Origin of the sequence: Shewanella algae, assembly GCF_009183365.2 — a bacterium.
In the GTDB taxonomy this organism is placed as follows: domain Bacteria; phylum Pseudomonadota; class Gammaproteobacteria; order Enterobacterales; family Shewanellaceae; genus Shewanella; species Shewanella algae.
This window is the reverse complement of sequence record NZ_CP068230.1, coordinates 4,600,929-4,658,599: the sequence shown is the minus strand read 5'-3', so window position 1 is coordinate 4,658,599 and position 57,671 is coordinate 4,600,929. Positions and strand designations below refer to the sequence as shown.

Annotated in this window: 50 protein-coding genes (1 of these 50 only partly in view); 31 read left to right on the top strand and 19 right to left on the bottom strand. The window is 52.1% G+C overall.

The window, feature by feature from the left end:
• Nucleotides 1-196 precede the first annotated feature (196 nt).
• The 7 genes from E1N14_RS20735 to E1N14_RS20705 all read left to right on the top strand — a co-directional run bounded on the left by E1N14_RS20735 (nt 197) and on the right by E1N14_RS20705 (nt 7,164).
• Nucleotides 197-544, top strand: a complete 348-nt coding sequence (locus tag E1N14_RS20735; RefSeq protein WP_025010732.1) for a hypothetical protein — start codon at nt 197-199, stop codon at nt 542-544.
• Nucleotides 545-719: 175 nt separating this feature from the next.
• The gene (locus E1N14_RS20730) at nt 720-1,049 is read left to right on the top strand and encodes a type 1 fimbrial protein (RefSeq protein ID WP_025010733.1); all 330 of its coding nucleotides are present in this window, start codon (nt 720-722) and stop codon (nt 1,047-1,049) included.
• Between the two features lie 197 nt (nt 1,050-1,246).
• Nucleotides 1,247-1,780, top strand: coding sequence for a fimbrial protein (locus E1N14_RS20725; protein ID WP_025010734.1), 534 nt, complete (start codon nt 1,247-1,249; stop codon nt 1,778-1,780).
• 56 nt (nt 1,781-1,836) lie between these two features.
• Nucleotides 1,837-2,559, top strand: a complete 723-nt coding sequence (locus tag E1N14_RS20720; protein ID WP_238336419.1) for a fimbrial biogenesis chaperone — start codon at nt 1,837-1,839, stop codon at nt 2,557-2,559.
• On the top strand, nt 2,516-5,122 hold the full coding sequence (locus E1N14_RS20715; RefSeq protein ID WP_247600970.1) for a fimbria/pilus outer membrane usher protein: 2,607 nt from the start codon (nt 2,516-2,518) through the stop codon (nt 5,120-5,122). The genes E1N14_RS20720 and E1N14_RS20715 overlap by 44 nt, the downstream gene beginning before the upstream one ends.
• 22 nt (nt 5,123-5,144) lie before the next feature.
• Nucleotides 5,145-6,482 carry a fimbrial protein gene (locus tag E1N14_RS20710; RefSeq protein WP_037437076.1) on the top strand — a complete coding sequence of 446 codons (1,338 nt, stop codon included), beginning with the start codon at nt 5,145-5,147 and terminating at the stop codon, nt 6,480-6,482.
• Nucleotides 6,448-7,164 carry a fimbrial biogenesis chaperone gene (locus E1N14_RS20705; protein WP_025010737.1) on the top strand — a complete coding sequence of 239 codons (717 nt, stop codon included), beginning with the start codon at nt 6,448-6,450 and terminating at the stop codon, nt 7,162-7,164. The genes E1N14_RS20710 and E1N14_RS20705 overlap by 35 nt, the downstream gene beginning before the upstream one ends.
• A gap of 22 nt (nt 7,165-7,186) precedes the next feature.
• Here the strand turns inward: E1N14_RS20705 and E1N14_RS20700 are convergent, their stop codons facing one another.
• Together E1N14_RS20700 and E1N14_RS20695 are read right to left on the bottom strand one after the other, a co-directional pair.
• On the bottom strand, nt 7,187-10,789 hold the full coding sequence (locus tag E1N14_RS20700) for an ATP-binding protein (RefSeq protein WP_062793409.1): 3,603 nt from the start codon (nt 10,787-10,789) through the stop codon (nt 7,187-7,189).
• Nucleotides 10,786-11,409, bottom strand: coding sequence for a response regulator transcription factor (locus tag E1N14_RS20695; protein ID WP_025010738.1), 624 nt, complete (start codon nt 11,407-11,409; stop codon nt 10,786-10,788). Before E1N14_RS20695 ends, E1N14_RS20700 begins: the two co-directional genes overlap by 4 nt.
• 353 nt (nt 11,410-11,762) lie before the next feature.
• Between E1N14_RS20695 and E1N14_RS20690 the strand changes: the two genes are divergently transcribed.
• Nucleotides 11,763-12,977: an EAL domain-containing response regulator gene (locus E1N14_RS20690; protein ID WP_025010739.1), complete on the top strand. Its 1,215-nt coding sequence runs from the start codon at nt 11,763-11,765 to the stop codon at nt 12,975-12,977.
• Here the strand turns inward: E1N14_RS20690 and menE are convergent.
• The 5 genes from menE to E1N14_RS20665 all read right to left on the bottom strand — a co-directional run bounded on the left by menE (nt 12,960) and on the right by E1N14_RS20665 (nt 18,796).
• Entirely contained in the window at nt 12,960-14,372 is a 1,413-nt protein-coding gene (menE, locus tag E1N14_RS20685) for an o-succinylbenzoate--CoA ligase (protein WP_062793408.1), read from the bottom strand. The genes E1N14_RS20690 and menE overlap by 18 nt on opposite strands.
• 53 nt (nt 14,373-14,425) lie before the next feature.
• Nucleotides 14,426-15,469: an o-succinylbenzoate synthase gene (gene menC / locus E1N14_RS20680; protein ID WP_025010740.1), complete on the bottom strand. Its 1,044-nt coding sequence runs from the start codon at nt 15,467-15,469 to the stop codon at nt 14,426-14,428.
• Nucleotides 15,469-16,257 (bottom strand): 2-succinyl-6-hydroxy-2,4-cyclohexadiene-1-carboxylate synthase, encoded by a 789-nt coding sequence (gene menH, locus E1N14_RS20675; RefSeq protein WP_025010741.1) that lies wholly within the window; start codon nt 16,255-16,257, stop codon nt 15,469-15,471. The genes menC and menH overlap by 1 nt, the downstream gene beginning before the upstream one ends.
• Entirely contained in the window at nt 16,257-17,978 is a 1,722-nt protein-coding gene (gene menD / locus E1N14_RS20670) for a 2-succinyl-5-enolpyruvyl-6-hydroxy-3-cyclohexene-1-carboxylic-acid synthase (RefSeq protein WP_062793407.1), read from the bottom strand. Before menD ends, menH begins: the two co-directional genes overlap by 1 nt.
• 137 nt (nt 17,979-18,115) lie before the next feature.
• Nucleotides 18,116-18,796 (bottom strand): LysR family transcriptional regulator substrate-binding protein, encoded by a 681-nt coding sequence (locus E1N14_RS20665; RefSeq protein ID WP_157771182.1) that lies wholly within the window; start codon nt 18,794-18,796, stop codon nt 18,116-18,118.
• 681 nt (nt 18,797-19,477) lie between these two features.
• Here E1N14_RS20665 and E1N14_RS20660 point away from each other — a divergent pair.
• The 5 genes from E1N14_RS20660 (at nt 19,478) to E1N14_RS20640 (ending at nt 22,427) form a co-directional block, all read left to right on the top strand.
• Nucleotides 19,478-19,942, top strand: coding sequence for a hypothetical protein (locus tag E1N14_RS20660; RefSeq protein ID WP_025010743.1), 465 nt, complete (start codon nt 19,478-19,480; stop codon nt 19,940-19,942).
• A 76-nt stretch (nt 19,943-20,018) separates the two neighbouring features.
• Entirely contained in the window at nt 20,019-20,480 is a 462-nt protein-coding gene (locus E1N14_RS20655) for a cytochrome c3 family protein (RefSeq protein ID WP_025010744.1), read from the top strand.
• Nucleotides 20,481-20,492: 12 nt separating this feature from the next.
• Complete coding sequence (locus tag E1N14_RS20650; RefSeq protein WP_025010745.1) at nt 20,493-21,176, top strand: 4Fe-4S dicluster domain-containing protein; 684 nt, start codon at nt 20,493-20,495, stop codon at nt 21,174-21,176.
• Nucleotides 21,173-22,114: a cytochrome c nitrite reductase subunit NrfD gene (gene nrfD / locus E1N14_RS20645; RefSeq protein WP_025010746.1), complete on the top strand. Its 942-nt coding sequence runs from the start codon at nt 21,173-21,175 to the stop codon at nt 22,112-22,114. Before E1N14_RS20650 ends, nrfD begins: the two co-directional genes overlap by 4 nt.
• Nucleotides 22,115-22,136: 22 nt before the next feature.
• Nucleotides 22,137-22,427, top strand: coding sequence for a cytochrome c3 family protein (locus tag E1N14_RS20640; RefSeq protein ID WP_025010747.1), 291 nt, complete (start codon nt 22,137-22,139; stop codon nt 22,425-22,427).
• Nucleotides 22,428-22,620: 193 nt separating this feature from the next.
• Here E1N14_RS20640 and E1N14_RS20635 read toward each other — a convergent pair whose 3' ends face one another.
• Nucleotides 22,621-23,046: an Lrp/AsnC family transcriptional regulator gene (locus E1N14_RS20635; protein WP_028780007.1), complete on the bottom strand. Its 426-nt coding sequence runs from the start codon at nt 23,044-23,046 to the stop codon at nt 22,621-22,623.
• A gap of 141 nt (nt 23,047-23,187) precedes the next feature.
• Here E1N14_RS20635 and yjeH point away from each other — a divergent pair, with 141 nt between their 5' ends.
• Nucleotides 23,188-24,453 carry an L-methionine/branched-chain amino acid transporter gene (gene yjeH / locus E1N14_RS20630; RefSeq protein ID WP_062793406.1) on the top strand — a complete coding sequence of 422 codons (1,266 nt, stop codon included), beginning with the start codon at nt 23,188-23,190 and terminating at the stop codon, nt 24,451-24,453.
• Nucleotides 24,454-24,475: 22 nt separating this feature from the next.
• Here yjeH and E1N14_RS20625 read toward each other — a convergent pair whose 3' ends face one another.
• Both E1N14_RS20625 and E1N14_RS20620 read right to left on the bottom strand, forming a co-directional pair.
• Nucleotides 24,476-24,931 (bottom strand): tellurite resistance TerB family protein, encoded by a 456-nt coding sequence (locus tag E1N14_RS20625; RefSeq protein ID WP_025010748.1) that lies wholly within the window; start codon nt 24,929-24,931, stop codon nt 24,476-24,478.
• A 185-nt stretch (nt 24,932-25,116) separates the two neighbouring features.
• Nucleotides 25,117-25,647: a DUF2780 domain-containing protein gene (locus E1N14_RS20620; RefSeq protein WP_062793405.1), complete on the bottom strand. Its 531-nt coding sequence runs from the start codon at nt 25,645-25,647 to the stop codon at nt 25,117-25,119.
• 187 nt (nt 25,648-25,834) lie between these two features.
• On the opposite strand from E1N14_RS20620, the gene E1N14_RS20615 reads away from it, so the two are divergent.
• Entirely contained in the window at nt 25,835-26,539 is a 705-nt protein-coding gene (locus E1N14_RS20615) for a hypothetical protein (protein WP_025888906.1), read from the top strand.
• Between the two features lie 43 nt (nt 26,540-26,582).
• On the top strand, nt 26,583-27,995 hold the full coding sequence (locus tag E1N14_RS20610) for a tetratricopeptide repeat protein (protein WP_025010749.1): 1,413 nt from the start codon (nt 26,583-26,585) through the stop codon (nt 27,993-27,995).
• Here E1N14_RS20610 and E1N14_RS20605 read toward each other — a convergent pair.
• Nucleotides 27,992-28,291, bottom strand: a complete 300-nt coding sequence (locus tag E1N14_RS20605; protein ID WP_025010750.1) for a hypothetical protein — start codon at nt 28,289-28,291, stop codon at nt 27,992-27,994. The genes E1N14_RS20610 and E1N14_RS20605 overlap by 4 nt on opposite strands.
• A 325-nt stretch (nt 28,292-28,616) precedes the next feature.
• Between E1N14_RS20605 and E1N14_RS20600 the strand changes: the two genes are divergently transcribed.
• Nucleotides 28,617-30,488 (top strand): methyl-accepting chemotaxis protein, encoded by a 1,872-nt coding sequence (locus E1N14_RS20600; protein ID WP_062793404.1) that lies wholly within the window; start codon nt 28,617-28,619, stop codon nt 30,486-30,488.
• A 24-nt stretch (nt 30,489-30,512) separates the two neighbouring features.
• Here the strand turns inward: E1N14_RS20600 and E1N14_RS20595 are convergent, their stop codons facing one another.
• A complete protein-coding gene (locus E1N14_RS20595; RefSeq protein WP_025888907.1) occupies nt 30,513-31,472 on the bottom strand; it encodes a LysR family transcriptional regulator in 960 nt (319 codons plus the stop codon).
• A 113-nt stretch (nt 31,473-31,585) separates the two neighbouring features.
• On the opposite strand from E1N14_RS20595, the gene E1N14_RS20590 reads away from it, so the two are divergent.
• Together E1N14_RS20590 and E1N14_RS20585 are read left to right on the top strand one after the other, a co-directional pair.
• Nucleotides 31,586-32,794: a multidrug effflux MFS transporter gene (locus tag E1N14_RS20590; RefSeq protein ID WP_025010751.1), complete on the top strand. Its 1,209-nt coding sequence runs from the start codon at nt 31,586-31,588 to the stop codon at nt 32,792-32,794.
• A 182-nt stretch (nt 32,795-32,976) separates the two neighbouring features.
• Entirely contained in the window at nt 32,977-33,567 is a 591-nt protein-coding gene (locus tag E1N14_RS20585; RefSeq protein ID WP_025010752.1) for a tRNA-uridine aminocarboxypropyltransferase, read from the top strand.
• 167 nt (nt 33,568-33,734) lie between these two features.
• On the opposite strand, the gene E1N14_RS20580 is transcribed toward E1N14_RS20585, so the two are convergent.
• Complete coding sequence (locus E1N14_RS20580; RefSeq protein WP_025010753.1) at nt 33,735-35,837, bottom strand: putative bifunctional diguanylate cyclase/phosphodiesterase; 2,103 nt, start codon at nt 35,835-35,837, stop codon at nt 33,735-33,737.
• A 212-nt stretch (nt 35,838-36,049) separates the two neighbouring features.
• Between E1N14_RS20580 and E1N14_RS20575 the strand changes: the two genes are divergently transcribed.
• The 4 genes from E1N14_RS20575 to E1N14_RS20560 all read left to right on the top strand — a co-directional run bounded on the left by E1N14_RS20575 (nt 36,050) and on the right by E1N14_RS20560 (nt 40,658).
• Complete coding sequence (locus E1N14_RS20575; protein WP_025010754.1) at nt 36,050-36,403, top strand: hypothetical protein; 354 nt, start codon at nt 36,050-36,052, stop codon at nt 36,401-36,403.
• Between the two features lie 70 nt (nt 36,404-36,473).
• Nucleotides 36,474-37,772, top strand: a complete 1,299-nt coding sequence (locus E1N14_RS20570) for an amidohydrolase (RefSeq protein ID WP_062793403.1) — start codon at nt 36,474-36,476, stop codon at nt 37,770-37,772.
• Between the two features lie 127 nt (nt 37,773-37,899).
• Entirely contained in the window at nt 37,900-39,228 is a 1,329-nt protein-coding gene (locus E1N14_RS20565) for a M16 family metallopeptidase (protein ID WP_025010755.1), read from the top strand.
• 56 nt (nt 39,229-39,284) lie between these two features.
• Nucleotides 39,285-40,658 carry a M16 family metallopeptidase gene (locus E1N14_RS20560; RefSeq protein ID WP_420877400.1) on the top strand — a complete coding sequence of 458 codons (1,374 nt, stop codon included), beginning with the start codon at nt 39,285-39,287 and terminating at the stop codon, nt 40,656-40,658.
• A gap of 68 nt (nt 40,659-40,726) precedes the next feature.
• On the opposite strand, the gene E1N14_RS20555 is transcribed toward E1N14_RS20560, so the two are convergent.
• Nucleotides 40,727-41,704, bottom strand: coding sequence for a hypothetical protein (locus E1N14_RS20555; protein ID WP_025010757.1), 978 nt, complete (start codon nt 41,702-41,704; stop codon nt 40,727-40,729).
• 280 nt (nt 41,705-41,984) lie between these two features.
• On the opposite strand from E1N14_RS20555, the gene E1N14_RS20550 reads away from it, so the two are divergent.
• Together E1N14_RS20550 and E1N14_RS20545 are read left to right on the top strand one after the other, a co-directional pair.
• Nucleotides 41,985-42,548: a hypothetical protein gene (locus tag E1N14_RS20550; RefSeq protein WP_025010758.1), complete on the top strand. Its 564-nt coding sequence runs from the start codon at nt 41,985-41,987 to the stop codon at nt 42,546-42,548.
• Nucleotides 42,505-43,044: a hypothetical protein gene (locus E1N14_RS20545; RefSeq protein ID WP_025010759.1), complete on the top strand. Its 540-nt coding sequence runs from the start codon at nt 42,505-42,507 to the stop codon at nt 43,042-43,044. Before E1N14_RS20550 ends, E1N14_RS20545 begins: the two co-directional genes overlap by 44 nt.
• 1 nt (nt 43,045) lies before the next feature.
• On the opposite strand, the gene E1N14_RS20540 is transcribed toward E1N14_RS20545, so the two are convergent.
• From E1N14_RS20540 to exaC, 3 genes are all read right to left on the bottom strand, one after another.
• On the bottom strand, nt 43,046-43,510 hold the full coding sequence (locus E1N14_RS20540; protein ID WP_025010760.1) for a tRNA (cytidine(34)-2'-O)-methyltransferase: 465 nt from the start codon (nt 43,508-43,510) through the stop codon (nt 43,046-43,048).
• A gap of 130 nt (nt 43,511-43,640) precedes the next feature.
• A complete protein-coding gene (locus tag E1N14_RS20535; protein ID WP_025010761.1) occupies nt 43,641-46,505 on the bottom strand; it encodes a TonB-dependent receptor plug domain-containing protein in 2,865 nt (954 codons plus the stop codon).
• Nucleotides 46,506-46,701: 196 nt separating this feature from the next.
• On the bottom strand, nt 46,702-48,222 hold the full coding sequence (exaC, locus tag E1N14_RS20530; protein ID WP_025010762.1) for an acetaldehyde dehydrogenase ExaC: 1,521 nt from the start codon (nt 48,220-48,222) through the stop codon (nt 46,702-46,704).
• 247 nt (nt 48,223-48,469) lie between these two features.
• Here exaC and E1N14_RS20525 point away from each other — a divergent pair, with 247 nt between their 5' ends.
• From E1N14_RS20525 to dddY, 5 genes are all read left to right on the top strand, one after another.
• Nucleotides 48,470-50,287, top strand: a complete 1,818-nt coding sequence (locus tag E1N14_RS20525) for a sigma-54-dependent Fis family transcriptional regulator (protein ID WP_025010763.1) — start codon at nt 48,470-48,472, stop codon at nt 50,285-50,287.
• 208 nt (nt 50,288-50,495) lie between these two features.
• The gene (acuI, locus tag E1N14_RS20520) at nt 50,496-51,479 is read left to right on the top strand and encodes an acrylyl-CoA reductase (NADPH) (RefSeq protein WP_025889898.1); all 984 of its coding nucleotides are present in this window, start codon (nt 50,496-50,498) and stop codon (nt 51,477-51,479) included.
• A 424-nt stretch (nt 51,480-51,903) separates the two neighbouring features.
• The gene (gene ardA / locus E1N14_RS20515; RefSeq protein ID WP_062793402.1) at nt 51,904-53,424 is read left to right on the top strand and encodes an acrylate reductase flavoprotein subunit ArdA; all 1,521 of its coding nucleotides are present in this window, start codon (nt 51,904-51,906) and stop codon (nt 53,422-53,424) included.
• 26 nt (nt 53,425-53,450) lie between these two features.
• Nucleotides 53,451-53,804, top strand: a complete 354-nt coding sequence (gene ardB / locus E1N14_RS20510; RefSeq protein WP_044735439.1) for an acrylate reductase cytochrome subunit ArdB — start codon at nt 53,451-53,453, stop codon at nt 53,802-53,804.
• A gap of 266 nt (nt 53,805-54,070) precedes the next feature.
• Nucleotides 54,071-55,315 carry a dimethylsulfoniopropionate lyase DddY gene (gene dddY, locus E1N14_RS20505; RefSeq protein WP_025010765.1) on the top strand — a complete coding sequence of 415 codons (1,245 nt, stop codon included), beginning with the start codon at nt 54,071-54,073 and terminating at the stop codon, nt 55,313-55,315.
• A 38-nt stretch (nt 55,316-55,353) separates the two neighbouring features.
• On the opposite strand, the gene E1N14_RS20500 is transcribed toward dddY, so the two are convergent.
• Entirely contained in the window at nt 55,354-56,220 is an 867-nt protein-coding gene (locus E1N14_RS20500; protein ID WP_025010766.1) for a LysR family transcriptional regulator, read from the bottom strand.
• 122 nt (nt 56,221-56,342) lie between these two features.
• On the opposite strand from E1N14_RS20500, the gene E1N14_RS20495 reads away from it, so the two are divergent.
• Entirely contained in the window at nt 56,343-57,017 is a 675-nt protein-coding gene (locus E1N14_RS20495; RefSeq protein WP_025010767.1) for a TetR/AcrR family transcriptional regulator, read from the top strand.
• Here E1N14_RS20495 and E1N14_RS20490 read toward each other — a convergent pair.
• Nucleotides 56,995-57,671, bottom strand: partial view of an ATP-binding protein gene (locus tag E1N14_RS20490; RefSeq protein ID WP_037437078.1) — the 3' portion only. The gene runs 691 nt beyond the window's last position; only the last 677 of its 1,368 coding nucleotides appear in the window; its start codon lies beyond the right edge, outside the window; it ends in the stop codon at nt 56,995-56,997. The genes E1N14_RS20495 and E1N14_RS20490 overlap by 23 nt on opposite strands.

Sequence of the window (57,671 nt, the reverse complement as noted above, 5' to 3'; positions counted from 1 at the left end):
TTGTTTAAAGAGTGAATCCGCTCATTGGTCTGGCGGTATTCCGCCGCCATAAATCTATGTTTAAGGCCGCATCTGCGGCCTTTTTTATGTTTAGGTAAGCCTGATCAGAAAATTCCGATGACAACAAGGATGTTTCTTAACGACCTTGTTTTCATGTCCCTATACAGTGCAACCAAGATCTCTTGGGGGACTGCTTATGGATTTCAGAACATACAGAGAGTTGGCGCTGACAGCCGAGCCAGGCTGGGGCATCGCGTTTCTGAAACAAAATAAGTATGAAGTTTACCATCAGACTCTTTACTGGCTGATGGATGTTGGTTTTCCTGTTCCACTAAGAGAACTGCGTATCGAACGCTTGGCCGGGTGCGACATTATCTGTTGCCGTATTCTTCCCTCTCGCCTGGAAAGATTTCTTGAAAAACAGGAAATCGCTCTCTACAAGAGCGACAAAGAAGTTCGCTGGGTATTACCCAATCCGATATCAGCCCCCCAATATCGACGTTGGCAGGCGTCAGTACTCTTGCATTCTCTTAAGAGCTTTTGAGTTGTCATTCCTTCATTTTTACGAATGAATCTCTAATGTCAGCCATTAATTCACTAAGTTATTCTTTTTTGTTGAAAGGAGTCACTAAAATCAACCGTTTATAAGCTGATAACTTGTTATCAAGGTCATTTGAAACCACAATAAGAATCGTCCTACAAACTTCGGGCGATTACTTATGAGATACTCCTTCAGTTTTATCAGAACAACCCTGTTGTCTACAGTTTTGTTGGCCTGTGGCGGTTTTGCGGCTAACGCTGCCGACGGGCAAATAAGTTTTACTGGCTCAGTCGTCGATCCTGGTTGTGAGTTACAGCAACAAGGGATCAATTGTTACCAGTCCGAGAGTTCAGCTTTTCAATATACTGCCTTGCCTTTTGGGCAAACAGCACTCGCGCTTGATGTTGGAGAGAGCCTCTCATTGGTTTCCCCATCTACCAGATTGGATTTAATCGAGGTGAGTCGAGTTGCTGACGCGGAAATGCTGATCTCTGCCAGTTTCAACTGAGGTTAAAAAATAACTCCTTTCCCTTGGTTGTTAGTTTGTCGTCAACCAAGGTTGAGGGCTTTATATCTTTAAGATATTTCCTACATTCCCACACACTTAGTCCGACAGTTTGATTGTTTCCGTAATTCTAAAATAGCTAGCGAATTCGATAAGCGCTTTTATCGTTTTCTATAAGCATTATTTTAAAGGAAATGATCATGAAAAAACTTACCTTAGCCTTTGCCGTAAGCGGCGCATTATTGGGTTCTTCTGCGGCTATGGCTGCCGGCCCTAACACCATTACCTTCCAAGGCGAAGTCACTGCCGAAACCTGTGAAGTTACCATCAATGGCAATGCAGCCAATCCTGTGGTTTTGCTGCCTACAGTCAGCGAAGCTGATCTGACTGCCGCCGGCGCAACTGCAGGTGAAACACTCTTTACTCTTGGTGTTACAGGCTGTAGTGGTGCATCCGCTATCAGCACCACGACCAAGTTTGTCGGCAACAATGTTGATACAGACGGCAACCTGGCCAATACCGGAACTGCCACCAATGTTGCGCTGCAGCTGCTGGACGCTCCAGGTGGTGCTGCTATTGACCTGAATACAGATGTTGCAGTTACCGGCGTAGCTTTGGCTGCGGGTGAGACAGAAGGCTCGGTTGACTATGCCGTGCAATACATCTCTGTTGCCGGTGGTGCAACTGCAGGTACAGTTGCCGGCTCTGTACAGTACGCCATCAGCTACCTGTAAGTTATTCCCGGCCCATATCTTATGGGCCACTCTCTACCTGAATGGGGTCAACTACCGTGTCTTGGTTACGTCCAGTTTCTATTTTGTTACTCGTCTTGGTTAGTCAGTGGGCCTGCGCCAGCGTGGTACTGACGGGAACCCGGGTGATCTATCCCGGGGATGCCAAAGACCACAGTATTCAACTGCGTAACAGGGATAGTTTCCCCAATGTGGTGCAACTATGGATGGACATAGATAACCCTGAATCGACACCGGAAACGGCCGATGCGCCATTTGTGTTGCTGCCGGCAATTTTTAAAGTCCCGGCCAACGGTGGCCAGACAGTGCGTATGCTCTATACAGGCACAGCTTTGCCACAGGACAGAGAATCTGTTTTCTACCTTAACTCCCTACAGATACCTCCTTCCAACACGGCTGACAGTAGCAACAAGATGCTGGTCATGCTGCGTAATCGGAACAAGGTGTTTTATCGCCCTGAATCACTGACGGTCAGTCCAAGCCAAGTACCATCTATGTTGGCATTTTCCCTACGCCGTGATGCTTCGGGACTGCAGTTGGAAGTGCATAATCCCAGCCCCTATTTTGCCTCATTCAGCCAAGCAAGTTTGCAGGTGAATGAGCGATTGAGCTCAATACCTGTAGCCATGGTGGCACCTTTTTCCCGCATCAGTTGGCCCGTGGCAAACCTGATAGTGGAATCAGGAACCAGCGCTCAACTTAAATTCACTCTGATCAATGACCAGGGCGCACAGATCACTCAAGAACGCGTTGTCCGTTGAGGGAGTCTCGATGTTTAGATTTTACTCACAGAAGAAGTCTGCTCGGTGCGCTTGTATATATGCCTTGTTGTTTATGTCAGCACAGGTTATGGCCGATGAGGAGATAGAGTTCAGTTTTGATGAGTCTTTGCTGCTCGGACAAGGTTATAACACAGATATTCTGACACGTTTGGCGCAAGGGCCGGATGTGTTGCCCGGTGAGTACCAAGTTGATCTTTTCATCAATGGCCGTTTTTATTCCAGAGAGCAACTGCAGTTTTTTGCTTTGAGTGATGGCAGCGTTGAGCCCTGTATTGAAGAATCTTTATGGTTGGATGCGGGGGTCATGTCGGAGCATGTGCAACCTGCACCTGTGACCGGCAGTTGCAGTTTGGGCTATAGGGTCGAGGGTAACAGTTTCAGTTTTGACCCTGGCAAATTGCGTCTGGAACTATCGATTCCTCAGGCTTATATGAAGCGGCAACCCAGAGGATATGTTTCGCCAGAGAGATGGGATGCCGGTGAAACGGCTTTATTCATCAACTATACCGCCAACTACTATCGCTCAGAGAGCAGAGTTAGCGGCGGCACCAGTAGCGATTCCGGTTATGTTGGGTTGAATTCCGGATTCAATCTGGGATTGTGGCGGATTCGTAACCAATCAACCTACCAATACCGTGACTATGGTTATGGAGCCGGTTATGGATCAGACTGCCAATTCAATTCGCAGCGCACTTACGTCAGTCGTGCGCTACCGAGCTGGGAAGCCGAGCTGACCTTGGGTGAGCTTTATACCCGCAGTACTGTATTTGGCAGCATCGGATTCAAAGGATTTCAGATTCAAACTGATACCAGAATGTTGCCCGTCTCTCAGCGGGGATATGCTCCCGTTGTAACTGGTATCGCCCAGACGACGGCCAAAGTCGTTATTAAACAAAATGGTCGTGAGATCTATCAGACAACAGTTGCTGCCGGTCCATTTGAAATCAATGATTTGTATCCGACCAGCTATCAAGGTGACCTGCTTGTTGAGGTGACGGAAGCGGACGGTCGAGTATCCTCATTTACCGTGCCATTTAGCGCTGTACCGGGGGCCATGCGAGCCGGACAGTCTCAATTTGCCCTCTCTATGGGCAAGAGTTATGACACAGGGGAGGATGACTATTTTGCCGATTTTACCTATGAGTTGGGTTTATCAAATGCTTTGACCTGGAATGCCGGTGTTCGCTTGGCCGATGATTATTTGGCATTGAGCTCGGGTGGAGTTTGGAGTTCCAACATAGGCTCGTTTGGGGCCACAGCGGTTTACTCCCACTCGCGTTTGAGCCGAGAAGTGGGCCAAGATGAGTCTGAAGCTGGTTGGCGTTTGGGGCTTAATTACAGCCGAGCTTTTGACAGTGGCACTTCGGTAACTTTGGCGGGGTATAAGTACTCTACCGAAGGATATCGAGAATTGAGTGATGTGCTGCGCCAGCGGGAATATCTGGACAGTGGTTACGAATATCTTTCGGCAGATTACCTGCAGAAGACTCAGATGACCCTGAGCATGAATCAGAGCATGGGGGAGTGGGGGATCTTGTCGGTCTCAGGTTCCAAACGGCAATATCGCAATGGCCGTGAGGATGACGATCAGTATCAGCTTGGTTACAGCAATCAGTTTGGTCCTGTCAGTGTTAGCCTTAACTACGCCCGCCAATATCTGAGCATGGATATACCGCAGGAATCTTTTCTCCAGGAAGAGCGGATAAAAGATGATGTCTGGTCGCTGAATCTTTCCATGCCCCTTGGCGCTAGTAGCCATATGGTATCAACGGGAGCCAGTCACAGCAGTAGCTCAGGTGCCGATGACTATAGCTTGGGGATGTCCGGCACTTTGGATGATGCTCGCACTCTGAGCTACAGCATTAATGCCAGCCGTCAAGAAAACGATAGTTATAGTGGCAATAGTTTTGGTGCTTCTGTTCACAAACGCACCTCTTTGGCCAGCATGGGGGCCAACTATTCCCGCAGTGACCAATATCAGCAATGGGGAGCCAATATTAGCGGCGCTGTAGTGCTGCATTCCGGGGGCGTCACTTTGGGGCAAACCGTGGGCGATACTTTTGCGATAGTCGAAGCCAAGGGGGCAGAAGGCGCAAGCGTTAGAAATAGTTGGGGAACCTTTGTTGATGGTAATGGATATGCATTAATGTCTAATTTGTTGCCTTACAGAGAGAACTCAATTGGCCTTGAGGCTGGTTATATGGGCGACAATGTTGAATTGCTGAATACGCAACAGCAAGTTGTACCCGTTGCCGGTGCAGCTGTTCGGCTCAAGTATAAAACCCGCAAAGGCATCCCAGTGCTATTCATTTCCAAGTTAGCTTCCGGCGAAGCTGTCCCGATGGGAGCAGATGTGTTTGGTAGTGGGGGGGAAGTCTTGGGAGTTGTTGGGCAAGCTGGCTTGGCTTATGTGCGCTTGAGTGAATTGAGCGGCAGCCTTGTGTTTCGTTGGGGGGGAGTAAACCAGCAGTGTCAACTCAATTACTCGCTGGAAGAGCAATCATTACATAATTTATTGAGGATCCCTGCTGTTTGCGAATAGTAGTATTCCCTTTGGAGACAATATGACTAAAAAAACGCTCTTGCTCTTATTCATATGCGGTTTATTTCAGCCTGTTCAGGCAACCTGTTATCGAATCAGTCACACTGGAGGATACGGACCAACAAGTGTTTACTATGTGAATCCGGCTTACGGTAAAGCGGCTGTTTGGAGTGGTGGTCATGACTCCAACCATGGTTTGGTGGGTATTCAAAATATCATTGGCATTACAGATAACGATTTTCAGCCGATAGGTACTGTTTTGGCACAGTCTACCGGCGCGCCAATGACTCAGTATGGACAGAGTGGTGGGTTTGACCCTGAGCAAGTGCTGTATCGCTGTGATGCCTCAGATGTTGACAGCCTATATGAAAGTTATTCGAACAACGGAGATGATTATTATAGTGGGCGCCGGTTAGTGACTGAAGCCGGGGTCCCTGCGGATACTTACGTGCTCAATAGTCAGCGTATTGGCTTTAGAGTTAAGAATGACACTACCGGTGAGTATTTAAACCGATATTGGCGTTATCGGAAGCTGACAAATTTGGATACCGACGACCAAGGTAAAATATTGGTAAAGGCAAAGAACTTCAGCAATATGTCTGTTGAGCTGATCAAAATATCATACCCTCCGATTACGGATACTCCCTCAGGTAACCCTGGAACCGGTTATAACTATAGCTATACCTATCTAGGCCCCCTTGGTTACACCACCTTTGTTGGGCCTGGCATTACTGGTTGTGACGAGGGGAAACCTTCTTCGACCTGCTACACAGGTTGGTATGCTAATTTCCCTGGAAATATTTCCATTCATAATCAACTCGTGATCAGAAGAACCAAGATGTGTGCCTTCAAGAGTGTTACGCCTTATGTGCTTTTTCCCACTATTTCAGTCGAAGCTCTGAGAAGAGGTGAGAAAGCAGCAGGGCAATTGAGTTTAACTTACAACTGTCAGCAGGGGGCTGCTTATGGAGTTGGTGCGAATCAGAATGCCGTAGGCTTTAAAGTAAGTGTGGAAGCTTATTTAGCCGCTGAATCAGCCGGTCTCAAGACTTCAGGTTATGGTGTTACTCATTTGCTCAGTCACGGCTATGGAACCGATCCTTCGGTAGCGGCAGGCGTTGGTATTGAACTTGCCAAGTCTGATGGTTCACCAATGAATTGGCTGAGTGACGAGAATATTATGTATGGCGGTAATATTGATGGTTGGTATGCTTTGCAGGGAGAGAAAATCGGCACAGGAACCGTATCTGACGAGTATCTGGAAGTTTATAATGTGTATCTCACTGCTTTGGATGAGAATACGGCACCTACGCCTGGAAAAGTTTATGCGACTGCTGAAGTATTTATTCGGGTTCAATAGCCTGGGTTGGCTAATTTTCTGCGTGCCTCAGTTGGCTTGGGGAGGGGTTACAGCAGAGGTTTCTCGGGTAGTATATGAGGCCGCAAAGCCGCAACAATCGCTACAGCTGGCGAACCTCAATGATTATCCTGTGTTGGTGCAGCTGTGGATTGATGATGGTAACCCTGGCAGTACACCGGATAAAGCAACTTATGCGCCGGTAATATCTTTACCCGCCATTTTTAATCTGGCTGCCGGCGAGCAGCGAAGTATTCGATTGGTACGAGTGAGAGAAGATTTACCGGAAGATAGAGAAAGTCTCTACTGGCTTAATATTTACGAGGTGCCGCCCAAACCTTTGATACAAGGAAGTAGTGCCGAGCAATTGGTGTTACTGACCATGCGTACTCAAATGAAGTTGTTTTTCCGTCCGGAATCTTTGAGTGCCAAAGCGGTCAATATGATTGAATCTGTTAAACTTGATTGGCGTGAAGGCAAACTGCAAATTAACAATCAAGGCCCATTTTTTCTGACCATCACCCGCATTGAATTAGATAACCAGACTCCCCCTCTGCAACCACAAATGCTGGCGCCATTTTCCAGCGAGAGCTTGGAACTGCCGATTAGGCCATTGGCTCAATCAGCATCTATCTATTACCTGGATGATTATGGGGTCGAGCAGTTATGGAAAGTGGCCTTGTAGCCCACTTTCCATAATGCTGTCGTTAGTTACCGGCCGCCAAGAATTCCTTGATTTCACTGGCCAGACGCGTAATTGCAACCGTCAACTTGGCCAGATGCACACAGGCATTTTCGGTTGTTTCGCTATGCTCCAACTGCTCACATAGAGTGACTATGGCGGTAGCGGCAATGATCTTGGCTGCGCCTTTGATTTTGTGAGCAATGCTCTTGGCTTCATCAAGCTCACAGTTGTGTACTGCTGATTGTATCCTGGCAAGATCGGCCTCGTTGGCACTCAATAACTCCTGCAATAATTGCTCAGTCAGTTGCTTGTTACCTCCTGTGAGTTTATCTAGGGAGCTGGGCAGGAAACTCTGCCTTGGGCCTTCCTGATTCAGTAGATTTCTGAAACTGTTCAGTTTTTGCTGTAGCTCTTCCAAACTTATGGGTTTGAACAGACAATCATTCATGCCGGCGTCAATGCAGGCCCGTTTGGCCTCCAGTTGGGCATTGGCGGTATAACCCAGCAATACAGCCGGGGATAAGTTCTGATTTTGCTCCAGTTGTCTCAAGCGGCGACTCAACTCATAGCCATCCATTTCGGGCATGTTGCAGTCGGTGATGACAATCTTGTAGGAGTGTTGGCTAAAAAGCTTTAGTGCTTCTTTGCCATCATTGGCTTCTTCTACGGTGTGGCCCAAGTACCTTAGTTGTTGAGATAACAGCAGTCGATTGGCTGGATGATCATCAACGATCAATACGTGTTGCGCTTGAATCGAGGGGATAACATCGGCGGTAGAGTTGGCCTTGTTCTCCCCAAATAGATGAGTTTCGGCAGCCAATAAGGGTATGCGCATGCTGATGCAAGTTCCCTGCCCGGGTTCGCTCATCATACTGAGTGTGCCACCCATCATGTCGCAAAGTGAGCGACATATCATGAGTCCCAAGCCGGTTCCTCCCTTGTTATGGGCACCGTTATGAACTTGGGCAAATGGGCGGAACAGCTTTTGTTGCTCTTCAATTGGAATACCTATACCTGTATCTGCGACTCTGAGGAGTAGCTGTGCCTTTTCCTCTGCATCCAGCTCTTTTTGTGCAGTGACTTCGATATGCCCTTGATCGGTAAACTTGATCGCATTGCCTATCAAGTTGGAAAGTATCTGCTTGACTCTGAGGGGATCCAACTGAACATATTTGGGTAGTTCAGAGTCAAACTCCAATGTTAATGCCAATCCTTTTTGGATGGCGATACCGTCAAAAATTCGGATCACTGAGTCAAGCGTCTGTTTCAGCTCAACTTGAACTGGATTGAGGCTCAGCTGCCCAGCCTCGATACGTACGACATCAAGAATGTCGCCAATAAGGTCCAACAAGCCCTTGGCTGAGTCGTAAGCGACCCGGATAGAGTTGAAATCAAATTGATTATCTTGGGCACGTTTCAGTGATAGCTCGAGTAGTCCTATGATGGCATTCATTGGCGTGCGGATCTCGTGGCTCATGGTCGCGAGAAACTGGGTCTTGGCCTTACTGGCACCGTCGGCCATATCTTTAGCCTGGGTCAGTTGCTCCATGAGTTTGACCCTGTCACTGACATCAATCCAACCGCCAACTATCCCCTGTATTTGACCCTGTTCTCCTCTGTAGGGCTGAAACCAATGATAGATATCCATGGATTGGCCATCAATATGCATTTTTCTATCGCGATAGAATGCACGGTTTTCTCTGATGGACGATTGGTATTCCTTGTCGATATCGGGCGCTTCCAATACCCGATGCACGCCTTCCATGGCCGTTTTATACAAGGCGTCTTCTTTGGACGTCCGAAAGACTCGCTGGTAGCTTTCGTTGCACAGAATTAGGCGACGGTTAATATCACGAACATAGATTGGGTGGGGGATGCTGTCGACCACCTCTTGCATGAATACCAGTTGTTCCTTGAGCTCCTGCTTGGCATTGAGTCTCTTGATATAGTGGCTACGGGTAAACCAGGCCCATACCAAGGATGCCAGAATCAACAGAATTGAGGCTATGGTTATTGTATATATGGTGTACTTGTAGTCTCGCCAGGTTTCTTGGCCTGGCATAGCGTTGCGGCGCCAACGGTTTTCCATGGATTGCAATTCATCTGCGGGAATCGCTGCCAGAATCTTATTCAGAATACTGATCAGCTCGGGATTCCTTTTACTGGTGGCAAAGGCCGCTGTTGCCGGCAATACACCGTCGAGAACTCTCTCTATCTTGAGCTGTTCGCTGAAGTAGTGATTGATGTAGTAATCGGCCATAGCAAGTGGTGCTACTGTGGCATCGACTTTTCCTTTAGCGGTAGCGTCCATGGCATCCAGGTAGTTATTCACCAAAATGATCTGCGCTTGAGGAAGAGCCTTGGGCAGCATTTCATTGGAAATATGTGCCGTCGGTAAGGCGACTTTTAAATTGGCTTTATTTACGGAGATGTTGTCTTCCTTGCGGGAGATCAGCACAAAGCTTGCTCTGGCAAATTCCTTACTGAACAGGAATTGCCGCTTGCGTTTCTCCGAAGGTGAAAACAGTGCCAAATCAGCGCTGTTATACTTAAGGTACTCTTCCATCTCCTTGAAATTTTGTGTCTTGATGACAACGGTTTCCATACCACTGTACAGTTTAATCACTTCGAGTACGTCGGCGGCAAAACCGTGCAGGTTGCGGTTCTGATCGAAATAGGTCATCGGAGCATTGAACTGGTTTGCCACCACTCTAATGGGTTGGTGTTGCTTAAGCCATTTTTGTTCTGCTTCGGTTAACTCAATACGGTGCTTACCTGTGAGTTGCGTGACACCACCGCCGCTCCAGCGCTTTTTGATCGCCCAATGCTCACTTGCCGGGAGCTGTTGCAACGCGCTGTTGATGATTTCTCTGAGAGTCTGATTCTCTGGCTTTAGCGCAAAACTGATGCCCCGACTATCTATCGGCAATAAGGTTCTCAGCAGCAGCTTCTTTGAAAAGCTGTTGTTTACCATATAGTTGGCAGAGAACAGATCGGTAACTACACCATCTGCTTGACCGAAAACCGCAGCGGCAACCGCTTGTTGTCTTGAGGGATAGCAGATTAGTTCGGCGTCTGGAAACAGCTTACTGACTTCGGCATCCGGTAGATAATCATAAGCCATGGCGATACGAGTCGGGGCTTCTGTTGCCGATAGTTTTTCCGAAACATAAAGCACAGGTACATCATCAATATAGGCATGGCTCAACTGCAACTCATGAAACTCTTCGTAGCGGTTGGACGTGGTTAGCAGATCCAGTTCACCGGCCTTCACAGCAGCGATGGCATTTTGCCGTGAATTGAAGAAATGCAGCTCTATTTTGACTCTCAGAACTTCAGAAAGAACCTGTAGGTAATCTGCACTCAAGCCTTCGTAGAAGTCACTACTGCCGTCCATTGTCATATCAAATGGAGGGTAGTCAGGTGTGGAGATCCCCACTCGAATTGTTTTCTGTGTCTGCAGCCAGTCCCATTGTTCATCGGACAGTTGCACTTCGACCTCACCTAGGGTGGTGTGGCCAAAGAGTGTCAGCGGGTGAGTTTCATCGCTTTTTGCTTGTGGTGAAACCACAAAACAACAAACCAATATCAGATAAAGCACCCGGATAAGAGGTGCTGTATTCATATAATTTGATTTCGCTTTGATATCTCAATGAGATCAACCAAGGTTCGGGCGTTAAGCTTCTCCAATAGCCGGGTCTTGTAGGTGCTGATGGTTTTATTGCTTAGCAACATACGGTCGGCAATCTCCTTGTTGGAAAGGCCATTGGCCAATTGCTGCAATACCATCATTTCTCTACCGGAAAGCTTGGCCAGCTTATCGGCCTCGGCCAACTGATTACCCTGATTGCGCTGCATGCTGGCGATATTGGGGAAATAGGAATATCCAGACAATACCGCCCGCAGAGCTCCCAAGACTTCCGTCAGATCTTCCTGTTTTGAAACAAACCCTGAGGCACCAGCATGAATGCAGCGAGTCACGAAGTATTCAGATGGCTGTGCTGTCAGTACTAAAACCTTGGGTGGAAGTGCCAGATTATTGAGGCGATTAATCACCTCCAATCCGTCGAGTTGGGGAATACCTATATCCAGAATCACGGCATCAGGCCTGTGTTCCCGAATGAGTTTCAGGGCATCTACCCCATTATCTGTAGTGGCTATAACATGAAATCCATTTTGTTCCAGCATGATCCTTATCGCCATAACCACAACGGGATGATCATCAACAATAATAACGTTCTTCATGTTTTCAATTACTCTTCATCTGTTCTCAGTGAAAACAGTCTGACGGCTTACAAGGCCTATGTAAGTAAGACGATTCTTACTGGCATTTCAGACTTTTCGATTGAGAAGCTCGGGTAGAATATGCGCATGCTTCGAGGCTGTAAACGGAACTTCATATTGATTTCCGTGACCTGAATCTTGCTTTAGATGAAGCTTTATTAATCTTGTTTGCATAAATGATTTTTATGAGTTTTGGCGTCACTTTTTCTTGATATTTGTAACTCTGAATGCCTTATTGCATGCAAGTTTTCCGTTGGCCGACTTAACCTAAATAAGTAGTTGCCTGAACCATTATTACTTCTATAGGCAGACTCATGAATAAACTCAGGGTACTGATTCTTGAGGATCATCCGTTTCAACGCACTGTGCTGGAGCATAATCTCAAGTCGTTGGCCTGTGTGGATGTTGTTAGTTTCGGCAGTGCAACTGCAGCCTTCTCTTGGTTAACTCAGAATCGCGAAGTCGACATAGTCATCTGCGACCTGATGATGGCCGGAACCGATGGACTGTCATTTCTGCGTCAGGCAAGGACTAGGTTTAAAATTCGTGCCGTAGCGCTCTATAGCGATGTGGACAGAGATCTGCGCCGGGCAGTATCGCAGATGGTTAAACTGTTGGGGTTTCAATATTTGGGAGACTTGGCCAAGTCTCCCACAATTGAAAACCTGAGCTCAATGATTTGCCGTTATCGCGAGTTGAACGAACCTCGTCAGCAAACGCTTGAGCCTGAAAGACAAACAGACTGGGTATCTTTGAATTTCAAAGACTTCAAGGATGCAGTTATGGATCAGCAGTTTGTCGGCTTTTACCAGCCCAAGTTCCACGTATCTGATTTGCAGATTGAAGGCGCCGAAGTCTTGGCGCGCTGGAATCATCCCGTATTTGGTCTCTTGAGTCCGGCACTGTTTATTGAGCCTTTGATCCGCTATGGGCTGCTGGATGAAATGTTTCTGCAGCTATTCCGCCAGGGGATAAGGCTGCAAAAGCAATTGCTGGAACAAGATTATCGCTTGTCGCTGGCCTATAACCTGGATATCTCTCAACTGAACTCCACTGAGCTGGTATATCAGATCTCCAAGTTGATCCGTGACTACAAGTTGCCACCGAAATTGGTCACCATAGAGATCACCGAGTCCGGGCTTATCTCGGCACCGGCCCTCAATATGGAAAACCTGATCCGTTTACGCATGTTGGGTTGTGAACTGGCCATTGACGACTTTGGTGCAGCTTATTCTTCTATGGCTCGTCTGTGTGAGCTGCCTTTTTCACAAATGAAACTGGATGCCTGTTTTGTGGCTGGCCTGGATAGCGAGCCCAGATGCAAGGCGGCGATTTCCAGTGTAATTGCATTATCTGACTCGCTCGACATGCAACTGGTGGTTGAAGGTATTGAGACCGAGGCACAGCTCAGATTGCTGCAAAATCTTGGCTGCAACCTGGGGCAGGGATTCTACTTTTCCAAGCCCTTGAGTGAAGCCGATTTTTGCAAGCGTTTTTTGAATAGCCAGACCCTAAGGCTTCGCGGCTGAGCTGACAGCCGCAATAAGCTGTTTACGCTGCACCTTGAGCCCATCTGCAACCTGTTGCGGCCAGGGATAATAGTGCCTCGGGCGTTTAAAGCGGGCCAGCTTGTCTGCCAGGAAGGCGGTCAACTCGGCTTCGCTCGGTACTTCTATGCTTCGATATCGCAAAATGGCGGCCGGCAGTAAACCAAACTCGGGGTTATCTTCACCAAAGACGATGGCATCCAGGATGGCAGGGTGCCGTTTCAGCGCCGCTTCCACCTCTTCCGGTTGAATATTCTCGCCGCCGCAGATAAACATATTGTCGACCCGCCCCTGAATATGCAGTAGCCCATCCTGGCTCCAAAAGCCTTTGTCCTTGGTGCAGAACCAACCGTCTTGGGTCTCTTTAACTATGCTGCCATCCGGCTGCAGGTAACCCATGAACAGGGTCTCGCCCCTGACCCAGATAACTCCCTGTTCTATTTTGAGCTCGCGCCCGGGTAACAGGCGGCCACTGCTGCCGTCGCTGCGGGCCATTCCCGTTGTGATTTGCGAGCCCATCTCTGTCATGCCGTAACTGGTAAAGGCTTTCACCTTCAAGGGGGATAGCCTGTCCAGCAGGCCTTGGCCTATGGCGCCGCCGCCGAGTAGCAGGCACTTTACCCCCATAAGGCTTTCGGGGCTGTCGTCCAACAGGCGTTGCAATTGGGTGGCCACCAACGAGAGATGAGTGATGGCATCACGCTTTAACTGCGCCGCCATAGTCAGCTTATTATCCGGCAGCACCACGGCTGCGGCCGCCAGGGCGCAGCGATTGAGAATTGCCAGGCCACCGATATGGAACAGCGGCAGCGAGAGTAACCAGGCATCACCACTTGCCAAGGGGATCAACTGCCGACTGCCATTGGCGTTGGCGATATGGTTGTTAAGGCAGTGGACTGCGGCCTTGGGGCAGCCACTGGAGCCCGAGGTAAGAATAATATTGAGCGGCGTATCGGCCGAGACAGTGGCTATCTCGGCTGGGATACCATTCGATTCGAGAATGGCAAAATCCGCCTGCACTCGGGTGATATCCCGCGTTTGCCAAAGCTCATTCCTGGCGTTATCCGGACACCAGATAAAGCGAATATGTAAACGTTCAAGCAGCTCCTGGAGCTGACTATCCGGAAACTTGGGTGACAGCGGGCAAAAGAGCAGCCCCAGATCCAAACAAGCCCAATACAACAACATCAGCTCGCGGCAGTTAGCGGCCACACAGGCCAGTTTATCCCCGCGCTGCAACCCCAAGGCTCGAAGCTTAGCGCCGAGCGCCAATACTTGCCGGCTTACTGCCTGATAACTATGGCTGATACCGCCCTCTACCAAGGCGATGGCATCTGGAGTCTGTTGGCCACTAAGGTGAAGGGGCGAGTAGGTCATGCGCTTTCCTGTTACTGAGATTGCTGGTTACAGAGGCTGTCAGAGCTTGGCGGTTACAGACAGGGCCACTGACCCAAGAGTTCCAGCTCAGCAAAGTCTAGACAGGGTTTGTGGCCTTGGCCGACAATAATATCGCGTCCGAAAGGCGCCAGAGTATCCAGTCCGGGGGCTTCGTTGGGGGTCAAGAGGGCACTGACCGCCTCCAGATCGGCAATTCCCAAAGAAGATTCCAGGCTGGAACTCAATAGGGCGCGTACGCCGGCCGCTTCGGCCTGTTCGATCAGGGTTTGCAGTCTGGTTAAGCTGCCGAGCAACATGGGTTTAAGCACCAGCGCGGTCAGACCGCTCGCGAAGTCATTGCCGTCAGGTATAAACTCACTTTGCAGCAGACTTTCATCCAGGGCATAGCGGATCCCTGTGGCCTTGAATAGGGCCGGGTTATCGTCGGCGCGGCGGCAGGGTTCCTCAATATATTCAATGCTGGCCTTGGGCAGACAAGCGCAAAAATCCACTGCTTGCTGATACTCAAAGCCCTGATTGGCATCCAGCCTGAGTTTGAGATGAGGTTTGGCGGCCAATACAGCATGGATCAGTCTGAGCTCTTGCTCCATGCTGGTCTGGGCGACCTTGATCTTGGCTCTGAGAACCGTATCGGGAAGTGCCGCCAGCCTTTGTTGCAGCAGCGCCAGTGGCTCTTCTTCCCTGTGATAGATGAGCGGGATGGTTTCAAAGGCCGACCAGCGCTGTGGCAGTTGTCCTTTGAGTTTGGCATCGAGCAGACTTAGCCCCCAGGCGAGCGAGGGATACTGACAGGCATCGGCCGCCTGACTCAACTCCAGCTCTTTGGCTGCCAGTGCTGGCATCAGCGCCAAGGCTGCTTCTGTCACCTCCGCCAGCGATTCACGGCTGAAACCCAGCAGTGGCTCGCCGTTGGCATCAAGGCCGCTCAAGGGGGCGACTTCCACAAAATGCTTTTCATTGCCGCAACTGGCTTTGATAACCAGCCCGGCTCTCTGTTCGATTCTTTGCTTGCCCACAGGTAGTGAGGTTTCCAGCGGTAGCCTATAGCGGGCCAGTGACAGTGAGTCTGGATGCATCATTCACCCCTTGAAATCGCGTTCAGGGCGCCTTTGAGCGCCGTGGCAAAAGCGCCGGGTTGGGCCTGATGGCTATTATGGCCCGCATCGGCAATGGTATGCAGCTTGAATCCGGCTTGTGGCTGCCAGGCCTTGGCGAGAGCGCTAAACTTGGCATCCTGCTCCCCTAGGTAGTAGTGGCTTGGGCAGGCAAGCTTGGCCGGCACCTGGCGCAGATCCTGTTGCAGTGCCAGTGAGGTGGCCTGGTAACAGTTGATTAGGCCAAGCGGCTGCTGATGGCGGCGTTTTTCGATTAAACGTTCACGCTCGGCGCTTGATAGGTCGGCAAATACCGCTTGCTGATACCAGAGGGCCAGCACTTGTTCAATCGGCATAGTGTTAAAACGTTCGGCCCACAGCTTATCGGCCATCGCCCTCTGCCGGCGTTCATCATGGGATAACAGGCCAGGATGACAGGACTCAAGATGCAGGCTCAGCAGCGCCTCGGGCCAGGTTTGAGCTAGATGCAGCGCGATACGGCCACCAAGCGAGTATCCCAATAAGTGAAAGCGTGGGATGCCAGCCTTGAGCAGTGTATGACGCAGCAAGGCAACACAGTCACTGAAGCCCGGGCTGTCGATTTGGATATCACAGCTGCGGCCATGGCCCGGGAGATCGACCGCAATACAGTAGTAGTCCTGACTCAGGTGCGGCAGCAACTCGCGCCAATCATGGCTGCTGCCGAGAAAACCGTGCAGCAGCACCAAAGGCGGCTGGGTTGCTGAACCCTGAGTCGTTGTGGCTAACATCAGCTTTGCTTTACCCATTGGCCTATGCTGGCTATCTGGTCGCTGGCCTGGGTTTGGCTGATGCAAACCTCAATAACCGAGGCGCCGTTATAGTTGAGCGCTTCACTGTAGGCATCCATAAAGCCCTGGAAGTCTTCCACCCTATTGTAGGGCAGGCCAAACATGGCCGCACCATAACCAAACTCCAGCCCGTGGCTTAATCGATAATAGTGAGCCCTTACTTGCTCATCCGGTACCGGCAGAATATTGAAGATATTACCGCCATCATTGTTGAGTATCACTATCACCAATGGCCCCTGAGCCTGGCGTGCCAGCGCCAGAGAGTTGAGGTCGTGCAGCGCCGATAGATCGCCGAGTACCAAGGTGGTGGCCTGGCCCTTGTGGTTGGCGACGCCACAGGCACTGGCCAGCAGGCCATCTATCCCCGAAGCGCCGCGGTTGGTATAGGTGATGGCGGCGCAGCAACTGATGGGCGCGAACATATCATAAAGTCGCACCGGCAAACTGTTACCGATAAAAAGCTGCTGCTCGCCGGTTCGGATTGCCGCTATGGCCCTGATCACCTGGGCCTCACCGAACTCGCCGTTATCGATTTGGCGTACAAAGAGCTCATTGAGCGCCTCATTCTGGGCGGTGAGCTCCAGCGCCCAATTGGCGGAGGACGAGCGTGGCCACTCAAGCGCGGCTATCTGCTGTAGCTCTGCCAGCCAGATCTGCTTGGGTTTATGGCTGGGATCCAGGCGCATCTGCTGCGGCAATACTTGCCAATATTGGTGCCAGTTCTGCTGTTCCAGATAACTTATCAGGCGTTTCGACAGCAGGCGTCCACCAAACACCAGTGCCCGGTCGGCCTGTTGCAGCAGGGCTCGGCCCTTGGGGTTGAGCAGCAGTTGGTCGACATTGCCTATCGCGGCAGGATGTTGACGCAGCTGAGACTGGGCATCTGTCAGCAGCGGCCAACCGAGTTTGCTGGCCAGTTCGACCAACTTTTGTGGATTATCGGCACTATCCAGGGTGCCGGCAATGATAATACCCTTGCCGTGAACAAAACGCGCCATGGTATCCCAACTGGGGACTTGTCCCATGCCTACAGCTGCATATTGGTTATAGGGTGTGCTTGCCTGTTGCCAGCTCGCCAAAGGTTGCAGGTAGTGCTCTATGGCCTGGCTTCTGGGGGCATCCAGGCTGCTTGGGTACAGCGGCTCACGATACATACAATTGATGTGGACCGGCATGCTTTGGTTGGCCACGGCTTCATCAATCTGAGTCAGCAGTGCCTGAGGGGCTATGGCCAGATCCGGTGTCGGCAGGTTCAACTGCTTGGCATATTGGCCGAAAATCGCCGGTTGGAGTATGGCTTGGTTGGCGCCGCAAGCTATCAGCTCAGGCGGTCTGTCGCCGGAAAGCACGACCAAGGGGACTTGAGTCAACCAGGCCTCAACGATGGCCGGATACAGGTTGGCAACGGCCGTACCCGAGGTGGTGATAATGGCCACCGGAGCCCGACTGGCCTTGGCGAGCCCGAGCGCCATAAAGCCCAGTCCACGCTCATCGAAGTGCAGGTGTTGTTTTAGTTTGTCCTGGCGGGCGGCTGCCAGCGTCAGGGGCGTGGAGCGGGAGCCCGGCGCCATGCACACATGCTGAGCCCCAAGGCGTGCCAGCTCTTCAAGTATGAGGGAACCCCAAAGGAGATTGAGTTCGGCGTGAGAATTGATTTGCATAAACAGCTTACCCAGTATCGAATGCTCATTAGTGTACCGCTTTTGGCAGCGCTATTGTATGAACTCTTGGGCAAATCTGTCTGTATACCTCAAGGCCAAAGATCGGCTGAGATCGGGTTCAGATTGATGTGGCAAGCCTACAGCAAGGTTCCGCTCACCAAACGCAGTTGTGAGCGAATCCATTCCAGATCCGGGTCTTGCTGGCCGCTGGGGCTGAGCAGTGTCAGAGTCAGTGGCTCAGTGACATTGAACAGCCGGGTTGTTTCCATTTCCGACAGTTTGCAAAGGTGTAGCAGGGGTTCTTCGCCCAGCAGATCGAATACTGCCTTATAGGGCACCAAAGCCACCGCCTGTGAGGCTTCCAGATAGGCACTCAGGGAGGAGATGCCGGTGATGGTCATCTCGACATTCAAATCCAGATTGTTGATCCGGCAGTAGTCTTCAAATGGGCTCAGGCTGTTGGGCCCAAGGCCCAGGTCTGTATTGATATAGGGATACTCGGCTATGGTTTCCAGTGTCAGTTCACGGGACAACAGCGGATGATTCTTGTTGCAGATAAGGTAAAGGCTATCCAGCTTTCTCAAGGCTTCTATCTGTAACTTATTGCCGATTGCCAGCAAATCCTGCGGGTAATGGCAACTGCAAAGCCCGGCACTGATGTTGCCGTCTATTATTCCTTGCAATGAGTTGCAGCCCCAGGAGTTCAAATTGATATGCAACTGCTTGTTCTGTTGTTTAATGGCCTGCATCAAGGCTTTTGGGTAGGCGTAGGATATCAGCCCGGGGGTGACCAGCTCGAAGTTTTTGTTTCCTGCCAAGGTTGGGTTTCCAAGATGATTGAAGCCCTTGGCACAGTCGACTATTTCTTTGGCAATAGGGTAAACCTTAGCTGCAAATTCATTTGGAATAAGGCCATACTTCTTTCTTAAAAATAGCTCGTTACCAAAAATAGATCTGGCAGTTTTTAAACAACGGCTTATTTTTGGTGCGGGTACATTTAGAATTTTTGAAACATGTGTTGCAGACTTGTTCTCATATAAGCTAACAAGAATGGAAAGACTAAGAATATCCAGTTTTTCAAAGTCAATATGGTTCATCTGCAATACTCCTTTAGTGGTACCCTCGATATCTATATTAACCAGTTTTTTCAGAAAAAATAATTTTATTCGAAGCTATTTTTGATTCTGTATTCTAGATCACTAAATGCTGGGTTTTAGGTTAATTAAAGGTTGTATGTGAGAGGGATTCTCATTACGCCTGCATATTTCAAATAGTGAAATAGTGTATTTTCAAATATCGTTTTATCTAAATTCGATTTCTTATTTTTAGCAGTTTATTTTCTAGAAAACAGCAATGTAGTCAGTGTCTTATGTTTTGTTTTTTAAGTCTTTCTCCGGATGGTTATTTGATGATGATCAAAATTTATATTGCTGTAGATAGTAATAATTCAACTGCGCAATAAGCGCATTAAAAACTAAAAATGATGTTTGGAGGGTTATATGGATACTTCAGTTATTCTAAGTTATGCCTTTATCTACTTCGTGCTTTTTATTGCAGTACCATTCGTGCTGGTGGTATTTGTGATGACATGTATCAAGTTCTTTAAGTCAGACGAAAAAAACGCCGAAGCGATAAAGCTCAAGAATCGGTTCTTTGACAAACAGAGTTTAGACTTTTTTAAATCTCTGAAGTCTTTAACCAATGGTCGATACGAAGTTTGCAGCAATGTAGCTTTGGAGTCAGTGGTTGATATTGACCCACATGCGCCTGCAAGTCACTCACGTCTGGACTATGTATTGATAGATCAGAATTCTTCAGAAATAAAAATGGTAATTTCAGATTTCAGTGATGCTGAAAGTGCCAATTCAAAGAGCCTACTCGAAAAACTCAACGTTCGCCTCATCGATATGAAACGCTCCAATCCCCTGGATGCACAGCATCTTGAGCAGATGTTGACGGCTTAGGCTGCAATAACGGGTGGCGGTGCTGCGCTGCCACCCTTGAGTCCCTGTTAGATCCAATTGAAAGTGAGGACCCGAGATGTCCAGTATTCGATGGCGTGCAATATTAGGCGCGGCCTCTTTGACTTGTTTGTTGGGAGTGAGCGGCGTTGTCTATGCCGAGACCGCGTTGAAAATCAACAGTGATCCCTGTGTTAAGTGCCACAAACGTAATGGCTTAATGCAGGGACACCATGGCCAGGATCAGCTCAATATGAGTTGCAGTACCTGTCATGGTGAAAAAGGAAACCATCCAAGAAAGCCCAATGATTTAAGGGTATTTACTCCTCAGGAAGGGATTGCACCTGCAACCCAGAATGCCACCTGTCTCAAGTGTCACCAGCCGCAGAAATTGGCTGAAAAAGAGTGGACCCACAATGTTCACGCCGACAAGTTGAGCTGCGCCGCCTGCCACAAGCTGCACCCGTTGGACGATCCAATGAAACGAGCAACAGGCAAACAGCACAGTAAGTTGTGCCGCGACTGTCATACGGCCAACTAAGGGGTAAGAGTAATGGAAAATTCCAGAAGACGTTTTTTAAAAGGGGGCTGTGCCCTGATGGCCGGTGCCTCTCTCTATCCATTGAGTGGTAATGAAGCGGTTGCCAGTGCCGATCATGACTCGGGCATCAATTATGCCCTGCTCCATGATGAAACCAAGTGTATTGGTTGTAATGCCTGTAGTGACGCCTGCCGGGAAGTCAACCAGGTACCTGAAGGGGTTTCCCGGTTGGAGATTATTCGCACCGGCCCTTACGGCGAATACCCGAACCAGTTTTATCACTTTAGCCGTAAGTCTTGTCAGCACTGTGAAGATGCGCCTTGTGTCAACGTCTGCCCAACAGGTGCGGCGTTCAAGGACAAGAAAACCGGCATAGTGACGGTCGACGCCTGGAAGTGTGTCGGTTGTCAGTACTGTATCGCGGCTTGCCCCTATCAGGTGCGCTTTATCAACCCTGTTACCAAAGCGGCCGACAAATGCGACTTCTGCCGTGAGACTCAACTCAAGCAGGGTAAACAGCCGGCCTGTGTGGAAGCCTGCCCAACCAAAGCCTTGGTATTCGGTAACCTGAAAGATCCGAGTTCAGAAGTGGTGCAGATGATTCGGGCCAACCCAACCCAGAGATCCAAGGTCGATCTCGGCACCCGGCCCAAGCTGTTCAAGATTGTGGCCAAACAGGGGGAGATTAAGCTATGAGTCCTTTTCATTTTGATACTTTGGTTTGGCACTGGCCCATTGCGTTTTATCTGTTCTTCGCCGGGGTTTCGGCGGGCGCCATGTTCTTTGCCGTGCTGTTGAAAAACCTTTGTCTGAAGCAGGATGCCTGGCGTTCCGGCTTTGTCCAGGCAGCTTGTTTGGTGGCGCCGCTCACTGTGATGGCGGGCTTGGGGATCTTGGTTATCGACCTGACCAAGCCGTTCCATTTCTGGAAGATCCTGGTGTTCTATAACCCCACTTCAGTGATGTCCATCGGGGTGATGATCCTCATGGTTTACATGGTGTTCATGTTTGCCTGGATTGCCATGGTATTCCGTCAACCGATAGATGACTGGTGTGAGCAACGTTTCCCCGTGGTGCTTAAAGTGACAGGCTTTTTGGCCAAGCATGAGCCCAGTTTGACAGGTCTGTTGCTGATCTTCTCCCTGGCACTGGGGGCTTATACTGGCTTCCTGCTGTCGGCTCTGCCCGGTTACCCCATGCTGAAGAACCCGGTATTGCCTCTGCTGTTCCTGATCTCCGGTTTGTCTTCCGGTGCGGCGGCGTCTCTGCTTGGTGGTGTGCTGCTCAAGGGTAATCCTGACGGCAAGGAAGTGCACTTTATTCACAAGATAGAGATCCCTCTGATCCTGGTGGAAATTGCGGTGATCTTCACCTTCTTCGCCGGCTTGGTACTCACCGGTGGCCAAAGCAAAGTCGCGGCCTTCAATGCCATAGGGGAAGGTTTCTGGGGCTGGGTATTCTGGCTGGGGATCCTGGGTTGTGGCCTCTCTATTCCACTGGCCATGAATCTGTTTATGACCGCCACGGCCAAGCGTAAATGGTCTTATGTGGCTGCGACAGCAACCCTGAGTCTGTTGGGGGTCATTTTGCTGCGCCACTTCATCCTGTACACAGGACAAATGACGATTGCTTAACCCCCATAAAAAGGAAAATGTGATGTTGAAAAAAATGCTTCTGATGATGGCTCTGGGTTTCTCCGGTTCACTGCTGGCGGCCCCAATTGCCGATTCCCACACGGAAATGTCCGGCTGCGAAGCCTGCCATAAAGATGGTTCGCCTTCCGCCGACTATGCCTTTGAAAACGAGCAATGTGCTTCCTGTCACGGTGATATGAAGTCGCTCGAAGGTGAGGCTCACAAGAAACATGATGGCGTGCTCAGCTGTACTGACTGTCATACAGCTCACGAAGAAAAAGACCCGGCAGCGGGTTGCAAAGACTGCCACTGATAAGAGGTTAAGGAATGCGGCGGCTTTGCAGTCAATAACAAGCACCGCCGCATCCTGAAGCAGCGTTTTACGTTGCTGACAAGGAAGTGATTGGGCAGGAAGCCACTTTGTTATTGCGCCTTTGACGCATTTCCCGATCCTCCACGGGACTCGCCACCTATTGAGCACGCGGGTGGCTTTTCTTGGTTTTAGTTCACTGGTTATTAATCCACTCGCTCATCACCACATGGGTTTTAATCTTCACTATCTCGGTGTGTGTGTCGATATATTCGCGGATCTCATGCAGCCGCCGCATGGATGGGGTTTTGACAAACACCAGCAGATCCATGTCGCCTGAGATACCATGACAGGTCACGACTTCCGGAATCGCGTGAAACACATGCACCACATCGCTGCAGCGGGGGCACTTATGCTGAATTTCAAAGTAAGCACTCACAGCTTCTTTTTGGGATTCGCTGAGTAGCAGCTGGTAACCGCGGATTACACCGTTTTGCTCGAGCTTCTTGATCCTGTCCGAGACAGCGCTGCGGGACAGCGACACTTCGGCAGCCACATCTGAAATGCTCCGACGGGCGTTTTTTTTAAGCGCATTAATGATTGCTTTATCGAACTTATCCATGCTACCTGACGTTTTGAGTGTTTTTTGCTGATTTGCCGTCATTTTGTCGGCCTAAAAGCCGTATTTGACGGAAACGAATGACAGAAAGTCTGCCGGAGAACGACTATACTGGCGCCATTCAAGATACTGATAATTTAGCAGATGAATCAAGTTACAGGAACCATAGGACGCTGGCAGGGCGCCGGCTTAATGGCCACCACATTGTTGGGTACCGGGGTGTTTATTTTGCCGCAGATGACGGTCGCCAAAGCCGGTAGTGGCGCCTTGTTGGCCTGGGCTTTGCTGACCCTGGCCATTATTCCGGTGACCCTGGTGTTTGCCCGTCTGGCCAGTCGTTTCCCTCACGCCGCCGGGCCGGCTTATTTTGTCGAACGAGCCTTTGGCCGTACTCTGGGCCGCACCATAGGCCTGAGCTTTTTGATGGCTGTGCCTATCGGTGCGCCCGCCGCCATTTTGATGACTTTCCAATTCGTTAATGCGCTGGTTCCCGTGTCCGGCTGGGTTCAGGTGGGCTGCGAACTCTTGGTTCTGCTCGGGCTCTGGCTACTCAATCTCAGGGGGATTCAGGTTTCTGCCAAGGCGCAATTTGCCCTGACACTGGGAATTGTGGCCGTGGTGGTAATGATGTTCGGCGCCGGTGGTGCCAAGGCCGGTGAATTGGTGTCTTTGACTGCTCATTCCACTCCCGATTATGACGGCGTGATGCTGGCGATAGGCATCGCCTTCTGGAGTTTCCTCGGTGTGGAGGCCATGACCCACTTGGCCAACGATTTTCGGCGCCCGGATCGGGACTTGATCCCCGCCATGGTGATAGGGGTGATTTTGGTCGGCGCGGTTTATTTGGCCTGTACCTTGCTATTATTGCTGGTGGAAGTGGATACCAAGGTCGCCATGATAGGCGCATTCGATACCCTGCTCGGCGAATACGGCGCTCAGGTGATAGGTGTGCTGGGTATTGCCAGTGGTCTGGCGGCGGTTAACGTTTATGCCGCCAGTGTATCGCGGCTGCTTTGGAGCTTCAGTACCGAGGGGATATTGCCGGCCTGGTTCCGTGAGCGTAACAGTTATCAGGTACCGGTCAGAGCCTTGTCGGCCGTGCTGGGTGTGATGGGGCTGGTGATAGTGCTGACCTATATTTCAGGCCAACAGCTCGAGCAGCTTATTGCGTGGAGTAACGGGGTATTTGTGGTGATCTATCTCTTGTCCATGCTGGCAGCCATTCGCTTGCTGAGCAAACGCTACCTGCCTTTGGTACTGCTAAGCTGCGCGCTTTGTGTTTTGCTGGCGTTTGCACTCGGCAGCGCTATGGCTTACGCTCTGGGGTTGCTCTGTGTGCTGGCTGTGTTGTTGACACTGCAACAGCAGTGGCAGAAACGCCAATTGCCGCCGGTGATCCCTATGCAATAAAAGCGTGCAATAAAAGGCGGGTTCAGTCTGAGTTGCTAGTCATGGCCTGGTTGCGCAGCTGGATCAGCTCAGAGTGTTTGAGATACAGCAGGTCGGCACAGCGGCGAATGATCTGGTCTTCGTAGCGGCACAGTTCGCCGTCGGCATAGGCCACACGCCACATCGCCAGGATCAGCTGCTGCTTCTGCTCAAGGGTAAAGCTATCATTGATGGCTGAGGTGAACTCAAACAGTGAGGTGGCATCGTGACGGCTTTGTTTCGCCTCAACTATCAGCTCGGCCGCCGCTTCGGCGGCTATACCCAGCGTTTGTTCCAGAAGTTCGGGTAACAGCTGGGCCTCGGTGCCGGACATCTCCTCATCGGCATAAACCACTTCCAACAACATGCTGGCGGCTGCCAATTCCAGTTGTTTCTGTTGTTCCTGCGGGGATTTACTCTGCTGATGGGCATTCAAAAACTGCTTGAGTTTGGCGATCATAGGCTTCTCTTGTCAGTTGGCTCAGTGTTGGGGCTAACCCTGTTGGCTCTGGGAGTGTCGGGCCGCGCGGTTTGCGGCTTGGGCAGGGTGAAAACCAGCCTTGCCGATGCGCGCTTTAACCGGGCGGCCACATTTTTTAGACGCCATCAGTGGCCGCGGGTTCCCCTTTGATAGCGTGAACCGCTTTACAGCAGTGAGCCCAGCCCCTTGACCAGGAGATCGGCTGTGCCTTCGCCACCGCTACTTTGCAGGTAGTTTTTGACTATATCTATCATGGGCGCAGCCAGCTCTTTGGAGATCCCCAGTTTGGCAAAGGCATCATAGACCATGGCGCTGCCCTGTAGAGAGTTACCCAGGTCGCCGGCTTTTGACAAAAGGCCCGTCATCCCTGAGTTGCCATCCAGCTTGGGCGCTGCGGCCAGCAAGCCATCAATACCGGGAATGCTGTCGGCAATGGGAGAGAAAGATTCTTGCCCCAATGAAGTCTTGGCCAGTCCGAGCAGGCTGCCAAGGCCACCTTCGGCCTGGGTTTGAGTCAGACCCAGCTGTGACATCACGGTGCCAACCAGCTCACTGTTTTGAGTGGCGGTCTGGGTATTGGTGGCCGTATCGGCTTGTGTCTGGGGGTTGCTGGTGAGTTTGTCGAACCAACCGGCCTGCGCTGGGGCCGCCAACAGTGAGCCCATGATTACGGCTGCTGTGATATAAGCTTTCATTTCTGCTTTCCTGTGCAAATAAAAGGTCTTCTGGGGCCATATTCTAGTCTTATCTCAGTCGTCGATGCACGGCTTTTGCGTGACAGGCGGTCGTTTTGCTGTATTTCATTTGTGCATTGGCGCGTGAATTTGGGTATCCTTGGCGTCTATCTTGATCCTTTAATTACAACCTTTTTGGGAAAGCTGCATGTCTCTGTCTGCCATCCTGACCGAAGCTTATAACTTCTTCCGTAATCATATCGTTCAGCTGGCGATGCTGACCGTTCCCTTACTGCTGTTGCAGGTGGGTATTCAAATGTGGCTCGGTGCCGAGCTGCTAAATGCCGATCCTGAAAATCCGCAGTTCGGCACTCCTCATATGCTGGCAGTGATCGCCTTGATGGTGATCTTCTCAGTGCTTATCGCGGCGTTGACGCTATTTATGGAGCTGCGTACCGAAGGCATGCAGCCCAGTACAGGCCAGGTGTTGAAATCCAGTCTGGCATTTGTGCCTGGGCTGATGTTGGCCGGAGTGTTCTCCGGAATGGCGATCGCGGCGCCGACTATGATCCTGGCGGCCATAGGGCCGATTTGGATCCTGGGGATGGGGATCAGCCTGTATCTGTTTGCCCGCCTGGCCTTTGTTAACTTTATGGTAGTGGTCGAGCGCATGAGCCCGTTGCAGGCCATCAAGGCCAGTTTTGAGTTCAGTAGCGGGCTCACCGGCACGACAATCTTGGTACTGCTGAGCTATTTTCCGCTGCTGCTCATCGGCAGTGTGCTGTCGCAACTGGGACAGGCTGGTGGTATGCCACTGCAGTTGGTGGTGGATACCTTTGTGGCTTTCATTGGTTTATTCGTCAATGTAGCCTTGTTCCGCCTTTATCGCGTTGCCCGTAAGGGCCGAGCTTGAATCTTCTTTGCTAGCCGCTCAAGCGGCTCTGTGAGGTCAGACTGTGCTGGATGATGTTGCCTTTATAGCCAGTGTGTCGGAAGACTTGGCCCGGGAATACCGGACTGCCAAGCGCTATGTGCAGGACGTGCCAACCCAGGCACTACTGCATGTTCGCAGCTTTGCCCACAAATTGACTGAGCTGTTGGCCGCACCGGCCAAGCTCAGTTTTGACAGCCCCAACCTTTATGATCGTATCGAACAGCTCAATCGCCAGCGGCTGATCGATGTGCGCATCACCCGGGCGCTGCATAGGCTGAGGGCCGATGGCAACCGCGGCGCCCATCCGGAAAAGTTCCACCTCACCGAAACGCAACTGCTGCAACTGGCCAAAAAGGCCATCGGCGATCTGTTGAAACTGATGGAACTGGCCTACCCCAGGCTGAAGGGCCGGGAAGCGCCAGAATACCACTTCGATGACTTTGATCTGCAGGCCGGACGCGAGCTCTGCTATCGGGCCGTGATGGAGGATGATGCCGAGGCGCAATATCTGCTGGGTATGGCGCTCAAGAATCGGGCCCTGATTGCCCGTGGCCAGGAGCAGGCCCTGCAAGATAAGGCCGACGAACCGCTCACGGGTGACTCGGCGCGAATGCTGGCCAAGGCGGCACACTGGTTTGCCGAGGCGGCGCCAACTGAACCCAAGGCGTTGTTTGAACACGGAGTGGCCCTTATTCATGGCTACAGTGGTGATGTTGATCTTGCTACCGGGCAGCAGGCTATTCGCCAAGCTGCCGAGGCCGGCGTGACCGATGCCATGGCGCTCTTGGGCTACTTCTATCTGGTGGGCCGTGGTGAGCTGGCTAAAGATGAAACCGAGGCAGAACGTTTCCTCAGTGCTGCTGCCGCCAACGAACAATCTGAGGCCATGGCCAATCTCGGGGTGCTCTGTTATCAACGCGGCGAGCTGCAACAAGCCTTTGAACACATAACCCGGGCGGCCAGAGCCGGGGATCCCCACGCTCAATACCACCTTGCCCTGATGTTGGCCCGTGGCGAAGGCTGTGAAGCCGACCCTGGTGCCAGTGAACAATGGTTGGCCGAAGCGGCAGAGCAGGGACAGCTGGATGCCATGTTGGCGCGGGCGCAACATATGCTCAACGATGACACCGCATTTGGCTCGGATCTGTCTCAGGCCGAAAGTTATTTAAGACAGGTTATCCGCTATGGCCACAGTGTGACCGCCATGATTGAATTGGCGATAGCCTTGACCGATGGTTGCCTTGGACGTATAGACGTAGTGGAGGCTGTTGCTTGGTTGCGTCTGGCGCGAGAGCGCGCCGATGAGCGTGAACTGGAGGTGATAGGCCCCTTGTGGCAGTCACTGCAACAACAGGTTGAGAATGTATTGCAGCTGAGCCAATCGGCAGATGAGCGGCGTGCCCTGAAACGGGCACAGGAACTGCTCGCCGATTAGTCCGGTTCGTGCTCTATGATACGGCCCCTTGGGCTCAAGCCTGAATCCCGGCACAGGTTGGGATCCAGGTCGTAGAGATCTCTTTGTCTGCCTCTTTGGCGGCACTGGTGAATGCTGGCCAACTGGCGTTTCAAATAGCTGCGGCCAAACAGGCTCAAACACAGGAGTGTTGTCGCCGCCAGGATCAACACCAGGGGCATAAGCAAGAGTGCCAGGCTAAAGGCACTGAGACTCAGCAATGCTCCCGCCAAGGTTCTGGGATTGAGTGGCTGACTCTGCGCAAATTGTCGGTACATCTTTCTTCCTCCGGTCTTTGCTTGGGTCCAAGTGTGACCCCATCCCTGGCTCAGGTCACGTTAAATCTGCTTCATTATTCATCATGTTTAATACGACTTTATTAAGAAAGCGTTAAGAGGCAGGAGTTCCCCGAATAAATAATTATTCATCAACTGTGGTTTAAAACCCAAAAGCCATAGTTTTGTTGCAATTTTGACCTGTTTTTCAACTAATTGTGAACTATCACTCAGTCAAATCAGCAGAATATGCGATCATTTCGACAAAGCTGTAGGTCGCTACTCCGATGGTTGTCGGCCTTTTCTCAAATATCGGACCCCGCTGAAGATGAAACTCCGCTCATTGAAACACAAGTTGCTGGTGTGTGTGGTACTGGCATTGACTCTGGTTGTGGCTCTGCTTTCCTGGCAAAGCTACAGCACTCAAAAAACACAACTGTTGCAAGCCAGCCAGCAAGAGTTAAAGCGTATTGGTGATATGCAGGCACAGCGTGTCACCGAGTGGTTGGCAATTCGCACCAACGTGGTTTCATCCTTGCAGGAATATATAAGTGATGACTTTGTGCCTGCACTGCAGCAGGCCAGGGCGGCCGGCAAGCTGGAGTCTGTCTACTTCGGTGGCAGTGATGGCAAAATGCAGGATGCCGATCCCAGCGTGGACAACAGTCATTACGATCCCCGCAGCCGTCCCTGGTACCAGGATGCCATGGCCAAAGGCCGGGCCATTATCACCAAACCCTATATCGACAGCGGCTATGGTATTCAGGTGGTCTCTTTGGCGCAGCCGACCGCCAAAGGGGTGATAGGTGGCGACTTGGCAATTGATACTCTGGTGGCCGAGGTCAACAGCATGGCGATCCCGGCGGCGGGTTTTGCCATCATGATGCATAACGACGGTACCGTAATCGCTTATAAGGATGGTAGCAAGGCGATGCGTCCGGTTGTCGAAATTGATGATGATCTCGGTGCGGGCATTCTGGACAACATTCAAAAAACGGCGCAGTTGCAATCCCTGTATTTTGATGCCGATGGTCGGGACAAACTTGTTTGGGCAACGGCCATCCCGGATACCGACTGGCAACTCTTGCTGCTGCTGGATAAGGCAACGCTTGAAGCACCGCTCGGCAAATTGCTTTGGACCCAGGTTGGCTTGGCGGCGCTTGTGCTGCTGGTGAGCACGGCGGCTATCTCTTGGTTTCTCGGACTCTTGTTGGCTCCGCTTGGGCGAGTATCCCAGGCGCTGGCACGGATTGCCGACGGCAATGGCGATCTGACCCAAAGGATCACTGTCGACAGCAATGATGAAGTGGCCGAGCTGGCGGACAACTTCAACCGCTTTGTCTCGGCCCAGCATCAGCTGATAAGCCATATACGTCAGTTGGCGGCCGAACTGGATCTGGATGCCGAGCGGGGGTTGAATACCACCCAGAGCTCGGTTGTTGAGCTGCAAAGGCAGCAGCAGGAAGTAACCATGGTGGCTACCGCAGTTACCGAGATGGCCAGTGCCACCCAGGAGATTGCTGCCAACGCCGAGTTGACCGCTACTGCAGCGCAGCAATCTTCCTGCAGCTCTCAGCAGGGTAAGAGTCTGGTACTGCAGACCCGAAACTCAATACATTCATTGGCCGAGGAAGTAGGCCAAACCACCGAAGTGATCAATGAGCTCAATCGTCATGCCCAGGCTATCAGCGGTATTCTCACCGCAATTCAAGGGGTGGCCGAACAGACCAATCTGTTGGCGTTGAACGCCGCCATCGAGGCTGCCCGTGCCGGTGAACAAGGGCGCGGTTTTGCCGTGGTGGCCGATGAAGTGAGGGTTCTGTCTCAGCGTACTCAGGATTCGGCTTCCGAAATCCACGACACCATAGAGGCATTGCAGCAAACCACTGCCAGGGCGGTAGCCTCCATGGAAAACAGCCGCCAGATGGCAGGCCGCAGTGTCGGCGATGCCGAAGAGGCCAGTAAGGCGCTGGAAGAGATAGCCGTTGCTGTGGCGCAGATATCCGATATGGCCGGGCAGATAGCCACGGCGGCGGAAGAGCAGACTCAGGTAACGGGGGAGATTACCCAAAACACCACGGCCATCAAGGACGTTACCGATGAGATCACCTCCACCGCCATGGACGACCTTGAGCACGCCAAGGCACTCAAGGTGCGTGCGACCGATCTCAATGCCAAGGTCGCGACCTTCGTGCTCTAATCACGTTTAACTCAAGACCGCCGTTCAGGCGGTCTTTTTACTGCTCATGCTGTCACCTATCAGCTGCCGCATCCAGCGGTGGCCGGGGTCGTCGTTATTGCGCTCATGCCAGAGCAACACATAAGCCATGGGCATAAAGTCTATCGGCAGTGGCAATTGCTGCAGCGAGTAAAGCTTGCAGGCGTGCAGTGCAAAACTGGAGGGCAGGGTAAATACCAAGTCACTGTGAGCGCAAATACTGGCAGCACCGTAGAAGTCCGGCACTGTAGCACTGAGGCGGCGATGATGACCGAGATCCGCCAGAAAGTAGTCCAGCGCCCACCAATCATTACCCTCACAACGCACCTGTACATGGGGCAGCGCCAGGTAGGCAGCCAGATCCCAGACCTTGTTCTTTTGAGCTTGCAGCGCCGGGTGCCCTTCGCGCACCAGACACACTTGATGATCCTGAAACAGAGTTTGATACAGGATCCCTTCCGGCAACTGGCTGAAGTGAAAGCTGGAGCTGGGCTGCAGATCCCTTCCCGAAATTCCCAAATCTATCTGCCCCTGCTGCAGTGCCTGCATGGATTTTTCGGTCCAGACATAGGAGTCGAGCCTGACATTAGGGGCGTTGCTGAGCAAGCGACCGATAAAACTGGGCAGCAGAGTTTCATAGGCGCTTTCTACCATGGTGAGCGAAAACTGCCGGTTGCTGCTGGCCGGGGTAAACACGGGAGGTTGGGTCAGTTGATGCAGACTCTGTAAGGCGATAGGCAGATGTTGCGCTAACTGTTCGGCGTGAGCCGTCGGCTTGAGGCCGTGGGCGGTGCGCTGAAACAAAGGATCGCCCAACATGTCGCGCAGGCGGTTGAGGCTCTTGCTCAATGCAGATTGACTCAGGTGCAGCCGATTGGCGGCGCGGGTCACGCTGCGCTCTTCCAGCAGCACCTGCAACATGACCAACAGGTTGAGGTCGATACGGGCCAGATTATCCAGATTCACCCTGATATTCCTCAGAGGAAATTATGTTGTGAGATTATATCATTTCTTTTCATACCACCAGTTCATTAGAATGTGCTCCATCTCAGTTTTCACTCAGGATTGAACGACAACCTATGGCAAAAAACCTCCTGCCTATGCTGATGGCCATGGTGCTGTTAAGCCCACTGGCTATCGATATCTACTTGCCCTCTTTGCCGACTATGGCGATTGAATATGGCGTCAGTGCCGGCGAAGTCCAGTCTACTTTGGTGCTTTTCCTGTTCGCCATGGGGGTAGGGCAGATCCTCATAGGCCCTTTGGCTGACAGATTTGGCCGCAGGCCTGTGGCATTGGGGGGGATTTCTCTCTATGTGCTCAGTGCGCTGTTGGCTGTGGTTGCCATGGAGTTCGAATGGTTACAGATTGCCAGGGTATTGCAGGGGTTGGCAGCTTGCTCCACTTCTATTGTCGTCTTCAGTGCAGTGCGTGACTGTTACGCACCGGCTGAAAGTTCCCGTATCTACAGCTATCTCAACGGCGCGATTTGCGTCATCCCCGCACTGGCGCCAACGCTTGGTGGCGTGATGGCGATGCAATTCGGTTGGCGTTCAACCTTTGGACTGATGGCTGTTTACGGCTTGGTGATCCTGCTGCTGGTGAGTATGCGTTTTCCAGAAACCCGGCCGCAGAATACCGTCAGCAGTGGGCCGCTGTACCGCTGGGGTCGCTATCAGCCTGTATTGGCCGAACGCCACTTCCTGTTTTATGCCTTCTGTTGCATGGCCGGTATGGCCTCAATATTGAGCTATGTTTCCTACGCACCTGTGTGGCTGATTGATCATTTGGGTATGTCAGAGCTGGCATTCAGTGGCCTGTTTGGACTCAACGCCTTGGTGAACATTATTGCCTGCTTTGCCGCCCCCATGGTCACCAAACGCCTTGGAAATCGCGCGACCGTTGTGTTTTCGCTCTGGTTGCTGCTGGCTTCTGCCGCGATGCAACCTGTGCTGCAGATCTATGGCCCTCAACAAGGTATGGCTGCCGCCATGAGCTTTATGTTGCCCATGATGTTGCTGTGTGTCGGATTCGCCTTCCTGTTGGGTCCGGCAACCAGTATGGCGTTGGCGGCCTTCGGAGAGCGTGCCGGTACTGCGGCAGCCTTGCTCGGTTGTATTCAGATGAGCGGCGCCTCTTTACTGGCCGGTCTGGTGCAGCAAACCGACCTCAGTGCGCCATTCGCCGTGACCCTGGTGATGGGCAGCCTGTCTATGGTGCTGCTGCTGATCATGGCCCAGCGTCGTTTCAATGCCTGGCATCAGGAGCAGCAGTTTGCGCATCACTGAGTTTTAACAGATTTAAGCATCACCCTTGGCCCGTTGCAGTTGACCGCTGCCGCGGGCATTTTTTTAGTGCCAGGGTGGTGCATGGGGGCAATGCCGGTTGCTGGCAGGGGTTGTGTTACCATAGCTGGCGCTGTGGTAGGTCCGCAGTCTTAAAAGTGTTGAATCTCTGATAGAGAAGACCTATGTCGCGCCCTTACTGTGAACAATGTGGTTACCCGCAAACGGCCTGTGTTTGCGGGGCCGTGTCTGCTATATCTCCACGCAGCCGGCTGTTGGTATTGCAGCATCCCTCCGAGGTGGAACATGCCAAGAACAGCGTGCGTTTATTGCAGTTGGCGGTGCCGAGCACCAGAGTGGTAGTGGGCGAAACCGAGGCGGACTTTGCCGAGCTGAGAGCCGAACTGACAAGGAATAGCATGCCGACTTTCTTACTCTATCCCTCTGATGAGAGTCAGCTATTACAGGCGGCTGAATCATCTGAAGCGGTACGGCTTATCCTGCTGGATGGCACCTGGCGTAAGACCTTGAAAATGTATCGACTTAACCCTTGGTTACAGGCCTTGCCCCAAAAGCATTTGTCACTGACGGCGCCGACAGCGTATCGCATTCGCAAGGCCAGCCGCAGCGATAGCCTGTCGACACTCGAGGCGGCAGCAGCGGCCCTGTCTCAGTTGGAGCCTGGGCTGGATGTGGCGCCTATGCATGGGTTACTGGCTGAGCTGGTGGCGCAGCGGCTGCGACGGATGCCGGCCAAGGTGCGGGAGCGGTATTGAGTAAGCGGTAGCGAAAATTTCGTGTAGATCACGACATTTATAAGCTAATCCGGTTTTAATTAGCGTACATCATCCCTGATGATGGAGTGGGACTGTCGGCTTACCGCTTTTGCAGGGGAGTGGTAGCAGAATGACTCTGTTGCCGGCAGTCCTGTTCACTCCGCTGACTAAAGCTGAAAATGTGCCAGGGCAAACTGTTCTGGATGCAAGGGATAACCGAAAAAGAACCCCTGTGCCAGCCCGTCACCCATCTGCCGCACCATATCATTTTGATCGGCCGTTTCTATTCCCTCGGCAACAAACTTGAGCTCCAGTGCCTGTGACAGCTGCACTATGGCCTGACACAGACGTTTGCCTTTCTGATGCTCCAGCTGTTCGGCAAATTCACCGGCAATTTTCAGCCCATCCAGGGGCAGGCTGCCTAAACGGCTCAGTGATGACAGCCCGGTACCGAAATCATCGAGGACGATTCTGACCCCCAGCTCCCTGAGTTGTTTGAGGGTTTGTTTGGCCTGGCGTGGATGGCCCAGCAGTGCCGATTCTGTGATCTCCAAAATCAGTGCTTCGGCGGGAAGCTGATGATGTTGCAGCGCCGATTTTACCTGCTGGTAAAAGTCCAGGTGCTCCAGTTGCAGCGGCGACACGTTGACCGAAATAATAAAGTCGTTGTCCTGTTGCCGCCAAAGCGCCAGTTGCCGGCAGGCTTGCTCCAACACCCAGTTGCCGACAGTGACTATTAGACCGGTTTCTTCCAGCAAAGGCACGAAATCGGCCGCTTCCAGTAGTTCGTGTGGACTCTTGTGCCAGCGCAGCAGTGCTTCGGCGCCGGCCATGCGGTTATCCTTGAGCCTGACTATGGGTTGGTAAAACAGGCTCAGTTGCCCCAGCCCCAAGGCATGACGCAGATCGCCGAGCAATTTGAGTTTATGTTCGGCGGCCTCACTCATGGAGCTGTCATAGAAATTGATATGACTGGCGCTGCGTTTGGCACTGTACATGGCGGTGTCGGCCTGGCTCAGCAGCTCGGAGGGATCTATCTCCCGGTCGCCAAACAGGCTGATACCTATACTGGTACCCAGGTAGAATTTCTGTCCTTCCAACTCAAACGGCGTCTCGAACAGGGCCAATATCTGCTGCGCGAAACGGTAGATATCTTCTCTGTCGCGGCAATGCTGTAACACCAAGGTAAATTCATCACCGCCCATGCGGGCGATGTCGGCTCTCTCTATGCAACCGGCTTCCAGCCTGGCGGCGACCAATTGCAGTATTCTGTCACCCATGGAGTGGCCAAAGCTGTCGTTGACATGTTTGAAGCCGTTGAGGTCGAGAAACATTAAGGCACCTGTGGTTGGTTTTCCTTGGTTGACGGCTTCGCGACTGGCACTGAGGGCCTGGCGCAGTTTGCGCTTCATATGACGACGATTGGGAAGTCCGGTGAGCATGTCGAACATGGCTTGTTCTGTCAGGCGAGACTCCAGTTGCTTGCGCTCGCTGATATCGCTGAAGATGGTGACCAGATAACAACCGGATTCGGTCTGCAACCTGCGACTGCTCTGCCAGGCGGGAAAGTGACTGCCATCGACTCGGGTATGGCTGACCTCGCCCTGCCAGAAGTCCCGCTGCGCCAAGGCGGCGCGGCATTCTCTCTGTTTGGGGTCGTTTGCGGTTTCGAGGATCTGCAGTTGCTGGCCTATCAATTGTGCCTGGCTGAAACCGCAAAGGCGGCAGAGGGCCCGATTGACTGCGAGGATTTTGCCCGAGGTATCACTGATGACTACGGCTTCGGCACTTTCTTCAAGAATGCCCGCCAATACGCTGCGGGGCAGCAAGCCAAATACGTCCTGAGCTTCACCTCTGGGGCCCAGGCGACGATCCAAGGCTTCGAAACGCACCAAGATCATCCTGTTACTGTCTATTCTGACTGGTTCCAGGTAGAGGCGGGTTGGCAGTTCTTTGCCGTGGCGATTGAGATGCAGCCACTCCTGCACCTGGGACTTAGCCGTAGCGGCCTGCAGTAGTTTTTTCGCCAACTCTATGCTGCTCTGGCCGCCCAATTGCAGTCTGGGGGCAAAGTCATAGAGAGTGGCATCGAGAATTTCCTGGTGGACACAGGCGAAGTAATCCAGCGCGGCCTGGTTGGCTGCGAAAATTTTACTCCCTCTGAACAGTGCCAGAGGTGTCGAGTGTGGATCGCTGCGCCAGAGTTGCAACTGGGGGCCAAGCTTTGTGTCAGCCACCAGACTCTGCAGCAGTTGTGTCCATCGGATCATCCAGGATACTCCCTTGTCGTTCTCCCGCTGAGAACCACTTCCCTTTGTCAATACTTCAATCCTTTGGTTTTAAAACTAAACAGATCTACTCTGTGGCTCAATCAAAATTTCGTTTTGTTGCTAAAAATGTTCATTATCGGTCAAACTGGTGAAAAAATGTGTGATAGTCCTTGGAAGATGGATTTTTGTTCTCTCTCATGCAGGAGTGAATTATGGCGAGATTAATACTGTTACTGAGCTGGCTGCTGGCCTTTGGCGTGAGTGCGGCCGATTTGACTCAATTGAGTGAAAAAGCCAGTGAAGATGCCCGGCGTCTGGAGCAGGAACAACTGGAAAAAGCCAGGGCCGCAGCCAAGGAAACTGCCGAGCGGGAACAGAAGGTGCTCAAACGCCAGCAATCCGGTGAATGGCAGGAGGAGCAAAGGCTAAAAGCCAGAAAACAGTTTGATGAGAGGGCGCAGCGGGAACAGAAATACTTGCAGGAAGCCAAAGAGGCGGCGGCCAAAGAGCGCAAGATCGAAGAGCCCAAGATGAAGAAGCTGAAACAGAAGCAGATAGAACCTTAAGCCAGCTGTACTTCAGCCCCCAAGTTAAAGTGCTTGCCGTCCAAACCATTCAGACTAACAGGGAGATGTTATGAAATCTTTTGTCTCGGGACTGAGCCTGCTTCCCGTCTTGTTGTTGCCATTTGCCGTATTCGCAGCCGACCCTAATGTGCTGGCGCAGCAGCAAGCCGCCAAGTTGGAGCCAAAAGTGATTGAATGGCGGCGGGATCTGCATAGGCACCCTGAGTTGTCCAACCGTGAGTTTCGCACGGCCGCCAAGGTCAGTGAGCACCTGCAATCTTTGGGATTGGAAGTACAGACTGGTGTGGCTCATACCGGCGTTGTTGCCTTGCTCAAGGGCGATTATCCCGGGCCCTTGATCGCTCTTCGGGCCGACATGGACGCCTTACCTGTTACTGAAGCCGTGGATCTTCCCTTTGCCTCCAAGATTAAGGCCGACTACCGTGGGCAAGAGGTGGGTGTCATGCATGCCTGTGGTCACGATACCCACGTGGCTATCTTGATGGGGGTGGCCGAAGCCCTGAGCAACTTGCGATCTCAGCTTCATGGTGAGGTGATGTTTATTTTCCAACCGGCGGAGGAGGGAGCGCCTGAAGGGGAAGAAGGCGGCGCCGAGTTGATGCTGAAGCAGGGGCTGTTTGCCGCCAAACCCGAACGTGTTTTTGGGCTGCATGTAACCTCGAATCTCCCAACAGGCATGATAGGGCTCAGAGCCGGGCCAACCATGGCCAGTGAAGACTCTTTCAGTATCCAGGTTAAAGGACGTCAAACCCATGGCTCCCGTCCCTGGAATGGCGCCGACCCCATAGTGGCCGCGGCACAAATTGTCAGTGCCTCGCAAACTATTATCAGCCGCCGCACTGATTTGACTGCCGGCCCCGCAGTATTGAGCTTTGGTGCCATCAACGGCGGGATACGTTCGAATATCATTCCCGATGAGGTTGAGCTTATCGGCACCATCAGAACCTTTGATCAGCCGAGCCGGGCCAATATCAAACAGCAACTGAGCAAGACCGCCGAATTGATAGCGCAAGCCAATGGCACTGAGGCGAAGACAGAGATAGTCCAAGGCTATCCTGTGCTGGTGAACAGTGCTGAATTGGTGGCCGAAGTCAGGCCCTTGCTGGAGCAAGTGGTCGGCAAGGGGAGGCTGGTGGAACCCGGGCTTATCACAGGGGCTGAGGACTTTGCTTTCTACGCGCAAGAAACCCCGGGGGTTTTCTTCTTTCTTGGGGTAACTCCTGAGGGGACTGACCCGGCAACGGCGGCCAGCAATCACTCCCCCTATTTCTATGCCGATGAAGCAGCGTTCAAGACGGGGGTAGAGGCGTTGACCACACTGGCACTCACCAGCTTAAGCGGCAAATAAACCGTACGGGATAAAGCATTTTGCTTACAAAATCTGACAATTCCGTATCACTTGTTACTTGATTTACAGTGCTTTTTTACCCGATATTGGATCTTTTGAAATCAGCAATCAGCCAAGGAGCGACCCAATGAAGCGTACGCTGACCGCCCTGCTGATGTCAGCCAGCCTTCTTGGTGCGGCGACAACACAGGCGACCACGGCCGAAGATATTCAGAGTTTTACCCTGAATAACGGCATGAAAATCATGGTATTGGAGGATTCATCCATTCCCAATGCCAACATGTATCTGTTTTGGAAGGTGGGTTCACGCAACGAGGTGCCCGGGATCACAGGGATCTCCCACTTCTTCGAGCATATGATGTTCAATGGCTCCAAGAAATACGGCCCCAAGATGTTTGACCGCACCATGGAAGCGGCCGGTGGCGCCAACAACGCCTACACTACTGAAAACGTGACCGTTTATACCGACTGGTTCCCTTCCAATGCTCTGGAAACCATTTTTGATCTGGAAGCCGATCGGATTGCGGCGTTGGATATCAATGCCGAGATGGTAGAGAGTGAGCGCGGCGTAGTTGCCTCCGAGCGTACCACAGGGCTGGAAAACTCCAACTGGCGTACCCTGCAGGAAGAGGTAAAAGGTGTGGCCTTCAGGGCGCATCCCTATAGCTGGTCTGTGATTGGCCATGAATCTGATATTGCGGCCTGGACCTTGGAAGATCTGGTGCAGTATCACAAGACCTACTATGCCCCCAACAATGCGGTTGTGGTGATTGCCGGTGACGTTAAGCTGGCCGAGGTCAAGCGTCTGGCCCAGCGTTACTTTGGCCCTATCCCGGCGCAAGAGCCACCCAAGGCGGTGAAGACAGTCGAGCCGCTGCAAAAAGGGGAACGACGGGTCTTCGTCAAGAAGGAGTCTGTCAGCACGCCCAATATCATGCTGGCCTATCACGTACCGGCCACCACCAATAAAGACTATTACGCGCTGGATCTGCTGACCTCGATTCTGAGTGAAGGCAACAGCTCGCGCCTCTACAAGGCTTTGGTGGACAAGCAGTTGGCGATTGCCGCCGAGACTTATATGCCCATGTCTTTTGACCCCAACCTGTTGTACATCCTTGGGGTGGCGGCCCCAGGTGTCAGCGCCACCACTCTGGAGCAGGCATTGATCGAAGAGGTCAACCGTATTGCCCGTGACGGCGTTAAGGTTGAAGAGTTGGAAAAAGCCAAAAATATCAAGCTGATGGATTTCTATCGTAGTATGGAAACCATCAATGGCAAGGCCAACACCCTGGGCACCTACGAACTTTATTTCGGTAGCTTCGACAAGCTGTTCCAGGCACCGGATGCCTATAATCAGGTCACAGTGGCCGACATTCAAAGGGTGGCAGAAACATACCTGCGCCGTGCCAACCGCACTGTGGGGGTACTGGCTGCACAAGAGGAGGCGGATCAATGAGCAAGGTTTTTTCTCTCAAGGCCTCTCTGGGCGCCGTGGCCATTGCCGCAGCCTTGATGGTTTCAGGTTGTCAGTCTACCCAGGTGAAGGTGAGCCAGGATACCGGCCACTTTGTACTGCCAACATATGAAAGAGTCACTCTGGATAACGGCCTGACGCTGATGCTGATGCCGCAGAAAGAGGTGCCGCTGATCACCCTGAACGCCGTGGTGAAAGTCGGCAGCGTCAATGACACCACAGCAGGTGTGGCAGAGGTAACGGCTCAGGGCTTGTTGCTTGGCGCCGCCGGTCGCACCAAGGCCAGCATAGAGCAGGAGGTGGACTTTCTCGGTGCCAGTCTGAATGCCGATGCCGGCCGTGAGGGCAGTTACCTCAGCGCCGATTTTATGGCCAAAGACTCCGATACCATGCTGGGATTGTTTGCCGATGTGCTGACCCGTCCCGACTTTGATGCCACCGAATTTGATAAACTCAAGAGCCGCAGAGTCGCCGAGCTGGCGCAGGAGAAAGAGAGTCCCAAGTCCGTGATTGGGCGCTACTTCAACAAGTTGGTCTTCGGTCAGCATCCTTATGGCAATGCCACTTCGGGAACCAGTGAGTCTGTGTCCCAGTTGACGGTCAACCAGCTGAGAGCCTTCCACAAGGGCTACTATCAACCGGCCAATACCGCTATCAGCGTGGTGGGCGATTTCGACCCGGCACAGATGAAGGCCAAGCTGCAGGCGGCATTCGGTCAATGGAGCAACAGTGAATCGCTGCGTGCCGTTGACCTCAAGCAGGGGCTGCCGACTCTGTCTGCCAGCCGAGTCTTGCTGGTGGATAAGTCGGACGCGATAGAGACCACCTTCACCATAGGTGGCCTGGGTGTGACTCAGGATAACCCTGACTATGTGGGCCTGACTGTGGTCAACAGCATACTCGGTGGCCGTTTTACCTCCTGGCTCAACGATGAGCTGAGGGTGAATGCCGGTTTGACCTATGGCGCGCGCTCGGGTTTCGTTCCCTATCGTGACTCAGGGGTGTTTATGATCAGTACTTTCACCAAGTCGGCTACTACAGAGGAAGCCATTGACTTGGCACTCAAGACCTACAGCCGCCTGTGGCAGAAAGGGATAGATCAGCAGACTCTGGATTCAGCCAAGGCCTACGTCAAAGGCCAGTTCCCGCCCAAGTTTGAAACCAGCGGCCAGTTGGCCGGTCTGCTGTCAGACATGTACCTGTACGGTTTTGATGAGTCCTATATCAATCAATTCCAGCAACGGGTGGATGGACTGACTCTGGCGCAGACCAAGCAGTTGGTCGATAGCTACTTCCCCAAGGATAAGTTGCAGATGGTGCTGATTGGCAGCGGCGACAAGATAGCCCCGATAGCGGCCAAGTATGGCGAGGTGACCCGGGTCGATATCAAGGATGTCGGTTTCGGCGGTTAACCCGGTCAACTTAATCAGACAGCCACCTCAATTGAGGTGGCTTTTTATATCATTCTGCATACGCGCTTTTACTTTGGGGCTTGAACTTCACACAAGTTCAGCCTGCGTTTGTCGTTCACGACAAACAGCCTGTCATCCATAAAGCTGACCTGAGCCTTGGCCGGTTTGATGTCACCGAGACTTTGAACCTGGGTTAGTGCCAGTTCAAAGGCGCTTTGCTCCTCGGCCAGTGGATGACACTCGAAGCGATTGTTGCCCTTGGTTCTTAACCACAGCTGTGTCCCACAATTGCTGAAACGGGCGCTGCCGGGCGCCAGAAGGCGAGACGATTGCAAGAGCAGATCTTTTTCCTGACCACTGCCGAGCATTTTGGAAAGCTTGCCAAATAGGCTGTCCGGCAGGCCATATCTGTACTCTGCCAATATTGTCTCTTGACTGTCCGCTGCAGACTGCCCCTGACAGAGGCAGAAAATCTGCCTGTCACATACCTGGATCTCTTCCAGCCAGTGTGGGCTGCCCGGCTTTAAGGCGGTGAGCTCAGGTTCATCCGGCTCCTTGTATCTGTTGACCAAGTGACACTGATCATCCTTGATAAATAACCAGGAAATGGCTCGGCCCTTACGGGTATTGGGGGAACTCATTCGCAGCAGCAGTTGATTGTCATCCAGCGGGCAAAGCTGCAATGGCAGAAAGTGGAAGTGTTGCTGCTCCACAGTCATGGAAAGCACATCCGGATTGGCAAAGGGGTAGTGCTGCGCCTTATCTTCTGTCAGTGAATCCCAGATCCAGAGCCCGGTTTCATCCACCAAGGTGAGTTGTTGATGCCAGAGACAGACCTGGGGATGCCCCTTAAATTGGGTGAGATCCAGCAGCAAGCTGGGGGAGTCCGCCTCGGTAGGCCAAATGGCCAGCAGCGGCTTACGCTCTGACTCGTCCCACAGAGTCAGCGCCAATAACTGCGGTGCCAGGAAGCGTGCGGCCTCCAGCAACCAGCCTTTGTGGTTGAAATCCCACTCTCTGATGATACGGCTCTTGAGTCTGTGCATGAGATCTCCGGCAATAACAGCATTGGCATTGATTGTCGCAGAAACTGTGCAATAGATCTGCTACGAAAACAGAAATTCATCGGCTTGTTTATCGGGAAACTTTGTTCTGAGCCAGGTGCGGTTCGACTGTGGGATTTGGCGGAGTTGGGCACTAACGCCCCGGGTACTAACGCATAGTCACGACACCGGGTTGCCGTTTGCCGGCCGCGCCAGGTAAGAGGCAAAAGGCGTTTTATGTCCTAAACTTCTTTATGCCTGCCACTCAGCCACAGAGATCCCCATGACCATGACAGATAACAAGCAGCTCGAAACGCCCACGACTCTGGATTCACTCGATTCGGCCCAATGGCTGCATATTTCGGAAACGGTAAAACTCTTGTTGTTGTCGATAGCTCAGATAGAGTTGACCCTGACTGACGGTGAACACAATGTCACCGGTTTAGGGAGTCTGTTTACCGACATGGCGGAGCAATTGCGTGAGGTGAATGCTTGGTTGGAAACTCAGGAGAATACTCCGGCCGAGATCTGCGATCATGGCCGCCATCTGGCCGGTAAGGTCAATGAAGGCATAGTGGCTTTTCAGTTCTATGATCGCCTGTCACAAAGGCTCAACCATGTGGTGACCGGGCTGGCGCTGACTGAGGAAGTTCTGCGGGATGAGCATAGTCGCACCTCGGAACATGCCTGGAAAATGTTACAGCGTACGATTAAGTCGACATACTCGCTGGACTGTGAACGCAAAATGTTTGATCTTGTGCTGCAGGGAATGCCACTAAACGAGGCTTTGAGCCAGTATCAAGATGAACATCTCAAGCAAAACAACAACGATATCGAACTCTTCTGATTTTCTACGCCTGTTTATTATTTCCCTGGCCTTGGCCTGGCAACCCGCCTGGGCCGGCAAGGCCTCCTTTAGCCAATTCTGTGAAGCGCTCAATGGCCATTGGCAGGGGGATGGCGCCCAAAGCGGACAAACCCCGAAGGAGCTCAGCCTGGATGCCATCTGCAGTAAAGACAAGCGTCAGTTGTTACTCAGCGTCAGTGAAGGGGCACGCCATCCCCTGAGTGAAACCTGGTGGTTCAGAGACCAAGACCCCAGCGTGGGGCTCTGGTACTTTGATGGTGTGACCGAAGAACGCTTTCAATCCTTCACTCTTTACCATCAGGGCAGCGGATTTTCCCTGTTGGGTGAAGGGCAGTCCGGCGGACGCCCGGCGTTGATCCAACTGCTATTCGAAGCCGACAATGACGGCTGGCTCTGGCGCCAGAATTTGCACTATCTGGATGAGGACTCGGATAGCTATCAAACCTACAGAGCCATCTCACTGCAACATCGCTGATTTATTTAGCGCCGCTGAAACCCTGTTGACGCCATGCTTCATAGCTGATGATAGCCACTGCGTTGGAAAGGTTCAGGCTGCGGCTGGAGGGCACCATAGGGATCCTCAGTCTGTGCTCTGCAGCAATGCTTTGCAATATTTCCTGAGGCAGGCCGCGGCTCTCTGGGCCAAACAAGAGCACATCACCTTGCCGATACTCGAGCTCAGAATGTGGCCGGCTGCCCTTGGTGGTGCAAGCCAAAATGCGTTTGCCCGCCATGGCTGCGAGAAAGTGCGGGAAATCCGGGTAACGGTTTACTCGGGTCAGATCGCCATAATCCAGCCCGGCCCGGCGCAGTTTTTTCTCTTCCAGATCAAAACCCAAAGGCTCTATCAGGTGTAGCTCGCAGCCGTTGTTGGCGCAGAGACGGATAATGTTGCCGGTATTGGGGGCGATTTCGGGTTCATAGAGGGCAATGTGGAACACGGGTTTACCTAATTGCATGCAGATGCGGGCATTATACCATTCCGCTAAGGAGTGTACTCTCTCAGTGAGAATCAAAGTCGCTAGAAAGTAAAAAAGCCCCTTACGGGGCTTTTTTAGGCGAGGTAATCGCTTACATCTCGTATTTGACAGTCAGGTAGAAGAAACGACCTATGTTGTCATAGCTGGCACTGCCTGCACCTGTACCAGTGGTGCTGCCTGGCAGATCACGGTCGAACACATTGTCCACCCCGAGACCGAACTCCAGTCCATTATCCATGGCATAGGTGGCATACAGGTCTGTAACACTGTATGAACCATAGCTCATAACATTGGAGTAAGGCACGTCATAGTTGGCGCGGAACTGTGGTGTATACAGATCTACCGAGTCCAGATAACGTGTCTTCCAGTTCAGGTTCCAGGCGTCGTAGCTGTAGTTCAGCACCAACTGACCTTGCCACTGTGCTTCACCCAGAGTGCCGGCATACTCTTCAAAATCGGTCGCATCATCCTGGAAAGGATACTCGTTGCGTTCAATCAGATAAGTACCCAGCAGGTTGGTGCGCAGATCGCCGCCAAATAGTGGGAAGTCATAGCCGACTTCAAAGTCGACCCCTGAAGCTTCCTGCTTGGCTACGTTCTGTACAATCTGAGTGATGTTAGTGATCTCGTGTGAGGTGGGATCTCGGGTGATCAAGTCACAGTATTGGTTGTTGATACCTGTGGGTGAATCCACGCAGCGATCGATAATATTCTGTGCAGAGATATTGGCGATAGCATCTGTGATTTCAATGTTCCAGTAATCCACAGTCATCACCAGACCTTCAACGAATGAAGGCTGGAAAACCAGACCGACAGTGTAGCTGTCAGACTCTTCAGGCTCCAACTGGTCATTACCACCTGAAACTCCTTCTAGGGTGGCGCTGTCATAGTTGGAATCGAAGTCAGCCGGAATACCGAGAGCGGCACAGTTGGCTGCACGAATCGCCTGCTGATCCGGGCTCAGACCCGACAGCTCACTGGCTTTACAGCTATCATCAACACTGAAGAAGTTCTGGCCTTGGGCACCATAGTATTCACCAATGTTAGGTGCACGCAGAGCGGTAGACAGAGTCGAGCGTAAACGCAGTGAATCTATGATGGTCCAGTCCAGACCCAACTTCCAGCTGGTGGCATCGCCAATAGTGGAGTAGTCGGCGTAACGGATAGCACCATCGACCGTCAGGTTCTGGATACCAGGCAGGTCTTCCAGCAGTGGTACAGAGATCTCGGCATAGATTTCTTTGACATCGAAATCACCGCCTTCACTTTGCAGGGCGTTGAAGAAGGTGGCGCCGGTGGCGGCAAATGGATCTTCTTTACTCTTACTCTTTTCCTTGCGGTATTCGATACCGGAAGCGAAACCAACCATACCGGCAGGCAGTTCAAACAAGGCAGAGTTGGACATAGAGCCACCAATGACATACTGCTCAATCTTGGCGGTACCTTCAGTGGTAGTGCTGAACCAGTCGGCAGCTTCGCGGGTTACTGCTCCATCGCCAAACAGATTGACTGGCACACAACCTGCGGCCTGGGCATCTGCGTCACGACAGACGATTTCGCCGCTGACAGGATCGCGGATGGCATCGACTGACTGCTGGAAGTTTTCAAAGATCAGGTTGTTGTAGTTGGTACGGGTCTGCTCTGTCTGGCCATAGATGGCATAGGCTTCCATCTCCCAGTCTTCCAGTACAACGCCGTTTAGACCTATCACATACCTTTGAGTGGTACGCTCGTCATCTTCAGCGCGAGGCCCCATATCGGTCATAAAGCGGTTAACCACAACATAACCTTCTCCGGCCTGATCCATCAAAGCACCCAATTCATCAGAGATGTAGGGGTTATCACGGGTAACCAGAGTGTTGTCCGGATCGAAGAAGAAGAACGCCGGCTGCCCTGAAGTGGTGGCGTTGGTTCGGCTCCACTTGGCTTCAAAATAACCATTCAGGCTATCGGTAAAGTCGTAGTTGGCCTTGAAGTTGATGGTGGTACGATCAAACTCAGGTTGCAGCTCTTCCCACTGACGCAGGTTGATATAGTCACAGCCTTCACCGGCACAGAGTACACCGTCGGTGAATTCACCTGTTCCTACTTCGACCGGCGTGCCATCTGGCTTGAAGGTATAAACACCTGGGGTGCCACCGTAGAAGCCAACGGTACCTGCATTACTGATACCCCAATAACCGGCATTCTGGTACAGGGTCTTGTAAGTGTCACTACCGGGTGGGTTGGTCAGTGAAGACCATGAGATAGCGGTCTGGTCGCGATCCAGCATCTCCAGGCGGTCTTGCTGAGCGTATTCGACCGAGATGGCGGCGTTACCACGATCGTTATCAAAGTTGGAGCCATAGGCCAGGCTAAAGCGCTGGTTATTGTAGTCGCTGTCATCGGCGATACCGGCGGCGGCTGAGGCTGTCAGTCCTTCAATCTTCTTCTTCATCTTGAAGTTAACAACACCGGTAACCGCATCGGCACCATAAATGGCCGAGGCACCACCCGTGATAATTTCAACACTCTCAACCCACTCGGTTGGAATGGTGTTAACGTCAATAGAAGAAGTACCAGGGCTACTGGCTACATGACGCTTGCCATCGACCAGTACCAGAGTCCTGGAGGCGCCCATGCCACGCATATCCAGCAAGTTCAAACCGGCAGTACCGATAGAACTTCCTGAGTTGGCCAGTGAGTAAGTGTTTGCCAGAGCTGGCAGTTCGTTGAGTGCTTCACCAATGTTCACGGCCCCTGTTTTGATCAGGGACTCGCCTGAAATTACGGTAACCGGGCTTGGTGCTATCGCACCTTCACGCAGAATACGTGAGCCTGTTACCTGGATTTTTTCAATCTGCTGCTCATTTTGTTCCTCTGCCATGGCCGGAGAGGCCACTGCCAGAGAAGCAAAACCCGTTGCTGCAAAAAGTGAAAAGCGAATGGCGTTCGCCAGCAATTTCTCTTTTAACATACCAACTCCCTATGAAATTGTTTAGATATTGTTATTTATGTTTCTTGTTGTAGCTAAACAATACTAGTGTTTGTAAAAACCTCTTTCAATAGTTGATTTGTTGATATGTTTTGCATCAGTAAATGTTAATTTAACGTGTTAAGTTTGTTTAATAAAAAACCCGGCAGAAGCCGGGCTTGTTTTTACTGTGTTTGGTTTAGAAGAAACCCAAGGGACTGGTGGAGTAACTCACCAGCAGACTCTTGGTATTTTGGTAGTGAGACAGCATCATTTTGTGGGTCTCCCGGCCGATACCTGACTTTTTGTATCCTCCGAAAGCGGCATGTGCCGGGTAGGCATGATAGCAGTTGATCCAGACCCGTCCTGCCTGGATCCCCCGCCCCATCCGCTGTGCCCGATTCATATCCCGGGTCCAGACGCCGGCACCCAAACCATACTGAGTGTCGTTGGCAATGCTGAGAGCTTCTGCTTCATCTTTGAAGGTGGTTACAGCAACGACTGGGCCAAAGATCTCCTCCTGAAATACCCGCATCCGGTTATGGCCACTGAGTATTGTCGGGGTAACATAATAGCCCTGACTCTGGGAGCCCGGCAGATTGTTGGCCTGACCGCCAAGCAGTACTTTGGCGCCTTCATTGCGGCCAATTTCCAGATAGCTGAGAATCTTATCAAACTGCTCCTGTGACGCTTGAGCGCCGACCTGAGTGTCGGTATCCAGCGGATCTCCCTGTTTGATACCCTGGGCTCTGGCGATGACCCGCTCGATAAATTTGTCGTAGATGGACTCCTGGATCAGTACCCGGCTGGGACAGGTGCAGACTTCACCCTGGTTGAAAAAGGCCAGCAACATGCCTTCGACCGCCTTATCCAGATAGTCGTCTTCCTGTTCCAGGACATCGGCGAAATAGATGTTGGGAGATTTGCCGCCCAGCTCCACGGTCGAGGGGATTAGTGACTCGGCGGCGCACTTGAGTATGTGGTAACCCACTTCGGTTGAACCCGTGAAAGCCAACTTGGCGATGCGTTTGCTGGTGGCCAGCGCTTGACCCGCCTCGGCGCCAAAGCCGTTGACGACATTAAGCACCCCGGCAGGCAGCAAATCTTGAATCTGCTCCAGCAGTACCATGATGGAAACCGGTGTCTGCTCCGCTGGCTTGAGTACGATACAGTTGCCGGCCGCCAGTGCCGGGGCTATCTTCCAGGCCGCCATTAAGAGTGGAAAGTTCCAGGGAATGATCTGCCCAACCACGCCCAAAGGTTCGGGAAAGTGATAGCTGACCGTGGTGGCATCAATATCGGCAGCGCTGCCTTCCTGCGCGCGAATACAGCCGGCAAAGTAACGGAAGTGGTCCACCAACAGGGGTAAATCGGCATTGAGGGTTTCCCTGACCGCCTTACCGTTTTCCCAGGTTTCGGCCACTGCCAGCATCTCCAACCTCTGCTCTACTCGATCGGCAATGCGCAGTAACAGATTGGCCCGTTCGGTGACAGAAGTCTTGCCCCAACTCTCTTTGGCGGCATGGGCCGCATCCAACGCCAACTCGATATCCCGGGCGTCAGAGCGGGCGGCCTGACAGAAGACTTCGCCGGTGACCGGGGTACGGTTATCAAAGTATTGTCCGCCAACCGGTGCGAGCCACTTTCCACCAATAAAATTGTCGTACTTATCCTTGAACTGCAGCAGGGCACCCTGAGTGCCGGGTTGGGCATAAATCATGGTGAGTTTCCTCGTCTTGTTGAAAGATTTTTCTTGTATTTATCTGTTCGGCCACAGCGGCCTTGGCTCAGGTAAACGCAAAGGCCGGGCCAGTGTGAGCCTGCTTGTTCATTTATTGTGCTAACAGTATGATGAAAAACTAAATTTGCGATTGCTGTATCTTGGCGTGGTGCCGGGTACTCGAGTTGTCTATCGCGCAAACTGTGGCAAAAAGGTACACACAGGTGTACCAGAATGGAGCAGGGCTATGACACTCAAGACCCATTCCCAATCCTGGTTATCGGCTTCCTGGCAACGTTGCCAGGGGGCCGGGCTCAATCCCGCCGCCATACCCGATGAACTCAGGCTCAATACTGCAGCCCTTGATGAGCGGCGCCAGCGCCATGGCCGGCTGCTGCAAGCCGTGGAGCACAGTGCACTGCCACTGTTCAATCAACTTATGGGGCGAACCCAGAGCCGGCTCATCCTCTCGGATCCTCAAGGTTTTGTGCTGCATCACTGGGGCGTGAGCCGTTACTCACAAAAGCTTGCCAATATTGCCCTGGATACCGGGGTCAACTGGATGGAGCAATACAAGGGGACCAATGCCATAGCCGCGGCACTCAGCGAACGCCAGTGTGTTTCGGTTATCGGTGAGCAGCACTTTATCAAGAGCCACAGATTTATGAGTTGCACCGCCAGCCCGCTGTTTTCCCCGGACGGTGAGTTGCTGGGAGCCTTGGATATCACCAGTGAGCAGCAAATCCATACCCCAAAGACAGCCATCTTGGTGTCCAGTTTGGCGCAGCAGTTGGAGCTGGCCTTATTGTGCCGACTCCCCAGCGCTGCTGTTCGATTGGATCTGGCGCCGCAGCAGGCCCTGTTGCATTCAGGCTGGCAAGGCGTATTAGTGCTCGACCTTGATGGACGGGTGCTGGGTGCCAACCCTATGGCAAGGCAGTTGCTCAAAGGCATCAATCTGGGCCAAATTCATCAGGCCTTGTCCCCTCAGGTATTGAGTCGGGGCAGCGGCCGCTTGCAGCAGGGATTGGTGTTCAGAACCCAGGCGTTGGAGCAGCCTCAACATACCAAGCCTGTGGTTCGAACGAGTCAGAGCCGAGAAAGCCAGAGCAGAGAAAGCCAGAGCAGAGAAAGCAGCGCAGCTTTTAAAGAACCCAGGTTGGAGCAAGCCTGGCAGCAGGCGCGTAAGGTGTTGGCACGAAATATCCCTTTGCTGATCCTGGGGGAAACCGGAGTGGGCAAGGAGCAGTTTGTCAAACAGCTGCATGTGCAAAGTGCCAGGCACCAGCAGCCTTTTGTGGCGGTCAACTGCGCCGCGATCCCGGCGGAGCTGGTGGAATCAGAGCTGTTTGGTTATCAGGCGGGTGCCTTTACCGGAGCTTCCAGGCAGGGATATGTCGGCAAAATACGTCAGGCGCACCAGGGATCCCTGTTTCTGGATGAAATAGGCGAGATGCCCCTGGCGGCCCAGAGCCGTTTGCTTAGGGTGTTGCAGGAGCGCGAGGTGGTGCCCATTGGCAGTAATCAGGCACACAGCGTCGACATTCAGGTGATTGCCGCCACTCATATGGACTTACCAGCATTGGTGCAGCAGGGGGCCTTTCGCGCCGATCTCTATTACCGGCTCAATGGCTTGCAGGTCACACTGCCTGCATTGCGCCAGCGAAGCGACCTGCGGCGTCTGATCCACAAATTGCACCAGCGCTATCGAGTTCGGCCCCAGAGCCTGTGTCCTGTGCTGGAGCAGCGATTGCTGCAATATCATTGGCCGGGAAACCTACGGGAGCTGGATAACCTGATGCAGGTAGCCTGTTTGATGGCCGAAGAGTTCCCTGAACTCAACTGGCAAACGCTGCCTGAGAGCCTGCAGCAGACCTTGGGTACTGCAGAAGAGGCGATTGCCGGCTTGGCACCCGCGCCGGGCAACAATCTGCACAGCCAAATGCAGACGCAAATTCGCGACACCTGGCTAGCCTGCAATGGTAACGTCAGTGAAGCGGCACGCCGTTTGGGGATTAGCCGAAACACCCTATACCGTAAGCTTAAGGCGTTGGCGCTGAAGTAGTTTTAGATGTTGATATTTTGTTAATAGACTCGCAGTAGTACAGTCAATGATTGAGGCCAGTGCAACAGATTGGGATTATTGAATGTGAACCAAGCCGCGAAATAGCCTATGAGTTGCACGCCTCGACACTCTGCGAATTATCCGATGTCTCGCCGGTGGTTTTTCCACTAGTCTTGAATCCATATTTTCAACAGCAGGAGCGGTAATCATGTTTAAGGCACTCGTATTGACCCAAAATGATAAACGGACCCAGGCCCAGATAACCCAATTGGAGGACAGCGATCTGCCTGAGGGGGATGTCCTGGTCGATGTTGCCTACAGCTCGCTGAACTACAAAGACGGCCTGGCGGTGACCGGGCTTGGCAAGATTATCCGTCAATTCCCCATGGTGCCGGGTATCGACTTTGCCGGTGTGGTGCGAGAGTCAGCCCATCCGGATTATGAGCCAGGCGATGAGGTTATCCTCACCGGCTGGGGCGTTGGCGAAAACCATTGGGGCGGTATGGCCGAGAGTGCCAGAGTCAAGGGTGACTGGCTGGTGCCTATGCCACTGGGTTGCACAGCCGCCAAGTCGATGATGATAGGCACCGCCGGCCTCACGGCCATGCTGTGTGTACAAGCGCTGCAGCAAGCTGGGATCAAACCGGAAGATGGTGAGGTGTTGGTAACAGGTGCCAGTGGTGGGGTCGGCTCGGTGGCCGTGACGCTGCTGGCTAAACTCGGCTTTAAGGTTGTAGCCAGCACAGGTCGCCTGGAGCAGAATGCGGCTTGGCTCAAGCAGCTTGGCGTCAGCGATTTAATTGAGCGCAGCGAGCTTGAGCAGGATGCCAGACCATTGGATAAGCAGCGCTGGGCCGCCGTAGTGGATACCGTAGGGAACAAGGTGCTGGCCAGCGCATTGTCACAGCTGAATTATGGTGGGGTTGCCGCGATTTGCGGCCTGGCGGGTGGCTTTGCCCTGCCAACCACGGTAATGCCCTTTATTCTTCGTGGCGTCAGCCTGCTGGGAATCGACTCGGTGCAGTGCCCGGCCGCCAAACGCCGCGCTGCCTGGGAGCAGATAGTGGCTCTGTTGCCTGAGAGTTACTATCAAGAGGCTTGCCATGAAATCACTCTGGAGCAGGTACCCGAGGCCGCAGCGCAAATCGTTAAAGGTGAAATCAGCGGCCGCACTCTGATTAAAGTCGGCTGATCCTCGTCTAAAAAAGGGGCCTCTGGGCCCCCAACAGTTTGTTGTGACTTGTCCTGAATACAGTTAGGCCCCAATAATACGGCTCCAACCCAGCTTTTCTGTTGATATTCCCTCTTATTGAGTCGGTGCTTGGCTAACTTTGACTTAGATTAGCTTTTGAGCTTGAGAAAGAGCCAAAGTCATAGCGGTTTATCAGTCGCTCTCATTTCCCCCTGATTTCTTGCCTGTCTTGTGGGCTGTGGCGAAGTTTGGAAACCGTTCCAAAAAATGTCACTTGTCCAGCTTTGCGGTTAAAACCCAAGCCAGATGTCATTTTTAAATGTTGCCCTTTTGTTTAAAAAGCAACTGACGCTTAACTCCCGTTTTGGAATTGATTCCATCCCTAAGATGCCAGTGTCGATTAAAACGAAAAAGGTGATGACAGATGAGCAAAGTAGATCTGCTGGGACGCCGTAACTTTATTAAGGGCGTTGGCGCCGCTGCCGGAGTTGCCGTGGCTGCTCCCGTGTTGGCTGTATCGGAAAAAGCCACGGATGTGAGTTGGGATAAAGAAGTTGAAGTGCTGATTATCGGTTCAGGGTTTGCCGGTTTGGCAGCGGCCATTGAAGCGACCCGCAAAGGCGCCAAAGATGTGCATATCTTTGAAAAAATGCCTTATTTCGGTGGTAACTCTGCCATTAACGGTGGCTTGTTCGCCGCACCGGGTACACCTATGCAGCAACAGGAAGGTGTCAAGGACTCAGTAGAACAGATGGTTGCCGATCAGTTGAAATCGGGCCGGGGTATCGCCGATGAGGAACTGCTGCGTCATGTGGCTTCACATGCGGTGGAAGCCTTGCAGATGACCCTGGATGCCGGCGCCGAATACCATCCTTACCTGCAACAATTGGGTGGTCACTCGGTTGCCCGTACTTATCAAACCGCGGTCAGTTGCGGCGCAGGTATTACCCAGCCTTTGTATAAAGAGTGCCAGCGTATCGGAGTCAAGACCCATAACCGCTCCAAGTTTGAGGGCTTTGTCCTCGGCAAGGATGGTCGCGTCGAAGGGGTGAAGATGCGTCAGGGTTATTACTTCGGCGAAGAGGACTCTGGCAAGTTGGTGTATATCAAGTCCAAGCGCGGTGTCTTGATGGCAACCGGTGGCTTTGCCCAGAATATCGGCCTGCGAATGGCGCAGGATCCGACTCTGACCCATGAAGTGGGTTGTACCAATACTCCCGGCGCCACAGGTGAAGGTATGTTGGAGATGTTCCGCCTCGGCGCTGTGCCTGTGCATCTGGCACATATTCAGTCCGGGCCCTGGGCCTCTCCCGATGAGGGCGGTTTTGGTTATGTTTCCAACTATTCCATCTTCAACTTCCCTCATTCAATTGCGATTAACCGCATGACGGGTAAGCGCTTTATGAATGAAATTGCCGACCGCAAGACCCGCGCTGATGCCGAGTTGGCCTGTCGTGACGCTAAGGGAGAACCGCTGCCACCTATCTTGATCACCAGCTACAAGGACTCCAAACAGCACCCCAATACCGCCAAGGTGCTCAAATACAATGTGGGTTGGAAGTATGACTCACTGGAGGCACTGGCCAAGCACTTTGAGGTGCCTTTGAAACCGCTTAAGGCACAAATCGAAGAGTACAACCGCTATGTCAAGAGCGGTGAAGACAAGCAGTTTGGCAAGAATATGACCAAGGCAAAAGATAAGTATATTGAAGCGCCTTTTACTGTGGTGCGTCTATGGCCCAAGGTGCACTACTGCCAGGGCGGAGTTCAGGTGAACACCAAGGCTGAAGTCAAAGACAGCCTCACAGGTAAGCCGGTTGCCGGACTCTATGCCGCAGGAGAAGTCTGTGGCGGCATCCACGGCGTTAGCCGCCTGGGAAGCTGCTCTATCCCCGAATGTATGGTGATGGGTATGACTGCGGCCCGCAGCATGATGCAAGCCTGAATTGAACGGTGAGAGAGGACTCAATAATGAAGAAAGCAAACTTAGTATGGGCACTGCTGTTGGCAGGGCTAACTTCGGTATCGGTTCATGCCGTTCAGCAGCGCGATTATCACAAGGCAGTGATAGGCAAGGATTGTAAGGTATGCCACGACCAAGGGCTTAAGCAGTACCCTTCAGATGGTGCCTGCCTGAAGTGCCACGATGTCGATGAGCTGGCAAAAAAGACAGCCCGCAGTGGTGAGGACAGATGGCAAAATCCCCATGACAACTTGCATTATGGTAAAGACCTGCCTTGTGTTGAGTGTCATGGTGAACACCAGCCTAAAAAACCTCTGTGCAGTAATTGCCATACCTTTAAATACGATAAACATAAGGAATAATGAAAGGGTTTATATGCTGCCTCAAGTTTCCTCCACAGGCAGCATGACCCGTAAATATCTTTGATTAAAATAGTCCCTGCAACTGCTGTTTTAATTCAATGATAGGCTCACTTGATCACAAGTGGGCCTTTTTTGTTTGCTGGCTCACAACTCTTTTTCATTCTGTTATCTTTTTTGTTGCCTGTGTTCAGACAACATTTTTGGAATGGATTCCAAGTATATGCTTCGCCTGATATTTACTCTAAATATAATTGAGGTTCCAGGTGATGAATAAGAAACTAATATTAATTTCACTGCTGATTTCCAATACAGCTATGGCAGAAAAGTTACCGGATTTTTTAGACCCGGCTGATATTGAAAATGCAAGCTTTGTTTGTTTGGGTGAAACGCCAGAGTATTCCAAACAAGATCAAAAGTATGTCGATATTCTCTGGGATGAGACCTTGCGTTATTTAAATGGCTTTGCCCAGGCGCTCACCAATGGCGAGCAAGCTCATTGCCTGAACTCGGATGAGGCTATTTACGACACCAGCGCCGGTGGACAAAAGTTCTGCGTAATGGATCGCCGCGATATGCAGCTGATGGTGAAAAATATCTATCAGGTATTGCACAATCCTCAAAGTGCCAAAACTTGTTTCGGGGCTCGCCGTGATGTCAATTGGATCTACAGCCCAGGTGGGGAACTGGAGCAAAAATCCCCCGTGGCTCAGTGGGCGAAACGCATGAGTTTTAATGAATTCTTCAAGCAGAAAGTCACCAATAAACTGGTGCAAAAGCAGGGAAAAATCTTTACTGATAACTTCTACAAAATGGTCACAGGTGATGAGGTGAAGATGCCATCGGCTTTCCCCTATGACATCAGCGCCAACGCCTTGCCCAACTTATGGGCCGCTGCCGGTTGGTTCCCCATGTATGCCGAAGAAAGCAAGCGCAATGACAAGAACTTCAATAATGTTCGTGGCGGTTATGCTTATGCAGAGATCTTCGGTCACTGGGGACTACTGAGAATTGACAGCATCAATGGTGAGAAAGTCGGCGCCGAAGTAGGTATGACAGTACAGTCGGTCGATACTCTCTACCCGTTTCACAACCATGCCATTTCTGAAATGTACTACAACATGAGGCTGCCGGCTTGCACCAATCAGTTCAAGAGCCTGGCAATCAAAGCCGATTCACCTTTGTTGGAAACTGTAAAAGAGAATGACAAGATGCGCCGGGTCCGCTTCGATGCCGGGCAACCCAATGTCGATGCCATGTGGCTTTCCGGCAGCAGCGAACGCGATCCCCTGTTGTATTTTCACCAGAACACCATCCATGCCTTCGATGTTGATGGCAGCTGCGAAGCCAAGCCGGAAGAGAGAGCGATAGTCTCGGTTTGGGCCAGAAGCAATGCCCACGACAAACGCAATGACTATGGTACAACACTCTTGTGTGAATCAGCGCAGCAGCCGGGCACACCAGCCAAAAAGGGCGAAACCATTCAATGCGATCTGAGTAAGCTCAAGTGGTAGTAAATCAAGATGAAAGCCGGCACTAGCTGGCTTTCATCTTATTCTACGGTCGTGTTTCTGTTTTTGAGATTGGCCTTCAACAGGGCGATGAGTTGATTGCAGGCTTCAGTCTGGCTCTCCGGATTGAGATAGAGAGATTCATTGAACACGGGCAAGGGAGGGAGATCATGCTCTATGGGATCGAGGATCTGCATCTTGTCGTTGATCCTGAATTCGGCAATCGGAGCTATGCTCAAATCATTTTCAACCGCCATGCACAAGGCTTGGGGAGAGGGGGTGGAAAGCAGCACATTGATGGGCCGCATCGACAGTTGGTGGTTGGCAAACACCTGAGCTCTGATGGGGCAGTTTTCCGGGTAAAGTGCCATGGGAATCGTTTCCCGTTTATGGGCACTGCCGTTCTTGGCGGCCACCCAATGAAAACGTCGTTCGAACAGGAGCTCTCCCTGCACCGGAGGCTGCCAATGGGTCGCCACTATCAGGTCGAATTCCCCTTGATGCAACCGCTTATACAGATTGCCGCTGACATCTGTGTCTATGACCAACTCAATACAGGTGAACTCACGGACAAATTCCAGCAGGCAGTTGTCCAGATAATAGGTAATATAATCTGTGGGAACGCCAAGGCGAATCACTTCGCGATTCTGACAGTCTTTCAGCTCATCCAGGGCCTGGGTGTTGAGTTGCATCATCTTATAGGCGTAGTTGAGCAGGGTATTGCCGGATTCGGTCAGTACCACGCCTCGATTGTCTCGGAGCAACAGCGGTTGACCGACACTTTCTTCCAGCTTTTTGATCTGTAAGCTTAATGCCGACGGGGTGCGACAGACTTTTTCTGCAGCCTTGGATAAATTGCCGCATTCGGCCACAGCAATAAAACTCTCGAGCAATTCTATTTTTAACATTGGCTATTGGCGTGACTCATAATGGTATCAGTATTACTCAATATCGCAGTCGCAGAAAGCTTGTTACTATTTTATTGTGAAGTTAGGAGAGTTTGTATTTAAGCTTTGCTCAGGAGTGGCCAATGGGAAAATGGGAACGACGGGGAAACTATTTGGTTGAAGTGGCGCAACGTTGTTTAAGAGGACAGAAGACTTTTGGTTTATGTCGTTCTCATCTTGTTGAAGCCAGCCAAATATCCAAAGGCACTGTATATAATCATTTCACTACAGAGGCCGATCTCATGGTGGCAGTAGCTTGCAGTGAATATGAGTATTGGCTCAAGCAGGCCAAACAGGATGAAATACAATATAAAGACCCTCTGGAAAGGTTTATATTTCATCATTGTCAGCGGCTCTACGAAGTCTTGTCGACAAATAAATTTGTCATTGAGCGGATAATGCCGAATCAAGCTCTGTTGTTGTTGGCGACCGAGTTTTATCGGCATGGCTGTGAAAGACGTTTCGATGAATATATGCAGTGGAATGCCAAGACCATTTCCGCAGTGGGAGAGGTGCCTGGATTCGATCGGGTCGAGCTGGTGATGAGTTATCTGCGTGGTGCCATGATCAATACCGACGATGCCTGCAAGGCCCACGACGACCAGCAGCTCTATTACCAGTTCAGTTATGCGCTGATCCATCTGATGGGGCACTCAGATAAGCGCAGCCCCACCAAGCAACAGTTTGCCGCCTGGCTAAGCCGCCAACCCAGTCTGGAGTTCGAGCCTGAAGGTCTCAGGCGTGTGGTAAATGGATGACGACCTCAAGCCCACCTTGGACGCGATTGCTTGCCTGGATATTGCCGCCGTGGGCTTGCACTGCGGCATCGGCAATGGCCAATCCCAGCCCCCAACCGCCACTCTCTCTTTCCCTGGCTGAATGCGGTCGATAGAAAGGCTTGAAAATAGCCTCCAACTCAGACTCCTCAATACCCGGGCCGTCGTCAGTAATGCTTATCTCTACCCATGGCCCCTTGGCCTCGGCGCAGATATTTACCTGGGTACGGCAGTAGCGGATGGCGTTGCGCAGCAGGTTTTCAATCGCCCGCGACAGCGGTCTTGGGTAGATGGGCAGCTCCAGCTCTTCCGGTATCAGGATGCTGAGTTCCTTTTGCTGCTGTTCGGCTTCAAATTCGGCATCGTCCAGTACCTGGCTCAGTGATTCGGCCAACCCCACATTGAGCTTGTTGTCCTGTGCCTTGAGCTTCACCCGGGAAAGCTCCAGCAGCTCGGCAATCATTTTTTCCAGTTGGTCGGCCTCATAGGCGATACGTTCGGCTTCATCTCCGGCCATCCCCTTCTTGCGCGCCAGAGCCAGCGCCAATTGCAGCCTGGTCAACGGAGTTCGCAGCTCATGGGAGATGTCGCTTATCAGTCGCTGCTGATTATTGACCATGGTTTCGATGGCGGCCG

Coding starts and splice junctions, on each gene's coding strand:
- E1N14_RS20735 (WP_025010732.1), top strand. CDS start 197: ATGGATTTCAGAACATACAGAGAGTTGGCGCTGACAGCCGAGCCAGGC.
- E1N14_RS20585 (WP_025010752.1), top strand. CDS start 32,977: ATGTCGCGCCCTTACTGTGAACAATGTGGTTACCCGCAAACGGCCTGT.
- E1N14_RS20565 (WP_025010755.1), top strand. CDS start 37,900: ATGAAGCGTACGCTGACCGCCCTGCTGATGTCAGCCAGCCTTCTTGGT.
- E1N14_RS20705 (WP_025010737.1), top strand. CDS start 6,448: ATGCGACTGCTGAAGTATTTATTCGGGTTCAATAGCCTGGGTTGGCTA.
- yjeH (WP_062793406.1), top strand. CDS start 23,188: ATGAATCAAGTTACAGGAACCATAGGACGCTGGCAGGGCGCCGGCTTA.
- E1N14_RS20590 (WP_025010751.1), top strand. CDS start 31,586: ATGGCAAAAAACCTCCTGCCTATGCTGATGGCCATGGTGCTGTTAAGC.
- nrfD (WP_025010746.1), top strand. CDS start 21,173: ATGAGTCCTTTTCATTTTGATACTTTGGTTTGGCACTGGCCCATTGCG.
- E1N14_RS20570 (WP_062793403.1), top strand. CDS start 36,474: ATGAAATCTTTTGTCTCGGGACTGAGCCTGCTTCCCGTCTTGTTGTTG.
- E1N14_RS20605 (WP_025010750.1), bottom strand. CDS start 28,291: ATGTACCGACAATTTGCGCAGAGTCAGCCACTCAATCCCAGAACCTTG.
- acuI (WP_025889898.1), top strand. CDS start 50,496: ATGTTTAAGGCACTCGTATTGACCCAAAATGATAAACGGACCCAGGCC.
- E1N14_RS20495 (WP_025010767.1), top strand. CDS start 56,343: ATGGGAAAATGGGAACGACGGGGAAACTATTTGGTTGAAGTGGCGCAA.
- E1N14_RS20560 (WP_420877400.1), top strand. CDS start 39,285: ATGGTTTCAGGTTGTCAGTCTACCCAGGTGAAGGTGAGCCAGGATACC.
- menE (WP_062793408.1), bottom strand. CDS start 14,372: ATGACCTACTCGCCCCTTCACCTTAGTGGCCAACAGACTCCAGATGCC.
- E1N14_RS20580 (WP_025010753.1), bottom strand. CDS start 35,837: ATGATCCGATGGACACAACTGCTGCAGAGTCTGGTGGCTGACACAAAG.
- ardA (WP_062793402.1), top strand. CDS start 51,904: ATGAGCAAAGTAGATCTGCTGGGACGCCGTAACTTTATTAAGGGCGTT.
- dddY (WP_025010765.1), top strand. CDS start 54,071: ATGAATAAGAAACTAATATTAATTTCACTGCTGATTTCCAATACAGCT.
- E1N14_RS20710 (WP_037437076.1), top strand. CDS start 5,145: ATGACTAAAAAAACGCTCTTGCTCTTATTCATATGCGGTTTATTTCAG.
- E1N14_RS20635 (WP_028780007.1), bottom strand. CDS start 23,046: ATGGATAAGTTCGATAAAGCAATCATTAATGCGCTTAAAAAAAACGCC.
- E1N14_RS20525 (WP_025010763.1), top strand. CDS start 48,470: ATGACACTCAAGACCCATTCCCAATCCTGGTTATCGGCTTCCTGGCAA.
- E1N14_RS20715 (WP_247600970.1), top strand. CDS start 2,516: ATGACCAGGGCGCACAGATCACTCAAGAACGCGTTGTCCGTTGAGGGA.
- E1N14_RS20500 (WP_025010766.1), bottom strand. CDS start 56,220: ATGTTAAAAATAGAATTGCTCGAGAGTTTTATTGCTGTGGCCGAATGC.
- E1N14_RS20700 (WP_062793409.1), bottom strand. CDS start 10,789: ATGAATACAGCACCTCTTATCCGGGTGCTTTATCTGATATTGGTTTGT.
- E1N14_RS20655 (WP_025010744.1), top strand. CDS start 20,019: ATGTCCAGTATTCGATGGCGTGCAATATTAGGCGCGGCCTCTTTGACT.
- E1N14_RS20550 (WP_025010758.1), top strand. CDS start 41,985: ATGACCATGACAGATAACAAGCAGCTCGAAACGCCCACGACTCTGGAT.
- E1N14_RS20620 (WP_062793405.1), bottom strand. CDS start 25,647: ATGAAAGCTTATATCACAGCAGCCGTAATCATGGGCTCACTGTTGGCG.
- E1N14_RS20690 (WP_025010739.1), top strand. CDS start 11,763: ATGAATAAACTCAGGGTACTGATTCTTGAGGATCATCCGTTTCAACGC.
- menH (WP_025010741.1), bottom strand. CDS start 16,257: ATGTTAGCCACAACGACTCAGGGTTCAGCAACCCAGCCGCCTTTGGTG.
- E1N14_RS20650 (WP_025010745.1), top strand. CDS start 20,493: ATGGAAAATTCCAGAAGACGTTTTTTAAAAGGGGGCTGTGCCCTGATG.
- E1N14_RS20695 (WP_025010738.1), bottom strand. CDS start 11,409: ATGAAGAACGTTATTATTGTTGATGATCATCCCGTTGTGGTTATGGCG.
- exaC (WP_025010762.1), bottom strand. CDS start 48,222: ATGATTTATGCCCAACCCGGCACTCAGGGTGCCCTGCTGCAGTTCAAG.
- E1N14_RS20600 (WP_062793404.1), top strand. CDS start 28,617: ATGAAACTCCGCTCATTGAAACACAAGTTGCTGGTGTGTGTGGTACTG.
- E1N14_RS20730 (WP_025010733.1), top strand. CDS start 720: ATGAGATACTCCTTCAGTTTTATCAGAACAACCCTGTTGTCTACAGTT.
- E1N14_RS20535 (WP_025010761.1), bottom strand. CDS start 46,505: ATGTTAAAAGAGAAATTGCTGGCGAACGCCATTCGCTTTTCACTTTTT.
- E1N14_RS20555 (WP_025010757.1), bottom strand. CDS start 41,704: ATGCACAGACTCAAGAGCCGTATCATCAGAGAGTGGGATTTCAACCAC.
- menD (WP_062793407.1), bottom strand. CDS start 17,978: ATGCAAATCAATTCTCACGCCGAACTCAATCTCCTTTGGGGTTCCCTC.
- E1N14_RS20575 (WP_025010754.1), top strand. CDS start 36,050: ATGGCGAGATTAATACTGTTACTGAGCTGGCTGCTGGCCTTTGGCGTG.
- E1N14_RS20725 (WP_025010734.1), top strand. CDS start 1,247: ATGAAAAAACTTACCTTAGCCTTTGCCGTAAGCGGCGCATTATTGGGT.
- E1N14_RS20660 (WP_025010743.1), top strand. CDS start 19,478: ATGGATACTTCAGTTATTCTAAGTTATGCCTTTATCTACTTCGTGCTT.
- ardB (WP_044735439.1), top strand. CDS start 53,451: ATGAAGAAAGCAAACTTAGTATGGGCACTGCTGTTGGCAGGGCTAACT.
- E1N14_RS20545 (WP_025010759.1), top strand. CDS start 42,505: ATGAACATCTCAAGCAAAACAACAACGATATCGAACTCTTCTGATTTT.
- E1N14_RS20640 (WP_025010747.1), top strand. CDS start 22,137: ATGTTGAAAAAAATGCTTCTGATGATGGCTCTGGGTTTCTCCGGTTCA.
- E1N14_RS20615 (WP_025888906.1), top strand. CDS start 25,835: ATGTCTCTGTCTGCCATCCTGACCGAAGCTTATAACTTCTTCCGTAAT.
- menC (WP_025010740.1), bottom strand. CDS start 15,469: ATGCATCCAGACTCACTGTCACTGGCCCGCTATAGGCTACCGCTGGAA.
- E1N14_RS20625 (WP_025010748.1), bottom strand. CDS start 24,931: ATGATCGCCAAACTCAAGCAGTTTTTGAATGCCCATCAGCAGAGTAAA.